The following is a 57,671-nucleotide window of genomic DNA, read 5'->3' as shown; positions in this document are numbered from 1 at the left end:
CGCCATTGCGAGGGCGATTCTTGCCGACAGGCCTATCTTGCTGCTCGATGAGGCGACCAGTGCGCTCGATGCTTTAAGCGAGCAAAAAGTAAAGCAGGCACTCGATGAATTGATGAAGGGGAAAACCACGCTTATCATCGCCCATCGCCTCGCCACAGTGATCAATGCGGACCGAATTATCGTGTTCGATAAGGGACGTATCGTCGCCAGTGGTAAGCATCAAACCCTTTTACAAACCAATGCCTTATATCGCGAATTTGCCAGTTTGCAGCTGCTAACGGATGACGTGAGTGCGCTTAGCGAGTAAGGTTTTGATGGGAATGTAATGCAAATAAAACCCCAGAGTGTTGCTCTGGGGTTTTGTTTTGGATTTAAGACTGCTCGCACATCAGTGATGTTTAGCTATGTTTAAGCCTGATGTTTCAGTTCTCGGCGCAGAATTTTACCCACGGTACTCTTAGGTAACTGCGGCATAAATTCAATCAACTTGGGCAGCTTGTAGGCGGTGAGTTGCTCGCGGCAGAAGTTGAGAATAGCGGTTTTCATTTGCTCATGATCTTGGCTGTCATCCTTAAGTACAACAAAGGCTTTGACCGCTTCTCCTGAGTGTTCATCCTTTACACCAACCACAGCACATTCAATGATATTCGGATGGCTGGCGAGCACGTTTTCGACCTCATTCGGATAAACATTAAAGCCGGAGACAATAATCATATCCTTTTTGCGATCAACGATTTGATGGAATCCTTCCTCGTTCAAAATCGCAATATCCCCGGTTTTAAAGAAACCATCGGCAGTCATCACATTGGCTGTTTCTTGGGGATTATTCCAATAACCCAGCATCACTTGCGGGCCGCGGGCGGCGAGTTCACCGGCTTCCCCTTGTGCGACTTCATTGCCGTTTTCGTCTAACAGTTTGACCTCAGTGCCGAGAACGGGCTTACCGATAGTGCCAATCTTCTGATATCCGGGGGCATTGAGTGAAATCACCGGTGAGGTTTCGGATAATCCATAACCTTCACTGATGGTATTGCCCGTGGTTTGCTGCCAGATGTTGGCTGCGGCAGCGGTGAGTGCCGTACCACCCGAAATGGTGATTTTTAAATGACTGAAATCCAGTGCCTTAAACTCTGGCTGATGGCACAGGGCGACAAAGAGGGTGTTAAGCCCTGCAAAGCCAGTAAAAGGGTATTTCGCCAGTGTCTTAATTAAGCCACTAATATCACGGGGATTGGGGATTAATACCGAGCAACCACCACATTCAAAATACAGTACTAAGTTCACCATAAAGGCGTAGATATGGTAAATCGGCAGTGGTGCGACAAAAATATCTTCCCCTTCGCTGATGACACTGCCGATGCGGGATTTTACCTGCGCCGCATTGGCGAGCATATTACCGTGGGTCAGCATGGCCCCCTTGGAGAGACCTGTTGTGCCACCGGTATATTGCAGCGCCGCTAAGTCACCTGCGGCAGGGGCAACACGGTTAAAGGGCTGCTCGGCCCCTTGTTTTAGCACTTGGCAGAATTCGACATTTTTAAGCCCCGTTTTGGGCTGCACCTGCGGATCGATAAGATCTAACGGATGAGTGGAAATCACCAATTCAATTGGTGTGGTTGCAACCACTTTAGCAAGGGTTGGCAACAGATCCGACAGCACCACTAGGGCCTTAGCACCCGAGTCATTAAACTGATGAATTAGCTCTCGTTCGGTATAGAGCGGGTTAGTGTTGACTAGGATAAGTCCCGCCCGCAGCGCACCATAGGCAGCGATAACAAACTGGGTAATGTTGGGTAATTGAATCGCGATCCGATCGCCGGGTTTTAGATTAGTGTTATTCTGCAAATAGGCAGCAAAATAGCGTGAATCGCGTTCTATATCATTGAAGCTGCAGGTTTTCCCCAAACAAGCATATGCCGTTTTATCACCAAAGCGTTGGCTAGTGCGTTCGATTAAGTCTATGAGTGATGAGTATTTGCCAAGTTCGAGTTGTGACTCTTGATCGTATGCCATGCCTAACTACCTCAAATAGGTTTATCGTTGTTATTATTTTAAAATCAAACGAGTGTTTAGATTAGAAGGATTCAACCTGTCAGGTCAACGTTTATCGTTAAATTATTGTAGCAATTTGCACGGCTATCCAATTGTAAAAATAGAATTTTTACTCTAATGAAGGGCGGTGAACTGCAGTGCAAATTTACTACAGCACACCTGAATTTGAGATGAAAAAGCGAGGGTTAGGGTCGAAATTAACGGGGAGATTGCTCATCGTGGCGTAGGGTGAGCACTTCGTATCCCATAGGGGTGACAAGTATCGTATGTTCTGATTGCGCCGAGAGTTTTTTATCGCGGGTAACAACCGTCCAACCATCTTTTTTGAGCTTTATCTTTTCAGTGCCCTGATTCACCATAGGCTCAATGGTAAACACCATGCCCGCTTTGAGCTTAAGGCCTTGATTCGGCTTTCCATAGTGAAGGACTTGCGGCTCTTCATGCATTTCTTGACCTATCCCATGGCCGCTGTAATCCCTGACGATGCTATAACCAAAGGATTGCGCATATTGTTGAATCGCATGGCCAATATCGCCTAGAGTCGCCCCGGGTTTTACCTGTTTGATCCCTTGCCACATGGCAAGATAGGTAACATCGGCCAGCTTTTGGGCAGTGGCGGGCGCCTGTGGCATCACATACATTTTACTGGAGTCGGCAATATAGCCGTCTTTCTCGAGGGTAATATCTAAGTTAATGATATCTGTGCTTTTGATGACCTCAGTCGCAGAGGGCACACCATGGCAGACCACCTCGTTAATGGATGAATTCAACACATATTGATAGCCATACTGACCCTTACTCGCGGGACGCGATTTTAGCTCATTGACGATAAAGGCTTCGACCGTATCGTTGATATCCATGGTGCTGATGCCGGGACGGACATAGGTATCAAGCATTTGAAATACTTGAGCTAGTAATTGCCCCGCGCGGCGCATCAGTGCAATTTCTTCGGCAGATTTTATCTTCACCTGATTATTCATCGGCCATTTCCTTTACCTGGGTCACGTTGGCTAGGTTCACATCCGCAGATTTCATCAGATCGGCGACTAACTGATTAAAGGAGAGTTGTGGATGCAATTCTGCCAGCATCCCGATCCTTATCCAGAATTCCGCCTGCGAGTTGATTGAACGTGACATGACCGAACTGGCTTTTCTCAGCTCATCATGCAGTTCTTCGGAAATTTTAACTATGCCCATAAATATACTTTATATATGTTTCGTATGTTTATTTTATTCGATCTATATAGCGCTCAGTCAATAATAAATCGACATTGGTTTACCGCAATGACAGCCGAGCCTCTTTTGAAGCAGCCGCAGTAAGCGCAAGAGAAGTGGCTAGAAGGCTGTGATTTTTAATTGACGTACTTCATGTTTGTGCGGCGCGAGTTAAGGCTATTTAGCGGATTTTACGAAGCAAGCTGAGCAAAAAGCACCGCGAACCAAATTGATTCAATGGGCAAGATTCGCGAAAGTGACTAATTGTGATGCAGTGTGCTCGCTTATCGGCGAGCACACTGCCGCATGACGCGCTAAGGGCTGAAGAAGCCGGTTTCTTGGCTAACGCTTTGTTCAGGTTTGCTCACATCCGTTACCGAGAATTCGATAATTTTGCGTCCCGTTGGGATTGCATCCTTATCGGCTAATACTGTCACGGGATAATCCGATTGCTCGCCCGGAGCAAGGGTAATGACCGAGTCGGCAATTAAGCTGAAGGGCATTTCGCTGTTGACCGCGAGTTGATATTGCTTGGTTTGCTGAGTCTTGTTGCGGATCTTCAGCTGGTAGGTATTTTCAACTTTATTATCGGCGGTTTCGCGATACAAGCTCTGTCTGTCGCGAATGACGTTAAGCTGAATCTCACTGCGACTGGAGAGATCTAAACCTATCACAACCAACATAATGACAACGGCTGCGCCGTAACCTAAAAAGCGTGGCGAACGCCAGTTGGAATGGGTGATGCCCTTTAATTCATTCTCGCTGACATAGCTAATTAGATTTTGTTTGTAGTCGAATTTTTGCATGGTTTCATTACAGGCATCGACACAGGCGCCGCAGTTAATGCACTCGTATTGAAGGCCTTGACGAATATCAATCCCCGTCGGGCAGACTTCGACACATAAGTTACAGTCAACACAATCACCGAGTTCCGTCTGTTGTTTGCGCTTACGTGGGCCGCGCGCCTCGCCGCGTGCGGCATCATAGGTGACGGTTTTAGTGTTGGCATCGAACATGACGGCCTGAAAACGCGCATAGGGGCAGCAGTGTAAGCACATTTGCTCGCGCATCCAGCCTGCATTCAAGTATGTACAAATCGCGAAAAACCATACCCAGCAGGTCGTCCAAAAGCCGGCGTTGCCGGTAAATATATCCAAATAGAGTTCGCGGGCGGGGATGAAATAACCGATAAATCCACAGCCGGTAATTAAGGCGGCTAACCCCCACAGGCCGTGTTTGAGACTTCTTTTACCGAGTTTATTGGCTGACCACGGCGCCTTATCGAGCAATTTACGTTTGTTGCTGTTGCCCTCAATTCGGCTCTCGAGCCAGACAAACATAAAAGTCCACGCAGTTTGCGGGCAAAGATAGCCACACCAGACGCGCCCCCAAAACACAGTAATGAAAAACAATCCAAAGGCGGCGGCAATAAACACCCAAGCGAGCAAGGTGAAATCCTGTGGCCAGAGCGTGAGGCCGAAAAAGAAGAACTGCTGCTGACTCACATCCAGTAATATCGCTTGCCGACCATCAAATGAAATAAAGGGCAGGGCAAAAAACAGCAGTACTAACAGGCTATTCATTGTGGTTCTTAGGCGCTGAAAATAACCCTTCTGCTCTCGGAAATGAATCTGACCATTCACGGGGGCTGGTTTATCGTCCGCCTGGATATTTTTTACGGGGATAAATTGCTCTGCAGAGGGGCGCTTGGCGTTCTCTCTGTGTTGGGTGTCACTCTTGGGCATATGCTGTCCTAACGGCTTAAATAAGATTCGGCTCCCTATAGCAAACGTTAGGCCAAGAGTTTTTTATTTTAACTTATTGATATTTAATGATTAAGTGTATTTGCGATTTAGTAGGTGTCGCGATATATCGTTAATTGGCGATATATCGCGTTTTTAACGCTATTCTTCCGCGAGGTTTTGGCGTGTAATCCCAAGCTTCTTCATCCGCGATCTGAGTGTACTTGGCGGGACGCCGAGCACATTGGCCGCACCGTTGGGGCCCGAAATACGCCAATTGAGCTGCTTTAATGTTTGTTCTATGTGTTGTGCTTCCGCCTCGGCCAAGGTTTGTAAAGGTGAAGCCGCGGTTTGAGTCTGCAGGTGATTCGTGGGCATGGCATGGATTTGTAAAATATCCGTTTGAGATAAAATGGCCTCCCGTTCGAGGATATTTTGCAATTCACGCACATTACCTGGCCAGCTGTAGGCCATCAGTTTTTGCAGACCTTTTTGGCTCACGCCGCGCAGTTTCTTACCGAGTTTGCGGTTTAGGGAATGCAAAATGTGGCTGACAAGCTCGGGCATGTCCTCAAGTCTTGCCCTCAGCGGTGGCACTTGGATGGGGAAGACATTCAAGCGGTAATAGAGATCCATCCTGAATAAACCCTGTTCAACGCGCTTGAGTAAATCATGGTGACTGGCGGCGACTAAGCGAATATCGACCTTAATGGTTTCACTGCCGCCGAGTCGTTCGAAGGATTGCTCTTGGATCACCCGCAGCAACTTAGATTGCGCCTCCAAACTTAATTCGGCCACCTCATCGAGAAACAGTGTGCCTTGATGGGCGAGTTCGAAGCGACCCTTGCGCTGCTGCGTCGCGCCGGTAAAGGCACCTTTCTCATGGCCAAACAACTCACTCTCTAACAATGAGGCTGAAAACGCCGCGCAGTTAACGCTGATCATGGGCTTATCTTTACGGCGACTCAGTTGATGTAAGTTACGGGCAACCAGTTCTTTGCCTGTGCCATTTTCACCACAAATCAATACGGTACTGTCAGTATTGGCCACCATATGCAGCTGCTGGATCATATGGCGGATCACCGCGCTGCTGCCCGAAATATCCACATCGCCGGTTTTATCGGCTAACTCGGCTTGGAGATAGTGATTCTCGCTGGCCAGTTGCTCCGACAGGGCTTGAACCTGTGCTAAAGCTTGACGTAGCGACTGCTCGGTTTGTTTCTGAATACTGATGTCGCGAAATATCGCGACTACGCCGATAAGCTTGTTGTCCCGATAGACGGGGGTCGAGCTGTAATGCACTGGAAAGCTACTGCCATCTTTGCGCCAAAACACATCGTGGGTGATTTCCCTTGCTATTCCATCCTTCAAGGTATTGTAGATGGGACAATCTTCTTGGGGATAATGACTGCCATCCGCATGGCTATGATGATGGCAATTATGGATATTTTTGCCGAGTAATTCTTCATTCTTCCAGCCCGTCATGCGCTCGGCGGCGGGATTGATGAAGACGGCATTACCATTTAAATCAAACCCATAAATGCCTTCACCCACGGCATTGAGCAGTAGCTGGTTCTCTGGCAGAAAATGTTTATCCAAGGGCATTGCGGCGGGCTGTGTTGAGGTCATTCCGTTGATTCCTTAATACGAATGAGTGCCCAGAGTATAACCCCTTGAGTCGTGTCGCGATATATCGTGAGTTGCTCGGTAATGCTCGAATTGAATGGCTTAGAGGTATGTTTAGAGGTCTGACCATTAACTTGTTGATAATAAAAGCTTATATTTTAATCGATCGAAAGTTGTATTTAGTGCTGGCGTAAAAGAGTAAATTGTTATAAAAATGTTTCATAAATATCTTTGGCTAAGTTGACCTGAACAAAGCAGGCTCGCCCTTAAGACTGGGAATTCACGGCAACGCGGAGATGTTTATTGAAGTACGGTGTGAGTGAATGAACGAGTTTAATAGCGTTTTGGGGTGAGATGGCTGTTAAGAGTACGGAGTGATTTTCTGCCCACCTTTCCGGAAAATTACTTTCTACTGATTTGAAGTGTGCAAAAAGGCTGCGATGCAGCCTTTTTTATTGCGCGAGTGTTTGAATCTTAGTGTTTTGTTTTTGAGGTTAAGCCAAATAAATCGCTTACAGTGCTTTTGCCTGAACTAAGCCATTAAGCACGGCCTCTATGGTGAGCGTTGAAGGCAGCACTATGCCGTTTGGCGCCCTTGGACCATAGACCTTATTGTAAGGTGTACCCGGTACGCCTTCATGCTTCATATAACCCGCAATGGTGGAATCGGCTTCGCTCCAATTTCCCTGCATCAAAATAACCTTGTCGGCCATCAGCGCATTCACCACTTGCTCTCTGTGGGTGACTTCAGCCTTGTTGGTTTGGCAAATGCTGCACCAGTCTGAGGTGATATCCACAAACACTGTGTAGCCATCGGCGACCAGCGGCGCGATTTTTTCAGGGGCCAGCGTATGCCACTGCAGCTTTTGATAGGCTTGATAATCTTCGCCTTTATGCACAAAACCGATAATTCCGCCGAGGCCAGCGGCGAAAAATCCCAATACAAAAATCACCGCCAGTGGAATGCGTTTACCTTTTTTGCGTTGCCAGATTAACAGGCCAATCGCGCCCACGAGTAATGCGAGAATGACCAGACTGATAAGAGTGATAGTGCCCATAGATGCCTACATGAGTTTCCGATAATCCAATCTATCTTAGCGGCTAACAGCTTAAATCTGCGTGAATTTATGCTTTAAAAGCCGATTAAAGCTTTGACGCATTCGGTTGCAATTGTGCTTTTGCGCCGAGTGCACAGTCTTTGTAAGCTGGTGCACCAATAAAAAGATCACAAAATAACCACTACAGAAGGGAAGGATAATTGATGCTAGCGCTAACAGAGAAGCAAACGCCCTCAAAACTGAAATGGGCAAGCGTGCTGCTGCCCTTATTATTCACTGTGTCCATAGTCGGTCATGCTGAGCCTGCGCAAAAAAGCGAAGCCAAAGTGGATAAGCTAGTGCCAGAGGTAGTGACGACTAAGCACAGAATGACGATTCAAAATCAAAAGATCAGCTATCAAGCCATTAGTGGAGAAACCATTTTAGAGGATGATAAGGGTGAGCCTCAGGCGAGTATCTTCTCTATTACGTATTTACGGGATGATGTGCAGGACAGCAGTAAACGCCCAGTCACGTTTATTTTTAACGGTGGCCCAGGTTCTGCCTCGCTGTGGCTGCATATGGGCCTCTTTGGGCCAAAGCGTGTGATTGTGCCCGGTGATGCCAAAGATGATGGTGCGGCGCCTTATCGGATTGAAGCCAATGATTACTCCTTACTCGATGAGTCTGATTTAGTATTTATCGACCCTGTTGGTACTGGTTTTAGCCGTGCGCTTGGTGAGAAGAAAGGTGCCGATTTTTGGGGCGTGAAAGAAGATGCCCAATCCATTGCCGAATTTATGCGCCGTTGGTTGATTGAACATAAGCGTTGGAATTCGCCTAAATATCTTGCCGGTGAAAGTTATGGTACGACACGAGCCGCAGCATTAGTGGATGAGCTCCAAGGCGGTTGGACCGATATCTCGGTCAATGGTGTGATGCTGATTTCATCGATTCTCGACTTTAGCCACGCTCGCTATCAACCGGGTAATAACCAACCCTACATTGGTTTTTTACCGACTATGGCGGCAACTGCGTTTTATCACAATAAAGTTAGTGATGCCGACAAGGCCTTAGGGCTCGAAGCGTTTGTCGAACAGGCGCGTCAATTCGCAATTAAGGATTACGCCTTAGCCCTATTACAGGGTAGCCGTTTAGCGCAAAGCGATTATCAGAGTGTACGCAAACAGTTGGCGCGTTTTACGGGCCTGAGTGAGTCTTATCTTGACCGAGTGAATTTACGGGTGAGTGCGAGTCGCTACACCAAAGAATTGCTCAGGGATCAGGATTTGACCGTCGGGCGGTTAGACAGTCGCTATACCGGCAAAGATTACGACAGTGGCGGTGATTCGACCGATAACGACCCGTCAGGATATGGTATCGATGGCGCTTATACGGCGGCTATCCATCAGTATCTGTATGAGGATTTAGGGGTTAAATTATCACGCCCCTTCAACGTGCTCTCCACCGATGTTAACCGTGGCTGGAATTGGAATATCAGCGGTAAGCAAATGCATTATGTGAATGTGGCGCCCTATTTAGGGCAAGCGCAGCGCGAGAATAAAGACCTACGCATTTTTGTCGGTAACGGTTATTTCGATTTTGCGACGCCCTTCTTTGCGACCGAAAATACCTTTGCCGATAATGGCATAGATAATAGCCGTGTCACTATGCACTACTACAAAGCGGGTCATATGATGTATGTGGAGCCCGCGTCGCTTGCACAACTGGTGCAAGATATCCGCGCTTTTTATCATCCTAACGCGGCTAAATGAGAGTGACCGTATTATTTGGCCAGTGTTAAACTGCCACTCCTGTGAAGGCCCTATTGAGGGCCTTTTTATGCTTTAAAGGGTTAAAAATGAGCTTTAGTACTTGGTTAGGGCTATTGGCGATTTGTTGCTTGGGCGCTATGTCTCCCGGGCCGAGCTTGGCCATGGTTGTGCGTCATACTTTAGGCGGTGGTCGCGGCAAGGGGATCGTTTGCGCTTGGGCGCACTCGATTGGTATTGGTATTTATGCGTTAGTGACGCTACTCGGACTAGCCGTTGTATTGAAAAAAGCGCCATTGATTTTTAATGGGATTGCGATTTTAGGCGCGCTCTATCTCGCATGGATGGGGATCCAAGCATTGCGCTCAAACGGTGGTATGCAGGCAAAACTTGCGGCGGGGGAAGCGACGGATACGCTCACTGCGGCGCGCGATGGTATTGCGATTTCCCTGTTCAATCCTAAGATTATGTTGTTCTTTTTAGCGCTGTTTAGCCAGTTTGTGATGGTGGCCGATAGTTTGACGGGTCAAGCACTTATCGTGCTAACGCCTTTGGTGGTTGATGGGCTTTGGTACACCTTGATTGCCTTACTGTTGTCCCATTCGAGTGTATTGCCTAAGTTACGGGAAAAAGCGGGACTTATCGATAAACTTTCTGGTGTGGTACTGATCCTGCTCGCGATACGGGTGGTGTACACTCTTTAACGTATCGCAATGCATATTGAACAGTGCGAAGAGATAAAAAAACGCCATCGCAAGATGGCGTTTTTTATGGGATTTTAGCAGGCGATGCTTGGCTTTTAGCGCATCATCAGCCTTTAAAGATTTGTACCGAATCATCCACTGCAGCTTCTTCCTGCATAACGGGTGGATTAGCGATATGGTCGTCTAGGTTGTCGCTTAGCATTTCGCGGTATTCGGCGCTAAACCAGTCGAGCGCATTGTCTTTTTCTGCGCCTAAGTCGGCAGATTTGATCGCGGCTTCAAAGGCGTTAAAACGCGCAGCGGCAAAACGCAGGGCCGTGCCGACTTTACCGACATCACCTTCCTGCTGGCTTAGCTGATTGGCTAAGGCAATAAATTGATCGGCAAGTTCAAAAATCGTGGTGTTGCTGGTATCAGTCATAGCGCTTACTCAAAATAATTTATTGGTGGGCGATTCTATCCTAAATTCAGCAGGAAGGAACCGCTTAGGCTTAAGTATTGGGATCTAAATCTGTTGTAGTGAGCCCAATCCTTAGCAGGTTATCCATCGCTAACTTGCGGTTAGCTCGAAGGTTGATTGGGCGATATTGCAATTGGTATCAATGGGTTTTGCTGCATCGCTTCAAGGCGGAAGATATGTAACAGTTCTATCATCGTGATTTAAATTCTTGCCGATTTGGGATGTAGATAGCCTACCGAAATACAAGGTCTGCATGGCGGTGCGGGGGAAATAATATCTGATTTAGCCTCCTGTGAAGATTCATCTTCTGTTCAGTTAGCCACTCGCATACTGCTTCCATCAACAGGAGAACCGCCATGAAAGCAATTAAACTTACACTGTCAGCCTTACTACTCGCTGCAGCTTCATCTTCGGCCATTGCGGCAGATGTCGGAGTGTCGATTAACATCGGCGATCCAAACTTTTACGGTCAGATCAATATTGGTAATTTTCCTCGTCCACAGGTGATTTACGAACAGCCTATCGTGATAGAGCAGTCTCGGGTCGTGTATGAACCTATCTATCTGCATGTGCCGCCCGGTCATGCGAAAAAATGGGGGCGCTATTGTGCCTCCTACGGTGCCTGCGGACGTCCGGTCTATTTTGTTCAGGATGTCTGGTATCGTGATGAGTACGTACCCCGTTATCGCTCCTATAAACAGGATAAGCATCACCACAAACATTACGACAAACATGAGCGCCGCAAAGATAGGGATGACGATCGTGGTCATGGCCACCGTGGTCGCGATTAATAGGGATTGTTTGTACAAATGCCCCTATCACGCTAGCTGATGGCTTATCAGAGCCATTTGCGAATCAAAGCGCGGAGGCACAACATGGCACAGCACTCAACTTTGCTCGAGTTAACTTTTGCGATACGGGGCGTTTCTCAATAGCAATCGATTGCCTTAAGCAAAGGGACGGAACAGGTTTAGGCCGCAATATGCTTGCGATATCTCAAGACTCGGGAATAAAAACCGGAGTTGGCTTGTCATGTCGCGCTATCACTTTTAAGCTAACGGCATCGTAACTTAAGTAAGAGAAACAGATTTTGGCGACTTGGCAGGCATTTATTGACCATCAACGTGCTCAACCCTATTACCAGCAGTTGATAGCATTTGTGAATCAAGAGCGTGAATTGGGTAAGGTAATCTATCCTCCTAAAGAGGATGTGTACAACGCCTTTAAAACAACCCCATTGGAGCAAGTGCGTGTAGTGCTTATTGGTCAAGATCCCTACCATGGTCCGGACCAAGCCCACGGTCTGTGTTTCTCGGTTAAGCGAGGCATTAAACCGCCGCCATCGCTGGCCAATATGTATAAAGAGTTAGTGAACGATATTCCCGGTTTCCAAATCCCAAACCATGGTGATTTAACCCAATGGGCGGAGCAGGGGATCTTGATGCTCAATACCGTGCTGACGGTGGAACAAGGGCAAGCCCACTCCCATGCCAATGCAGGCTGGGAAACTTTTACCACAGAGGCGTTAAAGCTGCTTAATGCGCAGGAGCGGCCGATTATTTTCGTACTCTGGGGCAGCCATGCCATCAAAAAAGGGGCGGTGATTACTGCGCCGCAGCATCAAATTTTGTCGGGACCCCATCCGTCACCACTGTCGGCCTATCGCGGCTTCTTCGGTTGTGGGCATTTTTCTAAAGTGAATCAACTGCTGATGGCGCGGGGTGAAGCACCGATCCAATGGCAGGTCTAAGTTCGTTTTGATAAAGAATGTTAAAAATAAAAAGGCCTTGCTAAGCAAGGCCTTTTTATTGATTTATCGCAGCCAATTAGTGGTTACGATCAACGGAGATTTTTGCCAGCGAAATTAATGCGGTTTTGAAGTCACTGTCGGGTAATACTGCCAACGCTGCAATCGCCTTGTTGGATTCTTCAATGGCTTTTTGCTGAGTGTAAGTGAGCGCGCCACAGTGATGCAGAGCGGCAACAATTTTCTCAATGGCGTGGGTGCCATCACCTTGCTCAATGGCTTGGCGAATGAGTTGCTGCTCTTCTTCTGTGCCATGGGCAATCGCATAGATTAGCGGTAAGGTCGGTTTACCTTCAGCGAGATCATCACCAATGTTTTTACCTAACTCTTCACTGTCGGCGGTGTAGTCGAGTAAATCGTCGGTCAGCTGGAAGGCTGTACCTAAATATTTGCCATAGTCGCCTAATGCGGTTTCTTGCTCGGGTGTGGCGCCGGCTAATACCGCGGCCAGTAACGTGGCGGCTTCGAATAGCTTAGCGGTCTTGCAATAGATCACCCGCATATAGCTTTCTTCAGTGGTATTAGGGTCGTTACAGTTCATTAGCTGCAATACTTCACCTTCGGCCAATACGTTAGTGGTATCGGCTAATACACGCAGTACTCGCATGCTGTCGAGTTCGGTCATCATTTGGAATGAGCGGGTATAAAGGAAGTCACCTACTAATACACTGGCGCTGTTACCAAAGAGTGCGTTGGCGGTTTCGCGGCCACGTCTGAGGGTCGATTCATCGACCACATCATCGTGCAGTAATGAAGCGGTATGAATAAATTCAATAATCGCGGCAAGCTTAAGATGGGCTTCACCTTGATAGTCGATGGCGCGCGCTGCGAGGACGGACAGTAAAGGACGAAGACGTTTACCACCACCATTAATAATGTAGAAACCTAACTGGTTAATCAGGGCGACATCTGACTCCAGCTGTTTATAGATCAGCTGATTGACTGCTTGCATATCAGTGTCAGCCAGTTGACGAATAGCGTTTAAATCCATAATAGACTCTGGTTGTGGGGCCATTACGTACCCGGCCTCTATTTTAGGCTCACGTGTTATATAGAATGAATTTTACCTAAAATTCCGACATATGACAGTACTCACACTACTAATGTGCGAGTTATTCCGGCCTTTTTTTATTCTTTCCTAATTAGGGCTTGCCAGATAAGGATTCTTCGCGTAAACTCCGCGCCCATTGTCAATAAAGTTTTTGTAGCACCCTGCCTCCCATAGTGTGAGCCAGCGTGTTAGGAATATCGGAGTAAAATAGCTATGTACGCTGTTTTTCAAAGTGGTGGTAAACAACACCGTGTAGCCCCAGGCCACACAGTTCGTTTAGAAAAATTAGAAGTTGCTACTGGTTCAACTGTTGAATTCGATCAAGTATTACTGATCGCTGACGGTGAAAAAGTGCACGTTGGTGCTCCTTTAGTAGCTGGCGGTAAAGTCGTTGCTGAAGTAGTAAGTCATGGTCGTGGCGAGAAAGTAACTATCGTTAAGTTCCGTCGTCGTAAGCACCACGACAAGAAGATGGGCCACCGTCAGTGGTTCACCGAAGTTAAAATTACTGCTATCAACGCATAATAGGAGTCTAACTCATGGCACATAAAAAAGCTGGCGGTTCTACTCGTAACGGCCGTGATTCAGAAAGTAAACGTCTTGGTGTTAAGCGCTTTGGCGGTGAATCAGTTCTAGCTGGTAACATTATCGTTCGTCAACGTGGTACTAAGTTCCACGCTGGTGTAAACGTGGGTATTGGTCGTGACCACACTCTGTTTGCTCTGACTGACGGTAAAGTAAAATTCGAAGTTAAAGGTCCTAATAACCGTAAGTTTATTAGCATCGAAGCTTAATTTTCGAGTCTAGCTTATACTGTAAAGCCCCGCCATTGGTGGGGCTTTCTGTTTTTTATGCTTCTATTTACCTGCGTTTCTGGTGAGTTTGGTAAATCTTTATCAAATTGAGGGCGTTGGCTGGTAAGATTGGGAGCAAGTATCTCGAGTTTTTTGGCGACCGATGAAGTTAAACGGTATAATTCCTTCATTCAGTGATGCCAGGAGTAAGTATGAAGTTTGTCGATGAGGCAGTAATTAGGGTCGAAGCAGGCGACGGCGGTAGCGGTTGCGTGAGTTTCAGACGCGAAAAATATATCCCCGATGGTGGTCCTGATGGTGGTGATGGTGGCGATGGTGGCAGTGTCTATCTGCAGGCCGATGAAAACCACAACACCCTGATTGAATACCGATTTGAACGTTTTCACATGGCTGAGCGCGGTGAAAACGGCCGTGGCCGTGACTGTACCGGCCATAGCGGTAAAGATTTGATTTTAAAAGTGCCTGTCGGTACGCGTGCTATTGACGATGAGACCGAGGAAGTCCTTGGCGATTTAACCACTCATGGCCAAAAGCTATTAGTGGCTAAAGGCGGATTCCACGGTTTAGGCAATACGCGTTTTAAGAGCAGTACTAACCGTGCGCCACGTCAAAAGACCTTAGGTACTCCGGGTGAAGTCCGTAGCCTGAAATTAGAGCTGCTGCTGTTAGCCGATGTTGGCTTGCTCGGTATGCCTAACGCGGGTAAATCGACCTTTATTCGCGCGGTATCACGTGCAACGCCAAAGGTTGCCGATTACCCCTTCACGACGTTAGTACCTAATCTAGGTGTGGTTAACCCTCGCCCAGGTCAAAGCTTTGTGATCGCCGATATTCCAGGTTTGATCGAAGGCGCGGCAGAAGGTGCGGGTCTAGGGATTCGCTTCTTAAAGCATTTAGAACGTTGCCGTATTCTGTTGCATATCATCGATATCGAGCCAATTGATGGCACAGATCCTGTGGATTCTGCCCGTGCGATCGTCGGTGAGCTTGAAAAATATTCGCCAAAATTGGCAAGCAAGCCACGTTGGTTAGTCTTTAACAAGGCCGATCTACTGCTCGAAGACGAGCTAAAAGAGAAGGTCGCTCGCGTAGTTAAAGAATTAGGTTGGGAAGGTGACGTTTACACTATTTCTGCCTATAGCCGCGATGGCACTAAAGAATTAGCGACCAAGCTGCTGGACTTCATCCAAAGTCTTCCGCCGGAAGATAAAGATGCGAACCCAGATGCAGAGGTTGAGTTCAAGTGGGACAATTATCATCAAGCCAACATTGATGCGATCAATGAAGACTATGACGATGAATTTGACGATGACTTTGATGATGACGACTACGATGTAGAAGTGATCTACCAAAGATAATATCCCAACCAAAGTTTTGAGAGTCCCGTGTACGCAGATACTCAAAATGATATTACTCGGCAGGTTGTGCGTGTCGCACAACTGCTACTGGCCTACGGCGCTGAATCTGATTTAGTTGAAGAAATCAGCCAGCGCCTAGGTCAGGCCTTAGGATTGGCAAGTGTTGAGCTTTCCATCTCCTCTAATTCCCTCGTGTTAACCAGTTTAGTGCATGGTCGCTGTATCACGACGACGCGTCGGATCCGCGAGCATGGCATCAATATGACTATTGTCTGCGAGTTGCAGCGCATCTGTTTGTTGGCGGAAAAAGGTCTCTATGGCCCCAACGAAGTGCGTAAGCGCTTAGCGCGGATTGAACCTAAGACCTATCCGCCGTATCTCGTGATATTGATGATAGGCCTGTCCTGTGCCAGTTTTTGCCACCTGTTTAATGGCGATGTTGCCGCATCAGTCATCACCTTTTTTGCCTCTGCGGTCGGGATGTCGGTGCGCCTTGCGATTGCCAAGCGGCATTTTAATTTGCTGGTCAATTTTGCGGTGACGGCATTTGTCACTAGCATGTTGGCGCAGACGGGTTATGTATTTCACTTGAGCGAAACCCCGCAGGCGGCCATGGCGGCCAGTGTGTTGATGCTGGTGCCGGGTTTCCCGATGATCAATGCGATTTCTGATATGGTCAAAGGCCATATGAACGTGGGCATTTCCCGTTGGGGTCATGCCACCTTGCTCACAGTGTCATCCGTTATCGGCATCACCATTGCGATGCAGATTGGGGGGATCTTCCTATGATCGCCTTACTGTGGACGCTGTTGCACGATGCCTTTTTCTCGGCGATTCCCGCAGTGGGCTTTGCCATGGTGTTTAACGTGCCGAAACGTTTCTTACCCTACTGCGCGCTTGCAGGCGCCATAGGGCACAGCTCACGCACGCTAATGCTGCAATTTGGCTTGCCTATCGAATGGGCGACCTTTGCCGCCGCGGCCTTGGTAGGCACTATCACTATTGGTTTTGCTAAGCGTCATCTTGCGCCGCCGTTGATGTATGCCGTTGCCGCGATTATCCCGATGATCCCTGGGACCTACGCCTTTAATACCGTGATTGCCTTAGTGCAATTAACGGCGCAGTCGCAGGTTAGCCAAGAGCTGACAGGACAAGTGATCAGTAACGGCTTAAAAACGGTGTTTATCTTAGGTGCACTGTCGGTGGGCCTTGCGTTACCGAGTCTGCTGTATTTTAGAACCCGCCCTGTTATTCAATAAAAACAATACCAAAGGAGTGCTCATGCGCATTGCTATGATAGCCGCGATGGCAAACAATCGAGTCATCGGAAAAGACAACAAAATGCCATGGCATCTGCCCGAAGATTTACGCCACTTTAAAGCCATGACCTTAGGCAAACCTGTAGTCATGGGACGTAAAACCTTTGAGTCCATCGGTCGCCCTCTGCCTGGGCGCCACAATATTGTGATTTCCCGCCAAGCGGATTTACAGATTGACGGTGTGACCTGCGTGACCTCATTTGAAGACGCTAAACTGGCGGCGGGCGATTGCGAAGAGTTAGTCATTATCGGTGGTGGGCAGTTGTATCAGCAATTATTACCTCAAGCCGACACACTCTATCTGACGCAAATTAGCTTAGATGTTGAAGGTGATACCTTTTTCCCTGCTTGGGAGAGCGATAAATGGCAAGAAACCGAATCGGTAACCGCTATAAATGGCGATGGGCTGGAATATCGCTTTATCAATTTGGCAAAAAAATGTTAAATTACGTTGTTCTGTTGTGTACCCTGTGCGTATGGATTGTCAATATGTCTAAGGTATTAGATCCGATAGGCCTGACTTAGTTGAGATAGCGGTTTTTTACGGCTTCTTTACTGATGACTCCTAGGAGGCCGATATCCGCTAGAGATAGACGCAAACCATACAAAACATAATAAAACTATAAGAAAGTATTAAGGAGTATCGGATGCGTCTTATGCCTGTAGCTTTGGCTGCACTAATCGGATTTAGCTATGTTTCTGTGCCAACCACGGCAAAAGCCGAAGCTGATCCACTTGTCGCGAGTATTTGTGATTACGTAAAAGCGAACGATAAAAACCGTTTACGTAAAAAACTAAAAGAAAGCCGTGTTAAGTTACGCCAAGTGTACAGCGGGATTAGCTGTGATGGTCAAAGCTTGTTGCGTACTGCCTATGCCGCGAATGCGAATGATGCGGGTGAGTTTGTGGCTAAGCGTTTATCAGTTAACGAACTGAGCGTACCAGAAGCCGATGGCATGACGATTCAAGCTTGGGCTGAAGCGAATGGTCACGGTGCAAGCCCTATCACTGCGGCAGTGAAAGAGCGTTTAGGCGCTGCTGCTGGCGGTGAAGAAGAGTAATCATCTGTCCCATCATTTTTTAATGTGCGTTTACACAAGGAAAAAATGATAGTTAAAAATGCCGAACTGAGTTCGGCATTTTTTATGGGTGTCGTTTAGGCCGTTTTTACCGGATATTGAGCAGGGTACTTGGGTGTTGATGCTGATAAGTGTCAAAACTGAGTTTATTGCTTGAGCTATTGTTTTCGCCGCGAAAGCGCAAGCCAAAGAAAAGGGCCGCAATCGCGACCCTATTGATACCTGAGTGTATGCTTACACTCTAAATTCACCGACAGAAGCTTGTAGCTCTTCGGCAAGCTTAGCCACTTGATGGCTCGATTGCGCGGTTTGGTCGGCGCCGATGGCGGTCTCTTCCGAAATGGCCGCGATATGCTCAAGTTTCTCAGATACTTGCTGACTTACTAGATTCTGCTCCTGCGCAGCATGGGCAATGTGCGTACCCGCATCATAGGCCTTGTGTACCGACTGACTGATGGTCTCTAGGGCGAGGTTAGCTTGCTCGGTTTTGTCGACGCAGGCATTGGCTTGGGCACGACCCATATCCATTGCTGCCACGGCTTGCTGGGCGCCCTGTTGCAGCACTTCGATCATTTGTTGGATCTCGCGGGTCGACACTTGGGTTCTCGATGCAAGGCTGCGCACCTCATCGGCAACTACTGCGAAACCACGGCCCTGTTCACCGGCACGTGCCGCTTCAATGGCTGCGTTTAATGCCAGCAGGTTAGTCTGTTCGGCAATGCCACGAATAACATCGAGGATCGAGCCGATTGAGGCGCTGTCCGATTGTACTTTGTTGATCACTTGGCCAGCTTTAGCGACTTCGTCAGCGAGGGCTAAAATGGTGCGCTTATTCTCTTCGGCGATAGTGCGCATGTGTTTGGCTTCTTGATCGGCCTGCTTGATTTGCGCCAGTGCATCATCGGCGCTCATCGACACTTGTTGTGCGCTGGAGCTTAACTCTGTGGTTGCAGTCGCAACTTGGTCGACTTGGTTCTTTTGCTCTTGAATTCCCGTCGTGGTTTGCGCCGTGATTGCCGAGGTTTGCTCGGCCGCCGCAGCGAGCTGGTTAGAGCGGTCCAAGATACCGACGATTAGGCTGCGTAAACTGTCGACTAAACGGTTACAGTTTTTTGCCAGTTCAGCAAATTCATCGTGGCCAGAATCATCCAGTTTATGAGTTAAATTGCCAGAGGCTAACACGTTAAGTGCATTGTTAACTTGGTAGAGTGAACGCTTCAATGGCGCAACCACGGCAAAACTGATGATGACGGCGGCAACGATAGCGATTAGCACCACGATAATGGTACGGATACTGGCTGCATCAATTTTGGCTATGGTGGCTTGGCTCATTTCTGCGGCAGCCGACTCAATGTTATTACTTACATCTTCCATATTGCGGTCAATAACTTTGACGTCTTTCTCAATGATGGCCAGTTGATTTGCCGCCGCCTGAGCGTGGGTTAATTGGCTCGCCTTAAGTTGCACCATAGAGTCAGAGCCTTCGAGCAGCCCAAGGACTTTTTTAATGTCTTCGTTGACAGATTTTAAGGTGTCCGCATCCACAATATCCTGCGCATGGCGGTTGACGTACTCAAGCTTGTTTTTGCTCTCGCTCAGGATGTAGTCGAGTTCTTTAGAAATAAGCTCATGCTTACTCATTTCGTCATTGGTGACTAAATCGGTAATGGTGGTGATGATATTGCCCATGCTGGTATCGATAGCGCTTGCCGATGCCGCAAGACTTTGAGCATCGGGGTTTTGGCTGTTTTCTAGGTCGATAATATCGAGTAATCCCGATGAGGCGTCATCGGCGGCATTTTCCAGCTTTTTCTTTAATCCGATGAGTTGCTCTTGTTTGCTGAGGGTTGCTTCGCGCTCATTGAGCATGGCGAGGCTGTCACGTTCAAAGGTCGAGAAACTGCCATCCAGTTGTGAGATCAACGATGAAAGGTTCGCTTGCCCTTGAACCAGTCGCGTTAGGTTACTGATCTCATTTTTAAACTGGCTACCGTGGTCGCTAAAGACTTTACGGATATCGGGAATGTTAGAGGATTTTGGCGCATGAAAGGCAATGAGCACTTGGCGCTGTTGTTCGCTCAAGGATTCGGTTAAATGAGTGGTGGCCTTCAGGGCAGGCAAGCTTAACTCTTGCATCATTGCCGAACTATCTTTGAGGCTAATGTTCGTCAGGTACGAGGTAAATCCTAACAACACAAGTAAAAGTGTAACAACACTAAACCCGCCAATGACTCGGGTGGCTACATTAACTTTCATAGGATACTCCGGTTATTATTATATTATTCCGAATGAAAAGATTATTAAATTCAGGGCATAGGGTACTGTCGTATATCGACCACTCTCGGGCTTAGTTTAACCCTTTTTTAACTTTTTTTGGGTAATTTTTTGGTCTTTTTCAAGATGCCATAGGGTTAGATGTTCGCCCCAGCAACAGCCTGTGTCTAGCGCTTTTAGTTTGGGATCGTTCACTTTACCCATCAATGCCGCCCAATGTCCAAACACCAAAGTGTGACTCTGGCGTAACGCAGAGGTAAATTCAAACCAAGGTCGTAGCTGTGGATTGTTACAGTCCTCTGGTGGCTGTTTACAGTCAAAATCTAAATGACCATCGACATACAGATAACGCATGCGGGTCAGGGCATTGATACAAAAGCGCAGGCGGTTTAAGCCTATGGCGCTTGGATCCCAACGCTCCGCAGTATCGCTGTACATTTGGCTTATCAATGCTTCGAGGTAATCACTCTGCTTGAGGGCTTGGCTGACAAGTTGCGACTCTTGCCTTAAGACGTCTAATGACCATTGTGGCGGCACACCAGCGTGGGTCATGATGACCTTGTGCTCTGGCAACTCCCGCATTAAGGGTTGCTGCCTTAACCAATAGATTAAACTGGCAATATCAGGCGCATTTAACAGTGGCGCAAGGTTATCGCTGGGTTTATCCCGCTTGAGTTTGCCATGGAGAGCGAGCAGATGCAGATCGTGATTACCGAGGACGGTTTTGCCCGCATCCCCTAGGGACTGAAAATAGCGCAGCGTGGCTAATGAATCGGGACCTCTTGCGACCAAATCGCCCACCGCCCAGAGTTCATCGCGGGATGGGTTAAAGTCGACCTCAGCAAGTAATCGTTTTAATTCGGCAAAACAGCCTTGGACATCACCAACAAAATAATGGGCCACAATATCCTTTCTATTTATAAATCAGTGTAATAAACCGGGGAGTGCTAAACGGAAGGGCTTAATCGTCGCCTTGAAACGTTCGCCAGATTCGCTGACCATACCATAAGTGCCATACATAATGCCAAGGGGCGTATCGAGTACGGTGCCGCTAGTATATTGGTAGGCGGTATTGGGGGGAATCGTTGGGGTTTCGCCGACGACGCCTGCGCCTTGCACTTCACTGATTTTGCCGTTGGCGTCGGTAATAATCCAGTGGCGGGTTTCGAGTTTGGCGGCTTGCTCACCGAGGTTAACTATGGTGATAGTGTAGCTAAAGAGGTATTTCTGATCCTCGGGCGAGGATTGTTGTTCAATGTATTCGGTTTTGACTTCGACTCGGATTGAGTCATCCAATGCGCTCATGCTGCTCCCTTTAATAAGATAGGGCACCCTAAAGTGCCCATCAAACTGATATTGCTTAAGCCTGCTTATCACACACCATATTCGCCATGGCGACATATTGTTCAACGCTGATTTGCTCAGGGCGCAGGTTGGGATCTATGCCTAGTTGCTCAAACTCTTCATCGCTCAACACTTGCTTGAGGTTATTACGCAGTGTTTTACGGCGCATGTTAAAGGCCGTGGTGCAGAGCTGGCGCAGTACATTCACATCCTTACAAGGGAATGGTTTTTCGGCATAGGGCAGTAGACGAACCACGGCCGAATCGACCTTAGGCGGTGGCGCAAAGCTATGGGGCGGCACTTCGAGCACGGGAACCACTTGGCAGAAGTACTGTGCCATCACAGTTAAGCGGCCATAGGCCTTGTTGCCTGGGCTTGCCGATAAGCGCAGCACCACTTCTTTTTGCAGCATAAAGTGCATGGTTTCAATCTGCTCGGCAAATTCGAACAGATGGAACATCAAAGGGGTTGAAATGTTATAGGGTAAGTTACCAAACACTTTGAGTTTTTTACCCGGTACCACCAACTGGCTAAAGTCGAACTGTAGCGCATCGCCTTGGTGAATCGTGAGCTTATCCTTAAGTACAGGGTGATTCTGCAAGCGCTCAACCAGATCGCGGTCTAACTCAACCACGGTCAGGTTATCTATCGCCGTGGCGACAGGTTCGGTTAAGGCGCCAAGGCCGGGGCCGATTTCGACCATCACATGGTCATTATCGGGGGCGATCGCACCCACAATGCGGTTAATCACATTGTCATCGGTTAAGAAGTTTTGTCCGAAACGCTTTCTGGCCGTGTGGCCTAAATGTACTTTGCTACTCATTAATATCTAATCGTTTAGTTTTTTGAGGATAACTCAATGGCTTTATTCAAGGCGCAGACAAAACTGCCAATATCGGCTTTGCCAGTTCCCGCAAGATCGAGCGCCGTACCATGGTCAACCGAGGTACGGATATAAGGTAAACCTAAGGTAATGTTTACCGATTTGCCAAATCCCTGTGACTTTAGAACGGGTAAGCCTTGGTCATGGTACATGGCCAACACGACATCCGCGTCCTGTAAATATTTAGGTTGGAACAGGGTGTCGGCGGGCAGAGGGCCGACAATGTTCATTTGATATTCTTCACGCAGTTCGTTCAGTGCCGGAATAATCACATCGATTTCTTCCCGGCCAAGATGGCCGTCTTCACCCGCGTGTGGGTTTAAACCACAGACATAAATTTTAGGGGAAGCAATGGCAAACTTGCTGATAAGGTCAGCGTGTAAGATCTTGATAATATGATGCAAACGCTGGCGCGTAATGGCTTTTGCCACATAGGCCAGAGGGATATGGGTGGTCACCAGTGCCACCTGTAAACCTTGGGTTGCTAACATCATGACCACATCTGGGCAGTTGGCCTGATGGGCAAAAAACTCGGTATGGCCGCTAAAGGAAATCCCCGCTTGGTTGATGATCCCTTTATGGACCGGGCCTGTAACTACGGCATCAAATTCGCCGCTCATGTTTTTTTCACCCGCATAACGCAGGGTTTCTACCACGTAAGCACTGTTCTGATCATCGAGTTGGCCACAAACGGCGTCTGTTACCAGTTTGAAAGGCGCAATGGTGAGTGTGCCCGCTTCCTGCGGTTTAGGCGGTTGCTCGGGCAAGTAAGGGCGAAACGTGACATTCAGGCCGAGTCGTTTAGCTCGGCTGGCTAATAATTCGGGATCCGCACAAACGACTAACTCAGCAGGCCAAGCCTGCTGAGCGAGTTGCACGACTAAATCGGGGCCGATACCCGCAGGTTCTCCGGGGGTAACGGCAATACGTTTAGTGGTCAATTTACCTTAACCTCGGTTTGACTCAGGCTGAAAGACTTCAATGTATGCGTCGGCACGCATTTCGTCTAGCCAGTTTTGCAGTTCTTCATTAAATTTGCGACGGAAGATCAGTTGGTGCGCACGGTTAGTATTAAATTGATCCGTGGCATCGGTTTTTCTGCGCTCTTCCAGTTGTGTGATATGCCAGCCGTGGGTCGTACGGAAAGGCTCACTGATTTGATCTTGGCTTAAGCTATTCAGCGTTTGCGCAAACTCTGGCACATAAATGCTTGGCTCTGCCCAACCCAGTTCACCACCTTTGGCTGCTGAACCTGGATCTTCAGAATATTGACGCGCTAAATCTTCAAACTTGGCTTCGCCAGAGCGAATTTGCTTTAAGAACTGCTCTAACATGGCCTTAGCACGGTCTTCCGACAGAATTGGCGATGGCTTGAGCAGGATGTGACGCGCTCTAACTTCTTCAATTTCTTTGGTTTGTAAACCACGGGCATCCATGATCTTGATGATGTGGAAACCTGCGCCACTCTTGATTGGGCCGATAATATCGCCTTTCTTGGCGCCATTGATGACTTCCGCAAACAGTGTTGGCATCTCGTTGATGTTCATGTAATCCCAGATACCGCCTTCCAGCGCCTTAGGACCCGATGAAGAGGCGATGGCGGTGCGGCGGAAATCCTCACCACTCTTTAAACGCTCGAGTACGGCGTTCGCGCGCTTGCTGGAGGCTTCCAGTTGTTCACTGCTTGGGTTGTTAGGTACGTCAATCAGGATATGGCCGATTTGGTATTCGACGTCCTTCATACCTTGCTCTTGGATCAGTTTTACCAGGCCGGTGATTTCCTGTGGTGATACTTGGATACGGCGTTGAACTTGGATACGTTGGATTTCACCTAGGGTGATTTCTTCACGCAGTTGCTCACGGTATTGGCTGAAGCTTAACCCTTCGCTCTCGATTTTTTGCTGCATTTGCGCCACGGTCATTTTTTGTTCGCGGGCAATGTTTTCAATCGCTTGGTCTAACTGTAAGTCACCGATATGCAGACCGATACGATCCGCCATCTGCAACTGCAAACGGGTGAGGATGAGTCGCTCGATAACCTGAGTACGCAGTGCACTGTCGGATGGCAACGATTGATTCGCGGCTCTTGCATTGGCTTTTACAGTGTCGATCATGTTGGTGATTTCACTTTCGAGCACAATACCGTCGTTGATTTGAACGGCAACACGGTCGATTGGCTGGGGAGCGGCCATAGTAGGCTGGCTGATAGCGAGTGCAAATAAAGCAAAAATCAGATGTTTACTGGGTTTCATCCACAAAATCCTTGGCACGTTCTAAGGTCAAATTCGACGGCTTATTTAAGTTAACTTTACCATTTATATCGAAATTACAGTGAGTTGCCTAAATGTTCTTTTGTTAGTAACTCTAAAAGCGTGCGTTCCGAGACTTTTTTGGGGAGGAGCGCACGGCTTTCATTAACCTGTTTGGACTCTCAGTCCTTGTTGAGGTTCAGCAATCTACCACAAATCTTTGCTAATTCCTCAGATAAAGCGGTTTTCTGTAGTTAAACAGACCATCATTGAGCATATCCGATACGCCTAATGGGCCTGAACCACCGAGTCCTTTGATGACTAAATTCAGGTAAACACCGCTTTCAAATTGCTCGCGCTCATCGATAACGGCCGAACCAATGTTGTCATCGTAATTGGTCTTAATTCGGTAGTGATAGCTGAGACGGATTGCATAACAGCATGATTCATACTGGAAACCTGTATAGGTTTCTATGCTGCGGCTCTCGTTGAGGTCGTAGTACCAGTTACCGACAAAATACAGACTGTCGTTAATCGGCCATGCGCCACGCACACCCGCTTGGGAAATATTCACCAGATCGTTGGTGTTGGAGTTCAATAGATCCGGCACATAACGATAACTGAGCTGCAGTAGTTTATTGGCTTCGGGGCGGAAGTCTAAGGTGACTTCGGTCTTCTTGTTATCGCTCGAGTTGGTATCGTATTGAATCGCGGCACCTAAATACCAGTCGTGGCTTAAGCGGGTATCTAACTCGGCGGCCAATACTGAGGTCGATTGATTTTGCTCGAAGAGGTTATCTTCGTAACCCAGCTTACTGTCCTGCAGATAGAGGATCTGACCTAGGCTGAACTTAGTCGCCTCTTGGTTGTGATCGTCGAAGAAACGCGTGGTCACACCTAGGGTGACTTGGTTTGCATCGGCGATACGGTCAAGACCAGAGAAGCGGCGGTCACGGAACAGACCAAAGTAGTCGTCCTGCAACTGGGCAGTATCGTAAATACCGATGCCACGCTGATCTTCATAACCTACGTATAAATACTGGAACTGAGGTTCGAGCGTCTGACGGTAGTTTTGATCGAACAGTTCGGTAAAGCGCTCGAAGTTAATCTGACCATTGATCCGCACCTGTGGAATCGTGCGGCTCACTGTATCGTCTAAGCCATCGAAGGCACTGTTATTTTGTTCCTGCCAATAGTTGGTTTGCATCAACTTTACTTGACTGGTCAATGAGCCAGATGGACCATGAATAGGCAGCGTCAGGCTAGGCGCCATATGCAGACGAGTAGCAGTATTCATGTCGCTGTCTTGATGGGCGAAATTGGTCAGCTCCGAGTTAAAGCCAAAGTCCAAGTTGTTCCAAAAGTCGGCGGCGCGGTAGTTAAAGTTAACCTGTGGCATCACTTGATAAGGTTTTTCGTCCTCACCCAGTACTTTAATGTCTTGCACCCGCGTGCTGATATCCCAGTTACGCTCAAAGTAGCTGACTTCACCAATCCGCGATAATTGGTTATCGGTGGCGCGGTTCACATCTGACTTTAAATCGTTGAAATAGTTGTTATCCGACACTTCGGTAAAGTTGGCGAGTACCCGCCAGTTTTTATCGATGGCGCCTTGATGTTGCCAGTTATAGAGGTAACGATTTGGGCTACCGCTGATCATCTGGTCATTGCCCAAATACTCTAAATTCAAGCGACCATTTTGGGCCTCACCCGCGAGATAACGAAACTCTGTCTTGGTGAATAAACCACGACTAGACATATAGTTAGGTGTGAAGGTGAGGTCGTATTCCGGCGCGATATTCCAATAATAGGGTGCGGAAACTTCAAAACCGTTGGTGGTGCTGGTGCTAAAGCTTGGGTAGAGGAAGCCAGTTTTACGTTTATCGGAAACTGGCACCGTCATATACGGAATATAGAACACCGGAATATCGGCGACTCTCAGCTTGGCATTCCAAATCTCGCCCCATTCTTCTTCGCTGTTGATCTTGATTTTTTCTGCTTCGAGCAGCCAAGAAACATTATCTGGCGGACAAGTGGTGAAGTTAGTGTTGGTTAAGATCAGGTTGTTGTTCATGGTGATTTGCAGCTTTTCGGCATCGCCGTGAACCTGCTGACCATGTAGCCAATACTGGGCACCCTTTAGGGTTGCGCGGTTGCTGCGCATCTGTGCCTGCAGCGAATCGGCGGTAACGGTAAAAATACTGTCTTGGAAAACGAGGTTGCCGTTGGCATCGAACTGCTCGGTCGCTTGGTCGAGAATCGCTTCATCGGCGGCAATGTGTCTGTCGCCCTGACTGAAGACCACATCACCGGTAAAAATGGCTTGTTTGCCCATTTCGGCGTTGGAGCGGTCCGACACGATACGAATTTTCTCTTGATCGGCGGCGCTCAGGCCGGGCTCAGATACGATACGAGGTACTGGCGGTTCAATGACGCATTGTGACGCTGAGGCTGTGGGAGATTCGTCTGCCAGGACAACTTGCGGTAACAGGCTCAAGGCCAGAAAGTAACGGATCTGCATCTTAGGTCAATAATAATGATTTCTTTGTCTGGACAAGTATCGACGGGGAAAGTTGCAAACTACAAGTGCAACGCAGCAAATAAATCTCTCAATTTCTTAGCTGTTTCCAAATTATATGCCAGCTATAATAAAGCAATTTTTCTATAAGAGCCATGAAATGACTTTATCCGACTCGAGATTTATTTCCCTTAATCAGTGGCTGAACCGTTATTTTTCCTATGATGTGACCCCGATTCTGATTTCCGGTGATGCCAGTTTTAGGCGCTATTTCCGGGTCACGGACCGCGATGCGAGCTACATTGTTGCCGATTCGCCACCCGCCTTAGTGCCTATCGCACCTTTTATCGCCCTCGCCAGTGCCTATGCGGCGGCGGGACTGACAGTTCCAAAAGTCATCGCCTCCGATGCTGAGCAAGGCTTTATGCTTCTGAGCGATCTCGGGGATACTCAGTTATTGTCTGTGCTGACCGATGCGAATGTGGCGGACTATTATCGCCGCGCCTTGGCATTATTGCCTCTGGTGGCCTCAGTGGTTGAAAGCTTTGATCCTGTCACTGGCAGCACGCAGCCATTGCCTTTATATGATGAGGCGTTTGTGCGCCGTGAGCTGGGAATTTTTACCGAGTGGCTGTTAGAAAGACATTTACAGCTTGAACTTAGCGACAAGGAACGCTCGCTTATAGAAAAAAGCTTTGACCTATTAGTGGAAAATGCCCTCGCACAACCTAAGGTGGGCATGCACCGCGATTACCACAGCCGGAACTTGATGCTCAAAGAGGGCGAGCTGTGCGTGATTGATTTCCAAGATGCGGTGCTAGGGCCAGTGACCTACGATGCCGTGTCATTACTGCGGGATTGCTATGTGCGTTGGCCGCAAACCATGGTGCAGGAATTAATGCAGCAGCATTATCAACAAGTGCTTGGGTTGGGGCAAATCCCGGCGCAGACATCTTTTATCCAGTATCAAACCTGGTTTGATTTAATGGGATTGCAGCGCCATATCAAGGCGGCGGGGATTTTTGCGCGTTTACATTATCGTGATAACAAGCCCGCCTATATGGCCGATATTCCGTTAACCTTGTCGTATATTGTGGATATTGCCAACCTTTATCCTGAGTTGGCGCCATTTTCCGCTTGGGTGCAGTCGTGTGTTGTGCCTGCGTTTGCGGCTAAGGGAAAAGATACTCTGCAGGGAGACAAGCAATGAAGGCCATGATCCTCGCGGCAGGCAGGGGAGAGCGTTTACGCCCCTTGACCGACACCCTGCCCAAACCTTTAGTGCCCGTCTTAGGTAAACCGCTGATTGTGTACCATATTGAGAAGTTGGCCGCGGCGGGTATCGTGGATATCGTAATAAATCACGCTTGGCTTGGGCATAAGCTGGTCGAAACCTTAGGGGATGGTCACGCCTTTGGGGTGAACATCCAATATAGCGCCGAAGCATCGGCCCTCGAAACCGGAGGCGGAATTAAGCAGGCATTGCCCCTGCTGACTGACGGCGACTCGGATGCAGCGTTTTTAGTGCTCAATGGCGATGTGTTTATTGATGCCTTGCCGACGATTGCTCCCTTAGCGGATACTGCTCTGGCGCATTTATGGTTGGTGCCGAATCCTGAGCAACATCCTAACGGCGACTTTGCCTTGGAACAGGGCCTTGTACGTGAACAGGGTGAGCAAAAATACACTTTCTCTGGCATGGGCTTATATCGGCCATCATTATTTGACGGCACGCCGGATGGTGCCTTTGCCCTTGGGCCTTTGCTGCGGGCTAAAATGGCCGATGGCCTGATCACCGGAGCACACTTTAATGGACTCTGGTGCGATGTAGGGACGATTCCACGTCTGCAAGCATTAGAGTCAGCGCTAGCGTAATGGCATATCGCCTAACGTTTAGCGCCCTGAGTGTACGGGTCACTCGCTATATCGATTGACTGAATAAATTATCAAATTGGGAATTAAGATGCGCCTTTGGGGTAAGTTTTTTGGATTTGTTATCGGGTTTATGTTTGGCCGTATTTTCGGTGCGCTACTGGGCTTATGGCTTGGGCATCTCTACGACAAACGCGCCGGTGGTGGCGCCAGTTTTAGTCAGATCTTAGGTCAGGCTAAAAATCGACAGGGGATATTCTTTAACACCACCTTCGCCGTAATGGGCCATGTGGCCAAGGCGTCGGGTCGAGTGACTGAGACCGATATCCGTATCGCAACCATGTTGATGGACCAGATGCGCCTAACGGGTGAAGCCCGTAAAGAGGCGCAGCAGGCGTTCCGTGAGGGTAAAGAGCCAGACTTTGACCTACGTAGCAGCTTGCAAGCCTTTCGCGCTGTGACCCAAGGCCGCCAAGAACTGGTACAAATGTTTATCGAGATCCAAATTCAAACCGCCTTATCGGACGGTGAGCTCGATCCCGCTGAGCATGCAATCCTGATGACTGTGGCCCAAGAGTTAGGTTATGGTCGTGGGCAACTCGATGAATTACTTAAGCGTTGGCAAGCAGAATACCGTTTCCACCAGACCTCAAATGGTAATAAAACCTCTATTACCGACGCCTATCATTTGCTCGGCATTAATGCCGAGGCGACGGATCAAGAGGTGAAACGGGCTTATCGCAAGTTGATGAATGAACATCATCCCGACAAGTTAATCGCTAAGGGGTTACCACCCGAGATGATGGAAATTGCCAATCGAAAGGCGCAGGACATCCAAGCTGCGTACGACAGGGTGAAATCGGAGCGCGGCATGCGCTAACGCTTCGGTTAACGTTGTCGACGCAAGGAATAATAACGACAGATAAGGGATTAAGATGAAATACGTTAACCGATTAACTGTGATTGCTGGTTTGTTACCGCTTGCCCTCGCATTACCAACCTATGCCGAACCTGAGCTGTTTGTCGCCCCCTACGGTGGTTACAGCTTTGGTGGTAGCTCGTTCGATATCAATGAACTCGATGCTAACAACACTGAAACCGATAATAAGCAGAGTGTGGGTATCGAAGAGGCGAGCCATTACGGCATCATGTTAGGGATTGGCACTAACGATCCCGGTAATATTTACTTGCTCTACAGTCGCCAATCCTCCGAGCTGAAAAGCGGCGGCCTGTTTACCCCAGACTTAGTCGCCTCCTTAGATGTGGACTATATCCATCTTGGCGGTACCTTATTCTTCCCCAGTGGCGATTTTCAGCCCTACATTACCGCCAGTGCCGGGGTGACTCGGATGATGCCCGATGATTGGTCAACGGAAACCCGTTTCTCCATGGGCATTGGTGGTGGCGCCGAATACCGCATGACGCAAAACTTCGCCCTGTTTGCGGATCTGCGTGGCTACGCGACCTTTATCGACAGTGACAGCTCACTTTTTTGTAATGAAGACCAATGCCTATGGCACGTAACATCGGATGTCATGTGGCAAGTGCAAGCCAATATTGGGGTCAAACTCAGTTTTTAATTTCTCAGCTTTCGGGCAAGGTGCAAACGCAGTTAAGAGGTAAAGATGAAAATAGTCGTACTCGATGGTGAAACCTTAAACCCTGGGGATTTAACTTGGCAAGCGGTCAGCGCATTAGGGGAATTTAGCTGTTTTGCCCGCACGCCCTCGGCGGAGATTATCCCCCGCGCTCAGGATGCCGAGATTGTGCTCACCAACAAGACGCCCCTCGATGCCAACACCTTAGCCCAATTGCCTAAGCTCAAATATATCGGCGTGCTCGCCACGGGTACTAACGTGGTGGATCTTGCCGCCGCAAAAGAGTTAGGCATAGTGGTCACCAACGTACCTGCCTATGGCCCCGATGCCGTCGCACAAATGGTGTTTGCCCATATTTTGCATCACACGCAAGCCGTTGCGGCGCACCATCAAGCCGTTGCCGCAGGGCAATGGAGTAATTGCAGTGACTTTTGTTTTACTTTAATGCCGCTGCAATCCCTTAAAGGTAAAACCTTAGGCTTGATTGGTTATGGGGATATTGGCCAGCAGGTGGCTAAACTTGCCTTAGCCTTCGGCATGAAGGTATTAGTAAATACCCGCACCGAACCTAGCGATTTACCCCTAGGCGTGAGTTGGACATCCCGTGATACGGTATTCAAGGAGTCCGATATTCTCTCGCTCCATTGTCCACTTACCCCTGAGACAACCGAGCTGATTAATGCCCAAACCCTCGAATTAATGAAGCCGCAGGCGCTACTGATCAACACCGCGCGCGGCGGCTTAATCGATGAGGCCGCGCTGGCGGCCGCATTAACGCAGGGCAAAGTCTTTGCTGGCGTCGATGTACTCTCGACCGAACCACCGAGTGCGGATAATCCGCTACTAACTGCGCCCAATATCAGTATCAGTCCCCACAATGCTTGGGCGACCAAAGAAGCGCGGCAGAACCTACTCAATATCGCGACGGCAAATCTCAGCGCTTATTTAGCTGGCGATAGAGTGAATTGGGTGAATCCCTAAGGCTTGTGGGTTAGCTTGTTCCTGTAGGAAACGTTTTCATTCCAAAGAAATGCAGTTGGAATTGAAGGGGAAAAATGTGTTGGATAGTTCCGTTAACGGCATAAAATTTTGGGGAGACGATATTTAAGTGCTGAGTTATAGGTGAGCCATGGTCGGTGTTTTTCAAGATAGTTGTCACTCTTTGTTTAAATATTAAGCTGCATTTATTACGCCTTCTTCTGGTGCCTTATCTGGGTTGAGTGTTACAGCGCCAACCGCTTCACAATTTCTGATCTCTGTAGACCAACGCATCGGTTTTCTTTCCTTCGCCGCCTCAAGCACTTTCTTGCGCTTCGCTAAAATAGCGCCATCTTGCAGTGCATGACGTTGCCCTGGTGAGACAAAATTTAGCTGGCTGTGTTTATGCTCATCGTTGTACCAGGTTACAAACTTTTCCACCCATTCTCTTGCTGTTGCTAAGCAGCTAAAACCTGATGCCGGCCACTGTGGGCGGTATTTCAACGTTTTAAATAACGACTCTGAAAAGGGGTTGTCATTACTCACCCGCGGCCGACTTAATGATGCCGTAATACCAAGCTCTTCCAGCTTGGCTTTCATGGTCAGTGACTTCATCGGCGCCCCATTATCAGAATGCAGCACTAATGGCGTGTTAAAGCATTGCTCGCGTAACAGACAGCGTTGGATTAGCGCAGCGGCATATTCCCCACTTTCTTGCTCATGAACTTCGTAACCCACTATTTTTCTACTGTAAATATCTTCAAACAGGTACAAATAGTAGAACTGGCCTTTGACGATTGAGGCTAAATAAGTGATGTCCCATGACCACACTTGATTCGGCCCATCTGCCCGATAACTCAACGGTTTGCTTCGATTGACCGCAGCCTGAGTGCGGCCACGATGGTTAAGTTGACCATGAGCATTTAACACTCTGTAGAAGCTGGATTCCGAGGCGATATAAATCCCGTTATCTAATAATGTTGGCACAATTTGCGACGGGGGTAAGCTGGCGTACTCCGCTTGATTGCACACACTTAATATCTGTTGTCGCTCATGTTCTTCGAGTTTATTTGCTGGCTCTGGTCGAGCTGCTGTTGGCCTTAAATCAGCTTGCACTTGACCTTCTCGATACCAACGTCGATAGGTACGCTTACTGAGGCCCGTTTCAGCACAAGCCTTATAAAGGCGAGCACCATTGGTATAGGCCTCTTGGATTAAGGCAATCAATGCTATGCGCTCAGGCAAGGGGGTTAGCTCTCCTCGCTGTCGTCCCCCCAGAGCGCATTGAGCTTTTTTCTGAGCACCAGTAACGCAGCAGCTTCAGCCAGCGCTTTCTCCTTATAGCGCAATTCCCGTTGCAGCGATTTGATTTCGGCTTTGTCAGCCTTAGCCTGCTGTTTAATGGTTTTAGTTTGTACTTCTGAGGTTTGAAAACCAGCTAAACAATCCTGTTTCCACTGCTGTACTTGCTCGCGGAACAAGCCCTTTTCACGGCAATACTGGTTTATCTCCGCTTCCGACAGCGGCGCTGTTTCAATAATCACGGCAAGTTTTGCTTCAGCCGACCAATCATCGGCTGTTAATGTTTTACCTGGCACGGGGCGACCTTCTTTTCTGGCAATATCTCGCCAATGATACAAGGTTTGCACCGCGATGCCTTCTTCCCGAGCGACCTCTGCGACCGTTAAGTTGTGAGGAGGTAATAATTTTTTAAGGATCGCTTCTTTACGTTCTGGTGAATACCGAGCCATATCGTTCTCTTTTGCCGCACCCTGTCTTTAAACATAATGATTATTTAGGGGTGACAACAATCCTGACACAGGGGGTGGTATTCGCTCACCGACACGCAGCGAGTCCGTCCGTGGATGCTCGACCGCCCCGTCCATGGGGCGGACGGTCGTCTCGCAAACCTCCATGGCACACCCTTTCAGCATCGGCGTAATCTGTAAGTTTTAAAAAGAAATACACAGCATGCTTTGGGACATTTCCGAATTAAAGACTTAACTCTAACGCGTCTGTTACGGATAAAAAAATTCTATGGGTAACGGCATGGCTTAACTGTGAAGCGAAGCGAAACCGAGCCATGCCTTAGCAGTCCAGCTTGATTGGCTTGTTAGGCATACTTAGCTAAACTTGTCCATCTTAGGATTTGTTGGGCTATGACATACGACTTTAACATTCCACCATGTACCTCTTAGCCACTTCTTGGGTTGATTATTATCTTCGTAAGCTTCTTCACTCACAAAATCTACACTTTTACAGCCCGTATGATACTTGCTAGAAAGAAGATATTTAGCTGTTTTAGTTCTTAATTCTGTAGTGTTGGTTTGATAACTATGTAAGTCACCTGAAGCGGCACTTTTTTCCCATATATGCACGTCATAAAAGTAAGAGTCATTAGATTGTTTACCTTTCTGATAATAATCTAATCCACCCTCTAATACGTATGTTGAAACCATAGTTTCATGTGAGTAGATAGCACAGCCAGATAAGAGACTTAATAATATTATCGTGCTCAAAAACTTCATTGGATACTCCTGTATGCCTAACGCTTTGCACAGCGGCGCGAGGTACGAGCGTCCGGCGCCGCAGGCACGAACTGCTGCAATTTGTTAAGTGTTTTTTGACTTGCCATCACTATAGCGCTCGAACTCCATACCCAACAATTTGAATTTTGCAGCATATGGAATAACTAATAGACCAATGAATATTCCAAGTAGTGTTAACTGTTGAGAGCTGAACTTATATATACCCGCTATATCCAACGCCAAAATTACAGCAACCAAGAATGCCAGTAGATAACAGGCAACGCTAAAACTGTCAGTTACTCTGCTAGATTTGCTCTTGGTTTCAACCTTATTCTGAGCGCGACCGCCAGTCAGTAATGAATTGAAAGAAGGTAGTGATGGAATAAGGGTTACACTACCGTCAGATTCGTTGACCATACCAATTTGTTTGGCCTGACCTTCAAACACATAGACTAATGATAGAGGGCTCGAAGGTAGAAGCTTAGCGTATGACGCAACCTGTTTTGCTGCAGCGTTTAGTGCATTTCCTTTTGCGCCATTCTTAACTTCAATTATCGCTACAACATCGTTTGTATCTGGATCGATTATTGCCACGTCGATATATCTTCGCTGTCCGTTGCTAGAACTAACGGCGAATTCGAAGCGCACCGATCCATCGGGATAACCCAGTTCTTTCAGTTCTTGAAGTAAGTAATTTACTGCTGCAGCTTCGTTCAATACTCAAAACTCCATGTGACACTTAACATTTTATTCGTGCGCATGCGCGTTTACCTCGTTGGACCAGTAAAAACGCGCACGGTTAACTATCTGTATGCAAAGAAGTTATCAGCTTTCTGCCAAATACACTATCTGGAAAAACGCGCATGCGCCTTTTCCAAACCTATTAACTAAAACTCAGCCACTATAGTTATTTGATTTTATAGAATTTTATTTGCTACAGATGGAATTAATGCGCACTGATATTGTCTTAAAATTACACCAAAGTATCTAAATTTAAATATGACTGTATAGCCATACATTATCAGCCACTTCGCGGTAGGGCCAAACATAGGTAACTAGATGAGAATTTGTATGGCAACAAGAGTAGGTATTTTCGATTTAGATAACGAGCCGAAATACACTTTGGGGCAAATATCTTTTTAGCTGAACGAGCAGCTAGAGGGATAGTTAGGATTGGCATTGTTGCAACAGTGACCGTTGGCGGCATGGCCACTCTTTCACATCCATGTGATCGCGGCATTTACACTTACATGTGTTACAGATGCCGCCGTCGAGCCTATAGGGACAACTCTTGTTAAATAGAGAGGCGGCGTGTCACTGGGGAAGCAATGGCAATTAATAGCAGTGTTAAGGTTCGTTAGAGTATTTCTAATCTTGAAATAATTTGAGTCTTTAATATTCAGAATCATGCTTTATAACTTCTGCACTTAACAGCATAAGTGTAGAGGCTGGATATTCGCTCGCTTTAGCGCCTTTCTTGTGGTTTATAAGAAAGGCGCTTTATGTTTTTACTGTTTACGCTTTCTTCTGCGCCACGCGTAAGCGCCGAGTAGGGCGGCGATGATGGCAAAGCTAACGGCCACGGGCTTTTTCAGTTTGTGGTAAATCGCATTCCACTCGGCGATTTGGTTGGCCTTTTCCCGTTCGACGGCGCGGTCAAAATCTGGGGTTTCACACTGTGTACCAAAATTCTCCGCCCATGGCACAAAGGGACCATTGGCGACGTATTTTTTATAGTAGCGGCGGGCGAGTTCATCATCGCGATATAACACCCAACCTGTGGCTTGGCACAATAGTGCGGCATAGGCTTGGCTGTTGTGGGGCACGAGATCGGCGGCCTTGTTTGCCAGCTCGGCGGCTTGATAGCGATAGTGGAAGCGTTTATCGGGAATCGCCTGGCTGGCACTGATGCGTTGTTGCTCTTTATCGCTGAGCTTATCCGCAGCATACCAATCCCTTAGGTCGAACATCCCGGCATATATCGAATAATCCGGTGCCAATTCAAAGCCTAAGATTTCCATGCCTTGATGACGCGCGAGTTTGGCGGTAGACCAATAGGCGCGGGCGCTTTCAATGCCCTTGCTACTCTTGGCTGTGTTCAGCGCCTTGCCATACTCCAGCACGTTGGCATTGAGTGTGGGATTACTGAAATAAGCTGGAGCTTCGGCAATCGCGCCTTCACGCAGCAAGCGGCGGCCCAGTAAGTAACGCAGGCGATTGTTGATTGGCTCGACACTGTCGTACCAATCGCTGTCCTTGGGATACTCGAAAGTCATTACCGGCACATGCTCGTCGATAAACAGCTTAAGCTCGGCGGTGGTGAGTACGCGCTCGGCCACATAGGCAATATCCTGCCAATACTCATCACCACTGGCGAACAATTGGCTTAGGGCATCGACATATTCGCCACGTTCGAGGGATAGCACGCCCTGCTCGGCGCGAATACGGCAATAGGTGGCTTGCTGGGCATCGGCGTCGATGGCTTGTTGTTGGGTATCCTTAGCATTTAAATGCTCGGTACCTGAAGTCGCATCGGTTGGAAAATGATGCACTGCTTGGGCATAGGCCTTAGTCGCTTGGGCTTGGTCACCCTTTTGCAGCATAAGCTTCGCTGTGAGCCACCAAGTTAAGCCGCTCGGTTTGGCGAGTGCCAGCATGCGCTCGGCGCTGGCATAGTCACCCAATTGGTAGTAAATCGCCGCTAACTTATCGCCCTGACTCAGTACTACACCATCGGTTGGGAATACGGTGAGGATTTCGGCAACCTTTTGGCCCATGTCCATCAGTTGTCCGTCGAAGGCGAAATCATTAGCACTGCTCTGCCAGTAGGCAATGAGCAACTGTTGCACACTCGGCTGCTGTAATAATGGTTTTAGCTCATTGATATTTTTAGACATTAAGCTGCGGCTTAACATCAGCAACGAATCATAACCGCTACTGTCGCCCTGCACCGACTGGGTGGCATAGAGTTCAATGACTTTATCTAAGGTAGCAGGATTTAAGGCCACATCTATCTTGGGCGGCTCATATTCCCCACGAGTGACTTCAATTTGAGCTTGGCCTTGATGCAGCAGAATATAAGCCTGTTCGCCAAGGCCAGCTAAGCTTAAGCGCAGCGGATCGGCGGCGCCTTGGGTCACCTCAGTTTGTAGCTGCTGCAAGTAAGCATTGGCTTGGACAAAATGGCTATTATCGTTGGCGGCTTTGCTCTTTATCAGCTCGATACGAGACAAGCTATACAGCGCCCACAGGCTGCGACCCGCGCGCTCACTCTCAGGTAGGGCGATGACTTTTTTGAAGTAATCGCTGGCCTTATCGTACTCTTTGGCATCAAACGCCATGGCACCAAGGCTGTACCAAGTTAAGGCGGGCGCTAAGGCCTCTTTTAACTGCGCGGCGATTTGCTCGGCCTCTGCCAAGCTTCGGGCATCACGCAGGCTATTGACTAGCGCGAGCTGAGCCTCGGATAACTCGCTGTTTTCATAGGCGCGAGTCTGGGAAAGGTAGCGACTATGCACTTCGTCCCAGAGGTATTCCTGCGCCGCAGGTTCATCTTGAAACTGCCAAGCCAGTGGTTTAGCTAAACCGCTAAGTTGTTGGCTAAAACTGGTTTGCGGTAAATAGCTTAGGTTATTTTGCCTGTCTTGGGTTAATTGCAGCGGAAAGTCTGGGCCACAGGCTAACAGTGCGGGGGAAAACAGACTTAAGCCAATCAGACTGGTTTGTTTTAATTTGGTTTTCCAGCGAGGGAGAGGATTCGCTGATAATGAATGTGGCTTATGGCGCATAAATTCCCTGTAAATGTAATGACTCACAACGTGCCCAACCGATAACTCTACGCCCGTTTGGGCTTAGCTCGACCGCTGAGATTAAATTCGGCGCAAACTGCGAGGAGGCAGGCTCAGCTGCGCGCTCCGTTGAGGTGGCTTGCGGTAACTGCCACACTAATGTTCCTTGGGTTAATTTGGCTTGATAACCGTTTTGCGCATCATACCCGCTGCACGCCTGCGCCGCTAGGGACAACTGGCTCGGTAACTTGCCCGCAATATTGCCCTTATTAACTAACACCAATTGAAATAAGTGGCTTCCCGGTGCCTCATGCTGGGCAGGCTCAGTATTGGCTTGGGTTAAGATTTCTAGCTCAATCTGCGGAGCGAGTGCTTGCTGCTTGGCGACCGCAATCAGGGTCGAGAGTGGCCAAACCCGTTTATCCCCTTCGAGGGGTAATCGAAACCAAATCATTCCCTTAAGCTTGGGATCAGCAAAGGTGTGCAGTTGTTTGACGAAGGACTGCAACATCTGTGGATCGGCCATCAATTCCTGGCGCGCTACATGCTGCGAAGATGCTGAGTCTGCCAATGGCATTCGCATCGGCACTTCACTCTCCACCAGATAACCCGATGCCGTGCTATACACCGCCGAGCCATAGGACGGCAGGGCGATGAGGTAGGGCACCTTGGCTAACCGTGACAGCTGCTCGACCCATCGCCAGCCTTGCGCAGCATCGAACAGCCCTAAACGTGGGTCGCTGACACTGTGAATTTGCAGTACCAGCTCATCGATATTGTCAAACAGCGACGGAAACTCTGTGCTGCTCAACCAAGCGGGCAATGAGGTAATGCTAAGTTTAAGTGTTTGGGGTAATTGGCTTTTTAACTCGCGTAAAAAGGCGTTATAGGCCGCGAGTTTACTGCTGGCGCTATCGTGGTCGATTTCAATTCCCGCAAGCTTGGTGCCCTTTGCCTGCCAATCTTGAATGAGCGCGAGGATTTTTTGGAGAGCTTCGTGATTATTAAGACGCGTTAGTTGGCCATCTAATCTTATTACCGCCACTTTAGGGCGTGGATCGGCCTGTAACCATTCATGGTTGACCTGCACTTCAAACCAGATATCCGCGCCATTGGGTTTGGGATGGGCTTGTAATGCCAAGATGCGCACGCCATTAAATGTGCTTTGGCTTTCGACCAAGGCGCTTTGATTGGCATCGCGCCATTGCCGCTGCCACACATACACCTCTTGGGTTAATTCACGCGGAGCGGAAGTGTCTGTTTTTATGCTCGATGTATCTTGATTCGCAGGTTGACAGGCACTCAGGAAAACTAAGCCAAAGGATAACGCCAGTAGCTGGGATAACCTGAGCAAAAGTGAAAGGGTGCGATTTATCGCTTGCAAGGATTTTGAGCGCCTAGGCTCAAAGTGCTTGGGCTCAAAGTGCTTGGACTGAAAGCGTCTAGAGTGAAAGAGAGTGGAGTAACGACTGCGTAAATCCATGGGATAAGAGTAAAAGCCTTGCGTGGGGCATGCCAAATAGAGGACTACTATGCCTCAAAACCACCTTGGATTGTATCAGGCTTTTGCATTAGACGCGAAATCAATTTGAGTGAATAAGAGATGGCGGTTAACTCGGCTTAAGTGCCTTAATAACGCGCCCAGCACTATTGCTGGGCGCGGTACTGAACACTAAGTTGTCGGTGACAAGTCGTTAAGCATATAAGCCTAGAAAATCACTTTTACCTTAGATGCACTATCCAACGCTTTGTTGACTGCGCTTTCGATATTCTTATCGCGGGCGAGGGCAACCCCTAAACGGCGGCGACCATCGATTTCAGGCTTAGCGAATAATCTGAGCTGAGTATTCTCCGCCGCCAAGGCGTCGGCAAGACCTTGATAGCGAATGTTTTTCGATTTGCCTTCCACCAATACTACCGCCGAAGCGCTGGGGCCATGTTGGTGGATATTTGGAATCGGTAGACCAAGAATCGCCCTAACATGCAATGCAAACTCGGATAAATCTTGGCTAATTAAGGTGACTAAGCCGGTATCGTGCGGACGAGGCGAGACTTCAGAGAAGTAGACATCACTGCCCTTAACAAATAACTCAACACCAAATAAGCCGTAACCTCCGAGGGCTTCCACCACTTTGCTGGCGATTGCTTGGGATTTTGCTAGCACGTCGGCCGACATGGCTTGAGGTTGCCATGACTCGCGGTAGTCGCCGTCTTCTTGTCTGTGGCCAATTGGCGCGCAGAAGTGGATGCCATTCACTGCGCTAATGGTCAGCAGGGTAATTTCGTAATCGAAGGGGATAAAGCCTTCGACAATCACACGGCCACCGCCCGCGCGGCCGCCTTCTTGGGCGTATTGCCAGGCTTTGGCGCTTTGGGATACATCACGGATAACGCTTTGGCCCTTGCCCGATGAACTCATCACGGGTTTGACTACGCAGGGCACACCAATCTTGCCAATGGCTTGATTAAATTCGGTTTCAGTGTCGCAGAAGAAATAGGGCGAGGTCGGTAGGCTTAAGGTTTCGGCGGCGAGGCGACGAATGCCTTCTCTGTCCATGGTCAGCTGAGTCGCGCGCGCTGTCGGCACGACATTGAGGCCTTCGGCTTCCATCTCAACTAAGGTTTGAGTGGCGATAGCTTCAATTTCGGGGATCACTAAGTGGGGCTTTTCTAGCTCGATAATGGCGCGAAGCGCTTTTGCATCGAGCATATTGATCACATGGGAGCGATGGGCAATTTGCATGGCAGGGGCATTGGGATAACGATCGACGCCAATCACTTCAACACCTAAGCGTTGTAGCTCGATGGCGACTTCTTTACCTAGCTCACCGCAGCCAAGCAACATGGCGCGTCGAGCGCCCTCTGTGTAGGGAGTTCCTATCATGGTGTGGGTACCTTTTTATAATGGGATAATTGACGCCTTTGGACGTTCTTGGGCCATAGTTTACCCCGATTGGCGCTAAAGCATGAGACTGAAATTAACAACTGTGTTTTCGATCAAGCTATTTAAGAGCGATTAGTGTTTGGGCCTGGTAAAAATCCTGTTTGTGGCGGTGTTTTATGTTAACTTTTCGTTTCATAACGGATTATGGAAACCTAAGATGCAAGACATTCGCGATTTAACCGCTGTACTACGTTCTAAAACGCCCATCGTAGTGATTGAAACCTATGAGGAATACCGTGTTGTAGACATGCTTAAGCGGGTGGCGAATGTGCTCTATCAGCCCTTATTTACTTGGAGCATTACCCAAGGGTTGACGCGGGTCGATAAACCCATGGCGGCGCAGAAATTTAATACTGAACCTAGCGATATCCTAGGGCAGATTAAATCGACGACTCAGCAGGGCATCTATGTGCTCTGTGATTTTCATCCCTTTGTGGTTGATGCGCCAAAGAATGTTCGGCTACTCAAAGAAATCGCCCTCGAATACGATGCGCTGCAACACACGCTGGTGCTGGTGAGTCATGCCTTTGAGATCCCGCCCGAAATTAAGCGTTATTGCGCCTATTTTCAGCTCACCCTGCCGAGTACCTCCCAGCTTGAGAACTTGATTTACCTTGAAGTGGATAAAGTGCGCGGCCAAGGCATGCCGCTCACTGTGGATGATAAAGCCGTGGTTAAACTGGCGGAAAACCTGCGCGGTGTGACCTTAGATGATGCCAGACGGTTGATCCACAAAGCCATTGTGGATGATGGCGCCATTACCCATTCGGATGTGGACCTTATCAACAAAGCCAAATTCCAATTACTCGATCTCAACGGTGTGCTGCAATTTGAGTACGACACCAGTGATTTTTCGCAGATTGCTGGATTACATAATCTCAAGAAATGGTTAAAGCAGCGCGCGCCAGCGACGCAGGCAACCACAGATGACAAGGCTACGGTACAACCCGATGCGCCAAAAGGCGTGTTATTACTCGGAGTGCAGGGCAGCGGTAAGAGCCTTGCGGCCAAAGCAGTCGCGGGCGTATGGCAACGACCCTTGCTCAGGCTCGATATGGGCGCCTTATATAACAAATACATAGGTGAAACTGAAAAGAATCTGCGCAACGCCCTCGAGCTGGCCGATATGATGTCGCCCTGTATCCTTTGGATTGATGAAATAGAGAAAGGCTTAAGCGGCAGTAGCAGTGATGAGGGCACTTCGACCCGCATTCTTGGCACTCTATTAACTTGGATGGCAGAGCGTAAGTCCGAGGTATTTGTGGTCGCCACTGCCAACGATATTCAAGCCCTGCCGCCAGAGCTGATGCGTAAGGGGCGAATGGATGAAATCTTCTTTGTCGATTTACCCGACGAAGCCATACGTAAGGCGATTTTCCTGATCCATTGCCAGCGCCGCAGTATTGATGTGACTCGGCTCGACCTTGCGCAGCTATCGCGCCACAGCCAAGGGTTTTCGGGAGCTGAAATCGAGCAAGCCGTTATCGCCGCCATGTACAGCGCCCGCAGTTTAGCGCGCAATCTTGACCAAGACATGTTGTTAGAAGAACTGACCAAAACCAAACCTTTATCCATAGTGATGGGCGATAAGATTAATGCCCTAAGACAATGGGCCGCAGGACGCACAGTCAATGCCCATGAGTAGCAACTTAACCCACTATCACTGATTGTGTTATGGCTGCGTATGGGGCCGAGCCTTATTCGCCATAAAACGACTTTAAATTTCAGTGGTGGCTTTTGGTTGGGAAAGAGTTGGATATCAGCGCAGTCGGTGTTAACTTGCTGGTCGATATGGATTATTTTTCAGTTTTAATGGCAAGTTTTTAGCTTGAGTAATATTTGCCGTTCGAGTCGTACCGCATGATAAGCAGGGAAGAGATGAGTTTCGAGCAAGAGTTTACAGAAAAAGTCGGTGTCTACTTAGACAATCTCACCGATGAGTTACAGCCCGTTCTTAAGCAATTGATTGCGCATGATTATCCCCAAAAGGTGGTCACGCTGGCATTTGAAGTCTTTGTCGATGGTTTTTCATCCCAATTTCCTGTGCGGGTATTTTTTATGGATATCGATGGCAAGGCCGCATACCCATCGCCAGTTAATCCTCATTTACTCGACATAGACCATGTTTATCCCGATGAATTTGAAGAGGAATATATCGAAAAGGATGAAGATCTTGACCCTTGGCAGATTGCAACAAACGCGCTTATTGAATGGTTCTCCAAGTGCTGGATTGCCGCGGGCGGTCAAAGCTTTAAATTAAACGCCAATATCGCCCCCCATGATAGCCACTATGAATTCAATTTAGTCGAGTGTCAGTGGCAAGAAAGAGGTTAACTCGCTTGAAGTTAAATACTTTGCTGTTGTGGTTCTTGGCGTAATACTCTGCATTGTGGAGCAGTGACATTGCTATCCTGCGCCTCTACATCAAGTGTTAACTTATGAAAACCAATAGAAACCTAAGCTGACATTAGCTTCCTGCAAATCTTGTCTTTGCTTACGTTACGCGCTGCTCACTCATGCTACGCGCCTTCTCGATACAAGAGGTAAAGGCCTAGGCTTTTAAAGATTCCTTTCCTGTTATTTGCTGCATTCGGCAAACAACAATCCCACCTTAGTTATCGCAATTGGTCGTTACTGATAGTGCACTTTTAAGGCCATTAGTCGTATCGGAATAAACAATTGTGTTTTGGGTCAAGCTATTTAGATGGATTTGTTGCGAATTTGTTTTCATGGTGTAGAACTATATTGTGCTGCACATTGATAGGCACGGTTGGCAAAGGGCGGTTTCGGCAAGGGGATTGATTTCTAACCGAAATAAAGAGCGGGAAGGGAGTGGGAGTTGAACATGTTTTTGGATTATTTTGCCTTAGGCATTTTGTTTTTTGTCATAGTGGTGATCTTTTATGGCGTGATTGCCATTCACGACATCCCCTATGAAATCGCGAAAAAGCGCAATCATCCCCAGCAGGATGCATTGCATATCGCGGGCTGGGTCAGTTTATTTACCTTGCATGCCCTTTGGCCGTTTCTGTGGATTTGGGCGACCTTGTATCGAGAGGACCGGGGGTGGGGCTTTAATACCGTGATGAAGCGCGAGCAGGCATTGGAGGATGATGTTAAAGCGCTAAGGGAAACGGTATTGGCCTTGCAGGCAAAGCTTGAACAACTGGAATCGACAGCCAAACCTGCGGTGGTGAAGCAATCCGAGGCTATACCCACAGAAGCCAGTGTGACCGAAACTAGCCCAAAAGCCGAGGTGTAACATGGATTTACTACTGATATTAACCTACGCCTCGATCTGCATTGTGATTTTTAAAGTGTTTAAGATCCCAATGAATAAATGGACAGTGCCGACCGCCGTATTAGGAGGCGTAGTGTTGATTGGGGCGCTGCTACTTATCATGAACTACAACCATCCCTATTCTCGTTTCGCGCGGGAATACTATGTCACTATCCCGATTACACCTGCGGTAAAAGGTTTAGTGATCTCGGTGGAAGCTAAGCCAAATACGCCGATGAAACAAGGGGATGTGCTGTTTCGAATCGACCCTGTTCCCTTTGAGGCCGTGGTAAAACGCAAAAGAGCTGCACTGTTAGCGGCGGAGCAGGAGGTGCCACAACTTGCAGCGGCTTGGGAAGCTGCCAAGGCGAATGTGGCCAGAGTGGCTGCCGACAGGGAGCGCAATAAATCGGCCTATGACCGTTATGAGCAAGGCCATCGTAAAGGCGGGGCAAATTCTCCCTTCACTGCGCTGGAATTAGATAATCGCCGCCAACTGTTTTTAGCCTCTGAGGCTCAATTAACGGCTGCGCAGGCCGAAGAGTTACGCGCACGTCTTGCCTATGAGTCCAATGTGGATGGGGTAAATTCTAAGGTCGCTGGGCTTCAGGGGGATCTTGAAAGCGCGCTCTATAATCTCGAGCAAACCGTCGTGCGGGCACCAGCCGATGGTATTGTGACTCAAATGGCGCTGCGCCCAGGTGCAATGGCGGTGCCTTTGCCTTTACGGCCGGTGATGAGTTTTATCCCCGAGGAGCAGCGTTATTTTGCTGGCGCATTCTGGCAAAACTCCCTGCTGCGATTACAGGAAGGGGATGAGGCGGAAGTGGTATTAGATGCGGCGCCCGGGCAAGTGTTTAAGGGCAAAGTCGCTAAGGTACTCCCCGCGATGGCCGAAGGCGAGATCCAGATGAATGGCACGCTGCAATCGTCTAATCAGTTGTTCCAAAGTGGCCGAGTTATCGTATTAATCGATATTGAAGATGATGCGATACGCCGCCAATTCCCGGCGGGCGTTGCGGGACAAGTGGCTGTGTACACTGAACATTTCCATCATGTGGCCGTGATGCGCAAAGTGCTGCTGCGGATGCAGGGCTGGCTAAACTATCTGTTCTTCGATGGGCACTAGTGGAGTTTTACGCTAACGACTTCGCTCGGAGCTGGTGTTAAGCTGCCAAGAGTGAATAAAAAAAGCGCTGACAATTTTGTCAGCGCTTTTTTGTTATGTGCAGCAGATGAATACTGGCTGCGATTAAATATCGAAGGCCAAGCTGCCCGGCGGAAGGAAGGGCCAGCTTTGGCGCACAGGCGAGCCATCACCTTGTTCACCAAAGAAATAAGCCGTTCTTGGGGTGGCGTAGACCACACTGCCTTTTTGCAGTCCTAATTCTTGCAGATGATGGTGGGTAAAGGTGGCTTCCCACAGTTCTTCACTCTGCCAGCCGATAGGCGCCAGTTCGACTCGCACTTCTGCGCCAACCGGTGTAATTGCCACTATGGTAAAGGGAATATGGGCTTGGCTGTTGGGCTTATCCGCCAGTGCCAGCTCATGGCTACGCACATAGAGCGCGCCGTGTTGTTGCAGTGGCGCTTGCTCTGGCGGCACTAAGAAGGCATCACCATTAGTCCAACGATTTTGTTGCCAGCTCGCTTCAAACCGATTGACGTTACCTAAAAAATCAAACACAAAGCGGCTATTGGGCTGGGCGTACAACTCAATCGGAGTATTGACCTGCTCGATATTGCCGTTGCTCATCACCACCACTCTATCGGAAAGCTCTAAGGCTTCGTCCTGATCGTGGGTCACAAACACGCTCGTGAATTTCAGCTCATCGTGAAGACTGCGCAACCAGCGGCGCAGTTCTTTACGCACCTTGGCATCGAGGGCGCCAAAGGGCTCATCGAGCAACAGTACTTCGGGCTGAGTCGCTAAGGCGCGTGCCAAGGCGATACGCTGTTTTTGTCCGCCCGAGAGCTGCTCAGGGTAGCGCTGCGCTAGGTGGCCAAGTTGCACCATTTCGAGTAAATGGCTGACGCGCTTTTGGATTTCGGCCTTCGACGGGCGCTGTTTTTTCGGAATGACTTCGAGCCCAAAGGCGACGTTGTCGGCGACTGTCATATGGCGGAATAGGGCGTAGTTTTGAAACACAAACCCGACTCTGCGGTCACGCACATGCACTTGGGTCACATCGCGATTGCCGAAATGGATTTGACCGCTATCTGCGCCCTCAAGGCCGGCAATAATCCGCAATAGGGTGGTTTTACCCGAGCCAGAAGGGCCGAGAAGACCTATCATCTCACCTTCTTGAATATCCAGATTGAGCGGCGAGAGCGCCTGAAATTGGCCAAATTTTTTGGAAATATTAGTTAAACGAATACTCATAATGATTGGCTCTGCTCTTGGTTGTCATTGGCGGATAAGCTGCGTTGTTGGCGCCACTCTACTAAGGCTTTTAGCAGTAAGGTACATAGGGCGATCAAGGCAAGCAGTGATGCGCTCGCGAAGGCGGCTTCGGCCTGATAATCTTCGTAAAGTAATTGCACATGCAAAGGTAAGGTGTTGGTTTCACCGCGAATATTGCCTGATACTACGGCAACGGCACCAAACTCGCCCACGGCTCTGGCATTGGTGAGGATCACCCCATAAATCAGCGCCCACTTGATATTGGGCAGAGTCACGCGGCGAAACAGTTGCCACCATGAAGCGCCAAGAATAACCGCGGCTTCCTCCTCCGATGCGCCCTGTTGCTGCATCAATGGGATTAATTCTCGGGCAACAAAGGGACAGGTCACGAAAATGGTGACTAACAGAATCCCCGGCCAGGCAAACATGATCTGTAAATCGTGCTCAAACAGCCAAGCGCCGAGCCAGCCACTGTTGCCGTAAAGCAGCAGATAGAGCAAGCCTGCGACCACCGGCGATACGGCAAAGGGAATATCAATCAAGGTGATGAGTAACTTACGCCCGGGAAACTCAAAGCGCGTTACGCTCCAGGCGAGCAGTACCCCAAACACTAAGTTAATCGGCACGGTCAGCGCCGCGACCATAAGGGTCAACCCGATGGCGTGGAGTGAGTCGGGTTGACTGAGATGCTCGATATAACGCTCCCAACCACCGACGAAGGCCTGCTGGAAAATACTGACTAAGGGCAGTAGCAACAACACCATTGCCAAGAACACGGCTAGGGTGATTAGGCTCCATTTGATGAGGGGCGCTTCACCGACTCTTAAAGGTTTAAATGAGTTCATGGTGGCTCCTTATCGGCCGTGAATGCGGCGTAAATAACGCGCCTGCCACAGGTTAATCAGCAGTAGCAGCAACAGCGAGGTCAGCAGCACGACGGAGGCAATGGCGCTGGCGCCGGCAAAATCAAATTCCTGTAGACGAACGAAAATCATCAGGGAGGTGATTTCACTGATGTAGGGCATATTACCTGCGATAAAGATCACCGCACCAAACTCACCCAGACTGCGGGTAAAAGACAGTGCTGTACCGACCACTAAGGCTGGCCAGAGGGAAGGTAAAATCACCCGCCAAAACACGGCGCCATCGGTTGCGCCTAAGGTCATGCCGGCTTCTTCTTCATCGTGGGATAACTCTTCCAATACGGGCTGAACGGTTCGCACCACGAAGGGAATGCTGGTGAAGATCATCGCAACCACAATCCCCAATGGCGTGTAGGCCACTTTGATCCCGATTTCGGCCAACAGGCTACCAATCTGGCCGTTCTCGGCGTACAGGGTCGCTAAGGTGATACCCGCAACGGCTGTGGGTAAGGCAAAGGGTAAATCGACTAAGGCATCGAGGATGCGCTTACCCGGAAACTCGTAACGCACCAATACCCAGGCGAGTAACAGGCCAAAAAGACAGTTAAACAGGGAGGCGGCCAGTGCAGATAAAATAGTGACTTTATAACTTGCCAGCACGCGGGGATCGGCAATCACGCCCCAATACTCGGCCCAGCTCATCTGGCTGGTTTGCATAATCAGGCCTGTGGTGGGGAGCAGGAGGATCAAGCTGACAAACAGCAAAGACACACCTAGGCTGATACTAAACCCCGGCAAAACCCGCTTGTGGCGTAAGCGCCCATTATTAAATATCACTGAATAACCACCCGATAAGGTTAATGGAGTTAATCCAATATTATTATGCCATTAGCACGTTATTGCTCAATCGCGATAAAGACAACTTGTGATAGCGACCTTGTCCGTTGCCGCGATATAACCACAAAACCCGGGACATTGCCCGGGTTGTGGATTTGGTGACTTAGGTACCCAAGCGGATGATCAACGTTTTAATAACTGATCCAGTTTGGCGCCATTGGCAAATTGGGTCTTCATGGCGTTGTCCCAGTTACCTATGATTTGCTCAACGGTCATTAACTCAACCGCTGGGAACTGTTTGGTAAATTCGGCAACAACCTTCTCGTTGTGAACGCGGTAGTTAAATCCGGCTAATAAACGTTGTGCTTCTTCGCTGTAAAGATAGTTTAAATACTCGGTCGCGAGTTCTTGTGTGCCGTTACGCTTTGCGTTTTTCTCAACGACGGCAACGGGGAATTCCGCAAGAATCGAGGTTTTAGGCACGACAACTTGGTAATCATCGGCACCATATTGCTGACGGATATTGTTCACTTCAGATTCGAAGGTGATCAGCACATCGCCGATGCCACGCTCAACAAACGACGTGGTTGCACCACGGCCGCCTGTATCGAATACAGCAACGTTACCGAGGAACTTCTTCAAGAACTCATCTAATGAGGCTTGATTATCTTTGCCAAAGTTTTTCTGGGCATAACCTAAGGCTGCTAAGTAGGTGTAGCGCGCATTACCCGAGGTTTTTGGGTTCGGGAACACCAGCTTAACGTCATCTTTAGCTAAATCATTCCAGTCGCTGATTTGCTTTGGATTGCCCTTACGCACCAAAAACGCGATGGTAGAGTAGTAAGGTGAGCTGGCATTCGGCAGCAGTTGTTGCCAGTTTTCTGGGATTAACTTGCCGCGGTCATGCAGAATTTGCACATCGGTGACTTGGTTAAAGGTCACCACATCGGCGGGTAAGCCCTGCAGAATCGAGCGAGCCTGAGCGGAAGAACCCGCATGGGATTGCTTGATTTCAACGGTCTTGCCGGTTTGTTCTTGCCAATGTTTAGCAAAAACAGGGTTATAGGCATTAAATAATTCCCGCGCGATATCGTATGAGGAATTTAATAGTGTCTGATCGGCGGCTGCCACATTGAGGGAGGTTCCCAGTAATAGGGTTCCCAGCAGGGCTTTAGTGAATTTTACTGGCATTTTGTACTCCTTAATCTGGCAACTGTGTCAGTGTATAGGAATAGAGTAATAGAAGATTTTATTTATAAAAAGCCACATAAATAGAACTTTTTTGAATAACTATGAGCGATTAATTGTATGCCGTTGGTGATATTCACGTGTTTGTTGCGTCCAAGCATCTTAAAATACTCGAATACTGAGTCGCTTTTATCAAATAAAGGATAACCGAGTGTCTGACTTTCCGACTATTGAAGCCTGTATTGGGCAAACTCCGCTGGTGCGTTTGCAGCGGCTTGATTGTGGTAGCTCAACGGTATTGTTAAAGCTGGAGGGGAATAACCCTGCTGGCTCGGTAAAGGATCGTGCGGCGCTGAATATGATTATTCAGGCGGAGCTTCGCCAAGAGATTGCCCCCGGGGATACCCTGATTGAAGCTACCAGTGGCAATACAGGCATCGCCCTAGCCATGGCTGCGGCGATTAAAGGCTACAAGATGATCCTGATTATGCCGTCGAATTCGACCCAGGAGCGTAAGGATGCCATGCAGGCCTATGGCGCCGAGTTGCTGTTGGTGGACAATATGGAAGCCGCGCGCGATTTAGCCTTAGATCTTCAGGCACAAGGCAAAGGCAAGGTGCTGGATCAGTTCAATAATCAAGATAACGCCAACGCCCATTTCCAGACCACTGGTCCCGAAATTTGGCAGCAAAGCCAAGGTATGATCACTCATTTTGTCTCTAGCATGGGTACCACTGGCACTATTATGGGTGTGTCGAAATACTTAAAGAGCCGCAATCCCGATGTCACCATTGTCGGGCTACAACCCGCCGATGGCAGTTCGATTCCGGGGATCCGCCGCTGGCCGCAGGAATACCTACCGGGTATTTTTGATGCTGCCCGTGTCGATACCGTGATGGACATTGAGGAGCAAGACGCGAAAGCCATGGCAAGAACCTTGGCCCGTGAAGAAGGTATTTGTGCTGGCGTGAGTTCCGGCGGTGCTGTGTTTGCGGCGCTCGAGATTGCGAGGCTGAATCCGGGGGCCGTTGTGGTCGCAATTGTGTGCGATAGGGGCGACCGTTATCTATCATCTGGGTTATTTTCTTAACCCTAACCTAGATAGAAATTTGTCTTTTCTTCGGCAATAAAAATGGGCGTTCATCGCCCATTTTTATTGGCTATTGTATAAACCACAGTGGTTTAAGCCATTAATGGTTAAAGTCATTAAGGTTTAAACCATCAAGGGCTAACCGCCATCAGATCAATCTGCGACGTTTTAATCAGGCTTATGGCTGCGGTGGAAACTGCGCCAAAATCCGGCTAACGGCTTTGGCTGTGTCTTGAGCTTTTTTATCGCCGCCTCCATCAAAATCGAAACTATCAGCGCCGCGCCAAATCAGCTTATTGGTTTTAGTGTCGATAATATCAATTTGAATAGTTTGGATTTTTGCCGTGTCACTGCCAAGCGGCACGCCGACGCTCGTACCTACGCCAATGCCGCCAGAACGGCCAAAACTGCCCGTGCCTAAGCCTATGGATAGGCCTGAGTCTTTGGGTTTGTCTTGGGTCAGTAAGCCATAGGCGACTTTAAAATCGGGGGATGAGGCATTTTCGGTAAAGCCTTTTTGGCTTAATTGTTGGGTGATTTCGGTTTGAATGCGCTGGGCGCTGAGTGGGTCGTCGCTAGGCTGGGGAGCGAGCTGGGTGAAGCTCTGTAATGCCTTAAAGTCGTAATTGATATCGTAATCATTTTTCGGCTTACTGCTGCAGGCGCTGACGAAGACCAAGGCGACAAACAGACTGGCGATATTTTTGTATCCCATGATGGCACTCCAAGTTGTACAAACTCTGTTCAATGTGCCTTGATTAACAGTAAGACTGCAAGTAATTTAGTGAAAAGTGTTTAATTTTTGTATTGTTTTACTTGTGTATCTAAGGTCACGTATTTTAGATGCTTAACTGGTAGAGTCGCTCAACATCATGGAACAGTTAGCCTTTTTCGAAATACCTAGCCCCTGCATCGGTGTGTGTCAAACCGATGCCCGTGGCTATTGCAAAGGTTGCCTGCGTAATCGTGAGGAGCGATTCAATTGGTTGCATTTTACCGATGCCCAAAAGCACGATGTGATCCGTTTATGCCATCAACGTAAACGTCGGCGTCAGTTGGCCTTATATAAAGCCCGTCAGCAGGCACTTGAGCAGGAGAGGGCGGCGCTTAACCCGCAACTCGATTTTGAGCCGCAAGACGCCGCTGAGTTAGACCTTGGGGATTTTGACCTCGAGGAGTAAGCTTATTTTAAGAGCATGATTAAAGGCGTTAAATTTCCCGTTTCTTCGGCCAGCTTAAGGTAAAACGCGTTTGAGTGGGATTGCTGCTGACGCTCACTTCGCCCTGATGACGCTGCATAATTCGTTTGATAATCGCCAGACCTAAGCCATGACCCTTGTTACCATTTTGCACCGATTGGCTGCGATAAAAGGGCTCGAACACCATAGGTAAATCCACCTCGGGAATAGGCTCTCCATCATTGCTCACGCTCAAAGTCACCCTTTGCGGGGTTTGGCAGACTTCAATCAATATTTGTTGGCGAGCAAAACGCTGGGCGTTGGTCAGCAGGTTTTGCAGGGCGCGTTCAATCAGAGCGGGTTCGCCGACTAAAGGTAGAGTCGCCATCTCCGCCTGTAAGTGGATGGGGGTATCACTTAAGCTGCTTAAGCGTTTGATGCTCTGGTTTACTAAGCTAAGCAGATCGTATTCATCTAAAGGTGTGCCTTCGCGCTGAGCCTCTAGACTGGCGTAAGTCAGCAGTTCCTGCAGCAGGTTTTCCATTTCCTTAATGTCGAGTTGCATCTCATTGAGAAAGTCCTGACGCTTTTGTTCGTCAGAATCGGGCTGGCAGTACATGGGCATTAAGGCGAGGGCGAATTTCAGTCGCGCGAGTGGTGTGCGGATCTCGTGAGAAACCGCATTGGATAAATGTTTTTGGTTTTCGATTAACGCACTGATATGGCGCGCCATTTCATTAAAGGTGTTCGCTAAGGGTTTAACCTGTGAGCGGTTTGAGAGGCTAATGCGTGTATCCCATTTGGCCTCGCCAAAATCCTTGGTGGCCTTACGTAAAATGCTTAAATCCCGCGACAGCGGGCCGACCCAAATCAGTGCAACTAACGCCAGCGAGAGATAGAAAAACAACGTAAACAGATTACGCAGCGAGGCTCTAGGGTCTATCTCGATGGGACCCGCCATTAACACTTGCTCGCCTACCTGAATAAACTGGAATTGCTCGCCCTCGCTGGTTGTGGTGGTAACCACATGATTGGGTGTGAGCTGTTGGTCTTTGGCTAGCGCGATTTGATCTGGGCTGAGCAGATTGAGGGGCAACTGATCATGGCTGGGCAGCGCCTCAAGATAGGCGTTACGATTCTCCTCTGGTAGCTGGGTTAGCAACTGGGCTAACGCAACCAGAGGAGCGTCTAACGCATTATTTTCATCCACATTTTTCTGCCACAGGCTGTCCAGTGTCCAGCCTATGCCTAGAAAACTGAGGCTCAGCAGTAAATATAAGCTGATAAAGAGACGTTTCACGGGAGCTCTTAGTTGTTCCAAGCCTCGGGGGCGAAGAGATAACCCTGTCCCCAGACGGTTTTAATTCTGAAGGGGGTTTCAATATTGTCGTTGAGCTTTTTACGCAGCCTTGAAATGCGCACGTCTATCTTTCTATCTTTACCATCAAAATCAATGTTAAGCAGTAATTGATAGATGTACTGACGGCTCAGCACTTGTCCCGCCTGCGAGGCCAGCAACCACAGGAGTTCAAACTCATGGCTGGTGAGGTCGACTTCTTTGTTGTCGAGGCGGATAGCATGGGTGTGGGGATCGATGCTCAGCTTACCAAAGGTCAGGCAGTGGGATTCGGCCTGAGGCGGTTGGTTTTGGCGACGTAATAGGTTGTTGATACGGGCAACCAATAGTGCTGGGTCGACGGGTTTCACCACGTAGTCGTCGGCGCCGAGTTCTAGCCCTTTGATTTGATCTTCGCTAGAGCCCAGAGCGCTCATCAGTAGGATGGGGCCGGCAAAGTAATCGGGCAGCTTTTCACACAGGCTTAGGCCATCGATACCTGGCAACATAATGTCTAACAGTATGATATCGGGCTTATAGTTGATTAAGCGGGTTAGGACTGTGTCACCGCGGCGCTCGACTTCTACGTGCATGCCGTGGGATTTCAAATAATCTACGATTAAATTCGCAAGACGGACATCGTCTTCAACCAATAACACTCTGTGGGGTGATTGTGGATTCGTCATTAAAATAAACTCCAAGGGTTACGGTAACGTCTGCGCACCTGAGGCTGCGAGGTTGACGTGATTTTTAATTTGGCTCCAGCCAGTGTTTGATTGGTGTCCTTACTCACTAAGACAAATTGAATATCGTTTAATGTACTAATATTCAAAGTGATTTCGTGTTGCTCTAACGATTCGCTACACCATTTGGGATAGGCGTTATTATCGGACAAGATACAGACTAGCTCGTCGTGGGCGAGTTGCCACTGTAACTCGACACGGATCTCACAGGCTTGGCTTTCATCTCCTGTGATACAAATTTCCGGGGTCAGTTTTAACTTTGACTCTTCATCCGATGCGGCAAGTACATGGCTTGGCCCCATCAAGCTCACGCTTAGGCCTAACCAGCACAGCATCCTGATATGAAGGGGAGTCACTAGTGTCAGAACCTATACGCTGCGCCAATAAAATATGTGCTGCTATAGTCTTGATCGAGCAAGGGGCTGGCGGCAATTTCGTCTGCAAGTTGTGTGTAGCGGAACGCAAACAGCAGATCCCAGTTATCAGTTAAGATATAACGGGCTGTCATTTCTATTCCTTTATTCCAACCTGCATCGGCATGGTAATGTTGGCTCCAATAAGTGTTTTCACTCGGGCGTACACCATAGTAATAGTCGACGACATTGGTACTCTTCCAATCAAATACGAGCGACATATCCATAACCCAGCGGGTTAAATGCCAACCATAGGTCCATTTTATTTGCGCTTCAGCGCCTTGATGTACGTTAAACATATCATGGGTGTAGGCTAATCTAACTACACCTAACGGGCTATAAATAAAGGCTTCGGCGCCGCCCAGCATGGTAAAATTTCGCGATTCTAAGGAGTTGAATACGGGATCAGGCTCAGTGCTGAGGGCCGTATTGGTGGCGAGCATCTTGGCCTCTTCCTGTGAACTGCGCTTCAAAAAAATATTCGAGGGATCCCAGCGATAAAAATATGCCCTGTCCATGCTGTAGCTAGTGACTAAATTTAAGCTGAAATTAGGCTTCTCGAGCAGGCTATAGCCTAAGTTGCCATTATCAAAAAACCAATGTTCACCATAGTAAGCTACGGTCGGAATAAAAAAGACCGGAATATCATCAAAATCCCGCAATGGATTGGTCTTTTGTCCCCAGCCGACCGCCACGCCTAAATCCCAGTTACGCATTTCAATGCATTCATCTTTAGTGACGCACGGCTCTTTCGCCATTCCTATTGAAGGTAGGCTAAGTGCGGCGAGTAAGATAAACAGTCTTCGATACATGATTTTGCGTTCGGGTGTAATGTCGGTCGGTAATGGTCAACAGATTAGCATTTTATGCTTAAATCCACAGTGCTTTCACCTGAAGGGATGCAAAATGATACAGATATCATATAAATAGCTGATATGTAGATTACGCAATCAATTGAAAGACAAAATAAAAGCCTCAGAGGCCGTCGTTTAACACTTTTTTCGCGGTTGGATTTTTGTGTCTTATCTGTTGGCTTTTGTTGTGGTGATTGTTGGCGACTTGCTTATTGCCAATAAAAATGCCATTCAGAATGTGAATGGCATCAGGACAAGGCGCTAAAACCCGAAAGAGCTTATAGGCTAAAGGAAGTAAAAACGATCAGTTAAGTTCTTTGACGGTTTGATAACCCATTTCAGTAAGCTGGTCATTCACGCAGTCGAGCACGTATTGCTTAAGCTCGGCATTTTCGACCTGATCTTCAGAGGCCATTTGTTGGCACACTTCTGTCAGTTGAGCGATATCATTTGCAGGGGCGGGTGGAAGAGTCGATTCGTCGGCAAAGGTTGCGAAACTCATAAGTGCCGACAGTGTGATAACAGCTGATAAGGTTTTCATTTTATTTCCTTTAGTTATTGATAGTTAACAACAGCCTAACTGGTTTCCCATCATGCCGCTGCGTCAACAGATAGCAATCTATCACTGCTATTATTTTTTAGATATAAATAATTTTTCGCTAATTTGGTGAGCCATTTTTGCCAGCAAAAGTCGCCCATTTTATGGGCAATTTTATCGACGGTTGAGACCTGTTTTGCAAAGATGAATTCGCCGCACAATGCCACTCAATCGGTCGCCACTCAATCGCGTCCACTCTTGCGCCAAGCTTTGGCTGCTTCTATTAAGACTCTCTAAAATGGCTTAAGTTTCCTTGCTACACGCGTCTAAATGTTATGAATTTGTCTAAAACTAGACTTATCTCATCTTTGATAGCGTTATGGGATGAAGTTAATGTTTTTGAGGCTTTATCCCTACGCGGGCTAACGTTATTTTTAGGAGGGAAAATGGGAAGTTTGAAGCCGAGCAAAATTAACCGATAAATCAGATGTGGCGCACTCTTTGTGTCGATGTTTTGTAGTTGTTTGAATCTTATTGGATTAATTTTTAAACTTTAGGTTTAATTTGGTTTAATTTGGTTTAATTGTTTTTATCTGTATGATTTTTATCGATTAATTATTGTTTTTGTTTGGTATTGATATTTTGATTGTGATCCCTTTGGTAGTTATCTAAAATTCGCCGCTTTTTATAAAACAATAAGTATCTAGGACTAGGCTAGGTACTGAGATTAACTTATTTATTTTGGGGACTTTCTGTGTCGACTCAACTGGCGAATCCTGCTCCATTAGGTTTAATGGGCTTTGGTATGACGACTATCCTGCTGAACATTCACAATGCGGGTTATTTTCCGATTGATGCAATGATCTTAGCTATGGGCATTTTCTATGGCGGACTCGGCCAAATCATTGTCGGCATTATGTGTTTTATGCGGGGTGATACCTTTGGGACAACCGCATTTACCTCCTACGGTTTATTTTGGCTAACCTTAGTCGGACTGATTTTAATGCCTAATGCCGGAATTGCGGCGAGCCCAACCCACTTTATGGGATGGTATTTAACCCTGTGGGGGATCTTTACTGCTTTTATGTTCGTGGGTTCGCTACGCTACCCAAGAGCGAAACAGTTTGTGTTTGCCTCGCTCACCATTTTGTTCTTCCTGTTGGCGGCAAGAGATTTCACTGGCAGCGCCTTGATTGGCACTATCGCGGGTTTTGAAGGGATTATCTGTGGCGCGAGTGCGATTTACTTTGCCATGGCGCAAGTGCTCAACAATGAATATGGCCGCACGATTTTGCCGATTGGCGAGTTAAAAGCAAAGGCTTAAGCGTCATTATTGATATTTAGTATTTAACAAAAAGGCTGAATGATTCAGCCTTTTTGTTTTTGAAAGCCTGTGCCGTTTAGGTTAGATTTTTGATTTAATAAATGCGCTACAGGCCTCATCTAAACTGCGATTGGAAATATAACTGGTGCCGGTTTTATGGGTGATTAGAAAACCCTTTTCCGTTGGCACAATACGGTAAATATCCGTCCAAAGGATTTGGCTTTTAACGTATTGTGACTGGGTGCTAATCCCTTGTTCATCCACGATAAGCGTGACTTCATTATTGGCGGCCTTGCTCATCATCTGCCGCATCAACCACCAGGCTTTGTTGTATTTCACATTCAAGGCTTCAATCACCCCGAGTCCGACAAAGAAATAGGCCAAATAGAGGCTGACATCCGCAAAAATCAGTGCAATCCCAATGAGTCCAAACCCCATGGCCTTATAGTAAGGTTTGAGCGTGGGGTCGGGTTTAACTGACTGGGTATAACACTCGTCAAAATGTGCTTTATCTAAGATATAAGTAGTGGAATAACAATAAGGTGTTGTCATCGAGTTATCTAATATTGGAAAGCCTGATTGTGCGCTAGTTTAGCGGTTTAGCCTGTCA

General features: G+C 48.3%; 56 protein-coding genes (1 of these 56 only partly in view). 24 read left to right on the top strand and 32 right to left on the bottom strand.

Annotated features, from left to right (window positions below; all coding sequences use genetic code 11):
* Positions 1 to 307 carry the final stretch of an ABC transporter ATP-binding protein/permease gene (locus N7386_RS16795; protein WP_279769834.1) on the top strand. 1,481 nt of this gene lie to the left of the window's left edge, so the window shows 307 of its 1,788 coding nt (coding positions 1,482–1,788); its start codon lies off the left edge, out of view; its stop codon occupies positions 305 to 307.
* A gap of 101 nt (positions 308 to 408) precedes the next feature.
* Here the strand turns inward: N7386_RS16795 and N7386_RS16790 are convergent, their stop codons facing one another.
* The 6 genes from N7386_RS16790 to N7386_RS16765 form a co-directional block, all read right to left on the bottom strand.
* Positions 409 to 2,013, bottom strand: coding sequence for an AMP-binding protein (locus tag N7386_RS16790; RefSeq protein WP_279769832.1), 1,605 nt, complete (start codon positions 2,011 to 2,013; stop codon positions 409 to 411).
* A gap of 236 nt (positions 2,014 to 2,249) precedes the next feature.
* Positions 2,250 to 3,032 (bottom strand): type I methionyl aminopeptidase, encoded by a 783-nt coding sequence (gene map / locus N7386_RS16785; protein WP_279769830.1) that lies wholly within the window; start codon positions 3,030 to 3,032, stop codon positions 2,250 to 2,252.
* Complete coding sequence (locus N7386_RS16780; protein ID WP_011621680.1) at positions 3,025 to 3,249, bottom strand: ParD-like family protein; 225 nt, start codon at positions 3,247 to 3,249, stop codon at positions 3,025 to 3,027. The genes map and N7386_RS16780 overlap by 8 nt, the downstream gene beginning before the upstream one ends.
* Before the next feature lie 332 nt (positions 3,250 to 3,581).
* A complete protein-coding gene (ccoG, locus tag N7386_RS16775; RefSeq protein ID WP_279769828.1) occupies positions 3,582 to 5,012 on the bottom strand; it encodes a cytochrome c oxidase accessory protein CcoG in 1,431 nt (476 codons plus the stop codon).
* Positions 5,013 to 5,171: 159 nt separating this feature from the next.
* The gene (locus N7386_RS16770) at positions 5,172 to 6,638 is read right to left on the bottom strand and encodes a sigma 54-interacting transcriptional regulator (protein ID WP_279769826.1); all 1,467 of its coding nucleotides are present in this window, start codon (positions 6,636 to 6,638) and stop codon (positions 5,172 to 5,174) included.
* A 509-nt stretch (positions 6,639 to 7,147) separates the two neighbouring features.
* Positions 7,148 to 7,693 (bottom strand): thioredoxin family protein, encoded by a 546-nt coding sequence (locus N7386_RS16765; protein WP_279769824.1) that lies wholly within the window; start codon positions 7,691 to 7,693, stop codon positions 7,148 to 7,150.
* 203 nt (positions 7,694 to 7,896) lie between these two features.
* Between N7386_RS16765 and N7386_RS16760 the strand changes: the two genes are divergently transcribed.
* Both N7386_RS16760 and N7386_RS16755 read left to right on the top strand, forming a co-directional pair.
* Positions 7,897 to 9,447 carry a peptidase S10 gene (locus N7386_RS16760; RefSeq protein WP_279769822.1) on the top strand — a complete coding sequence of 517 codons (1,551 nt, stop codon included), beginning with the start codon at positions 7,897 to 7,899 and terminating at the stop codon, positions 9,445 to 9,447.
* Positions 9,448 to 9,533: 86 nt separating this feature from the next.
* Positions 9,534 to 10,148 carry a LysE family translocator gene (locus tag N7386_RS16755; protein WP_011621685.1) on the top strand — a complete coding sequence of 205 codons (615 nt, stop codon included), beginning with the start codon at positions 9,534 to 9,536 and terminating at the stop codon, positions 10,146 to 10,148.
* A gap of 106 nt (positions 10,149 to 10,254) precedes the next feature.
* Here N7386_RS16755 and N7386_RS16750 read toward each other — a convergent pair whose 3' ends face one another.
* Positions 10,255 to 10,569, bottom strand: coding sequence for a DUF3144 domain-containing protein (locus N7386_RS16750; protein WP_279769820.1), 315 nt, complete (start codon positions 10,567 to 10,569; stop codon positions 10,255 to 10,257).
* A gap of 395 nt (positions 10,570 to 10,964) precedes the next feature.
* On the opposite strand from N7386_RS16750, the gene N7386_RS16745 reads away from it, so the two are divergent.
* Positions 10,965 to 11,399: a hypothetical protein gene (locus N7386_RS16745; RefSeq protein WP_011627030.1), complete on the top strand. Its 435-nt coding sequence runs from the start codon at positions 10,965 to 10,967 to the stop codon at positions 11,397 to 11,399.
* A gap of 299 nt (positions 11,400 to 11,698) precedes the next feature.
* Positions 11,699 to 12,358: a uracil-DNA glycosylase gene (gene ung, locus N7386_RS16740; RefSeq protein WP_279769817.1), complete on the top strand. Its 660-nt coding sequence runs from the start codon at positions 11,699 to 11,701 to the stop codon at positions 12,356 to 12,358.
* 76 nt (positions 12,359 to 12,434) lie between these two features.
* Here the strand turns inward: ung and ispB are convergent, their stop codons facing one another.
* Positions 12,435 to 13,406, bottom strand: coding sequence for an octaprenyl diphosphate synthase (gene ispB / locus N7386_RS16735; RefSeq protein ID WP_279769815.1), 972 nt, complete (start codon positions 13,404 to 13,406; stop codon positions 12,435 to 12,437).
* Positions 13,407 to 13,679: 273 nt separating this feature from the next.
* Between ispB and rplU the strand changes: the two genes are divergently transcribed.
* The 7 genes from rplU to N7386_RS16700 all read left to right on the top strand — a co-directional run bounded on the left by rplU (position 13,680) and on the right by N7386_RS16700 (position 18,019).
* A complete protein-coding gene (rplU, locus tag N7386_RS16730; RefSeq protein WP_011621690.1) occupies positions 13,680 to 13,991 on the top strand; it encodes a 50S ribosomal protein L21 in 312 nt (103 codons plus the stop codon).
* A gap of 14 nt (positions 13,992 to 14,005) precedes the next feature.
* Complete coding sequence (gene rpmA, locus N7386_RS16725) at positions 14,006 to 14,260, top strand: 50S ribosomal protein L27 (protein WP_007650346.1); 255 nt, start codon at positions 14,006 to 14,008, stop codon at positions 14,258 to 14,260.
* A gap of 212 nt (positions 14,261 to 14,472) precedes the next feature.
* A complete protein-coding gene (cgtA, locus tag N7386_RS16720) occupies positions 14,473 to 15,639 on the top strand; it encodes an Obg family GTPase CgtA (RefSeq protein WP_011621692.1) in 1,167 nt (388 codons plus the stop codon).
* A 27-nt stretch (positions 15,640 to 15,666) separates the two neighbouring features.
* Positions 15,667 to 16,428 carry a threonine/serine exporter family protein gene (locus tag N7386_RS16715; RefSeq protein WP_011627027.1) on the top strand — a complete coding sequence of 254 codons (762 nt, stop codon included), beginning with the start codon at positions 15,667 to 15,669 and terminating at the stop codon, positions 16,426 to 16,428.
* Positions 16,425 to 16,898 (top strand): threonine/serine exporter family protein, encoded by a 474-nt coding sequence (locus N7386_RS16710; protein WP_011621694.1) that lies wholly within the window; start codon positions 16,425 to 16,427, stop codon positions 16,896 to 16,898. Before N7386_RS16715 ends, N7386_RS16710 begins: the two co-directional genes overlap by 4 nt.
* Before the next feature lie 22 nt (positions 16,899 to 16,920).
* Entirely contained in the window at positions 16,921 to 17,403 is a 483-nt protein-coding gene (gene folA / locus N7386_RS16705) for a type 3 dihydrofolate reductase (RefSeq protein ID WP_279769810.1), read from the top strand.
* A 202-nt stretch (positions 17,404 to 17,605) separates the two neighbouring features.
* The gene (locus tag N7386_RS16700; protein ID WP_011621696.1) at positions 17,606 to 18,019 is read left to right on the top strand and encodes a DUF3718 domain-containing protein; all 414 of its coding nucleotides are present in this window, start codon (positions 17,606 to 17,608) and stop codon (positions 18,017 to 18,019) included.
* 252 nt (positions 18,020 to 18,271) lie between these two features.
* Here N7386_RS16700 and N7386_RS16695 read toward each other — a convergent pair whose 3' ends face one another.
* The 7 genes from N7386_RS16695 to lptD all read right to left on the bottom strand — a co-directional run bounded on the left by N7386_RS16695 (position 18,272) and on the right by lptD (position 27,308).
* Complete coding sequence (locus N7386_RS16695) at positions 18,272 to 20,293, bottom strand: methyl-accepting chemotaxis protein (RefSeq protein ID WP_279769807.1); 2,022 nt, start codon at positions 20,291 to 20,293, stop codon at positions 18,272 to 18,274.
* 96 nt (positions 20,294 to 20,389) lie between these two features.
* Positions 20,390 to 21,214 (bottom strand): symmetrical bis(5'-nucleosyl)-tetraphosphatase, encoded by an 825-nt coding sequence (locus tag N7386_RS16690; protein WP_279769805.1) that lies wholly within the window; start codon positions 21,212 to 21,214, stop codon positions 20,390 to 20,392.
* Positions 21,215 to 21,235: 21 nt separating this feature from the next.
* Positions 21,236 to 21,616 carry a Co2+/Mg2+ efflux protein ApaG gene (gene apaG / locus N7386_RS16685; protein ID WP_011621699.1) on the bottom strand — a complete coding sequence of 127 codons (381 nt, stop codon included), beginning with the start codon at positions 21,614 to 21,616 and terminating at the stop codon, positions 21,236 to 21,238.
* Positions 21,617 to 21,671: 55 nt separating this feature from the next.
* Entirely contained in the window at positions 21,672 to 22,478 is an 807-nt protein-coding gene (gene rsmA, locus N7386_RS16680; RefSeq protein ID WP_011627022.1) for a 16S rRNA (adenine(1518)-N(6)/adenine(1519)-N(6))-dimethyltransferase RsmA, read from the bottom strand.
* A 14-nt stretch (positions 22,479 to 22,492) separates the two neighbouring features.
* A complete protein-coding gene (gene pdxA / locus N7386_RS16675; protein WP_089067145.1) occupies positions 22,493 to 23,479 on the bottom strand; it encodes a 4-hydroxythreonine-4-phosphate dehydrogenase PdxA in 987 nt (328 codons plus the stop codon).
* 6 nt (positions 23,480 to 23,485) lie between these two features.
* Entirely contained in the window at positions 23,486 to 24,790 is a 1,305-nt protein-coding gene (gene surA / locus N7386_RS16670; protein ID WP_089067146.1) for a peptidylprolyl isomerase SurA, read from the bottom strand.
* Positions 24,791 to 25,010: 220 nt separating this feature from the next.
* Positions 25,011 to 27,308: an LPS assembly protein LptD gene (gene lptD / locus N7386_RS16665; RefSeq protein WP_248967443.1), complete on the bottom strand. Its 2,298-nt coding sequence runs from the start codon at positions 27,306 to 27,308 to the stop codon at positions 25,011 to 25,013.
* A gap of 115 nt (positions 27,309 to 27,423) precedes the next feature.
* Here lptD and N7386_RS16660 point away from each other — a divergent pair, with 115 nt between their 5' ends.
* The 5 genes from N7386_RS16660 to N7386_RS16640 all read left to right on the top strand — a co-directional run bounded on the left by N7386_RS16660 (position 27,424) and on the right by N7386_RS16640 (position 31,756).
* The gene (locus tag N7386_RS16660; protein WP_279769799.1) at positions 27,424 to 28,515 is read left to right on the top strand and encodes a phosphotransferase; all 1,092 of its coding nucleotides are present in this window, start codon (positions 27,424 to 27,426) and stop codon (positions 28,513 to 28,515) included.
* On the top strand, positions 28,512 to 29,180 hold the full coding sequence (murU, locus tag N7386_RS16655; RefSeq protein WP_279769797.1) for an N-acetylmuramate alpha-1-phosphate uridylyltransferase MurU: 669 nt from the start codon (positions 28,512 to 28,514) through the stop codon (positions 29,178 to 29,180). The genes N7386_RS16660 and murU overlap by 4 nt, the downstream gene beginning before the upstream one ends.
* A gap of 88 nt (positions 29,181 to 29,268) precedes the next feature.
* Positions 29,269 to 30,057: a co-chaperone DjlA gene (gene djlA, locus N7386_RS16650; RefSeq protein ID WP_011621706.1), complete on the top strand. Its 789-nt coding sequence runs from the start codon at positions 29,269 to 29,271 to the stop codon at positions 30,055 to 30,057.
* A 55-nt stretch (positions 30,058 to 30,112) separates the two neighbouring features.
* Positions 30,113 to 30,757 carry an outer membrane beta-barrel protein gene (locus N7386_RS16645; RefSeq protein WP_279769794.1) on the top strand — a complete coding sequence of 215 codons (645 nt, stop codon included), beginning with the start codon at positions 30,113 to 30,115 and terminating at the stop codon, positions 30,755 to 30,757.
* 45 nt (positions 30,758 to 30,802) lie between these two features.
* Complete coding sequence (locus N7386_RS16640; RefSeq protein ID WP_279769792.1) at positions 30,803 to 31,756, top strand: D-2-hydroxyacid dehydrogenase; 954 nt, start codon at positions 30,803 to 30,805, stop codon at positions 31,754 to 31,756.
* Positions 31,757 to 31,948: 192 nt separating this feature from the next.
* On the opposite strand, the gene N7386_RS16635 is transcribed toward N7386_RS16640, so the two are convergent.
* The 6 genes from N7386_RS16635 to purT form a co-directional block, all read right to left on the bottom strand.
* Positions 31,949 to 33,504, bottom strand: a protein-coding gene (locus N7386_RS16635; RefSeq protein WP_086937296.1) for an IS3-like element ISSpu6 family transposase whose coding sequence is annotated in 2 segments (ribosomal slippage) — positions 31,949 to 33,042 and positions 33,042 to 33,504 — 1,557 coding nt in all. Because the reading frame shifts where the segments join, the coding sequence is not laid out codon by codon here.
* Positions 33,505 to 33,876: 372 nt separating this feature from the next.
* Positions 33,877 to 34,281 (bottom strand): hypothetical protein, encoded by a 405-nt coding sequence (locus N7386_RS16630; RefSeq protein ID WP_279769790.1) that lies wholly within the window; start codon positions 34,279 to 34,281, stop codon positions 33,877 to 33,879.
* Between the two features lie 84 nt (positions 34,282 to 34,365).
* The gene (locus N7386_RS16625; RefSeq protein WP_279769788.1) at positions 34,366 to 34,998 is read right to left on the bottom strand and encodes a type I restriction enzyme HsdR N-terminal domain-containing protein; all 633 of its coding nucleotides are present in this window, start codon (positions 34,996 to 34,998) and stop codon (positions 34,366 to 34,368) included.
* Between the two features lie 791 nt (positions 34,999 to 35,789).
* Complete coding sequence (locus N7386_RS16620) at positions 35,790 to 38,069, bottom strand: tetratricopeptide repeat protein (RefSeq protein WP_279769786.1); 2,280 nt, start codon at positions 38,067 to 38,069, stop codon at positions 35,790 to 35,792.
* A complete protein-coding gene (locus N7386_RS16615) occupies positions 38,059 to 39,552 on the bottom strand; it encodes a DUF3142 domain-containing protein (RefSeq protein ID WP_279769784.1) in 1,494 nt (497 codons plus the stop codon). Before N7386_RS16615 ends, N7386_RS16620 begins: the two co-directional genes overlap by 11 nt.
* 225 nt (positions 39,553 to 39,777) lie before the next feature.
* Positions 39,778 to 40,953, bottom strand: a complete 1,176-nt coding sequence (purT, locus tag N7386_RS16610; protein ID WP_279769782.1) for a formate-dependent phosphoribosylglycinamide formyltransferase — start codon at positions 40,951 to 40,953, stop codon at positions 39,778 to 39,780.
* A gap of 217 nt (positions 40,954 to 41,170) precedes the next feature.
* Here purT and N7386_RS16605 point away from each other — a divergent pair, with 217 nt between their 5' ends.
* From N7386_RS16605 to N7386_RS16590, 4 genes are all read left to right on the top strand, one after another.
* Complete coding sequence (locus N7386_RS16605) at positions 41,171 to 42,658, top strand: AAA family ATPase (RefSeq protein WP_279769781.1); 1,488 nt, start codon at positions 41,171 to 41,173, stop codon at positions 42,656 to 42,658.
* A 233-nt stretch (positions 42,659 to 42,891) separates the two neighbouring features.
* Positions 42,892 to 43,347 carry a hypothetical protein gene (locus N7386_RS16600; protein ID WP_279769779.1) on the top strand — a complete coding sequence of 152 codons (456 nt, stop codon included), beginning with the start codon at positions 42,892 to 42,894 and terminating at the stop codon, positions 43,345 to 43,347.
* Positions 43,348 to 43,858: 511 nt separating this feature from the next.
* The gene (locus tag N7386_RS16595; protein ID WP_279769778.1) at positions 43,859 to 44,275 is read left to right on the top strand and encodes a DUF3302 domain-containing protein; all 417 of its coding nucleotides are present in this window, start codon (positions 43,859 to 43,861) and stop codon (positions 44,273 to 44,275) included.
* Between the two features lies 1 nt (position 44,276).
* Positions 44,277 to 45,422 carry an HlyD family secretion protein gene (locus N7386_RS16590; RefSeq protein WP_279769776.1) on the top strand — a complete coding sequence of 382 codons (1,146 nt, stop codon included), beginning with the start codon at positions 44,277 to 44,279 and terminating at the stop codon, positions 45,420 to 45,422.
* A gap of 123 nt (positions 45,423 to 45,545) precedes the next feature.
* On the opposite strand, the gene N7386_RS16585 is transcribed toward N7386_RS16590, so the two are convergent.
* The 4 genes from N7386_RS16585 to cysP form a co-directional block, all read right to left on the bottom strand.
* Positions 45,546 to 46,676 carry a sulfate/molybdate ABC transporter ATP-binding protein gene (locus tag N7386_RS16585; RefSeq protein WP_279769774.1) on the bottom strand — a complete coding sequence of 377 codons (1,131 nt, stop codon included), beginning with the start codon at positions 46,674 to 46,676 and terminating at the stop codon, positions 45,546 to 45,548.
* Complete coding sequence (cysW, locus tag N7386_RS16580) at positions 46,673 to 47,542, bottom strand: sulfate ABC transporter permease subunit CysW (RefSeq protein ID WP_011627003.1); 870 nt, start codon at positions 47,540 to 47,542, stop codon at positions 46,673 to 46,675. The genes N7386_RS16585 and cysW overlap by 4 nt, the downstream gene beginning before the upstream one ends.
* Before the next feature lie 9 nt (positions 47,543 to 47,551).
* A complete protein-coding gene (cysT, locus tag N7386_RS16575) occupies positions 47,552 to 48,397 on the bottom strand; it encodes a sulfate/thiosulfate ABC transporter permease CysT (RefSeq protein ID WP_088210373.1) in 846 nt (281 codons plus the stop codon).
* A gap of 183 nt (positions 48,398 to 48,580) precedes the next feature.
* Complete coding sequence (cysP, locus tag N7386_RS16570) at positions 48,581 to 49,588, bottom strand: thiosulfate ABC transporter substrate-binding protein CysP (RefSeq protein ID WP_279769771.1); 1,008 nt, start codon at positions 49,586 to 49,588, stop codon at positions 48,581 to 48,583.
* Between the two features lie 208 nt (positions 49,589 to 49,796).
* On the opposite strand from cysP, the gene cysM reads away from it, so the two are divergent.
* A complete protein-coding gene (gene cysM / locus N7386_RS16565; protein ID WP_279769769.1) occupies positions 49,797 to 50,675 on the top strand; it encodes a cysteine synthase CysM in 879 nt (292 codons plus the stop codon).
* A gap of 178 nt (positions 50,676 to 50,853) precedes the next feature.
* Here the strand turns inward: cysM and N7386_RS16560 are convergent, their stop codons facing one another.
* Entirely contained in the window at positions 50,854 to 51,390 is a 537-nt protein-coding gene (locus N7386_RS16560; protein WP_279769767.1) for a DUF4136 domain-containing protein, read from the bottom strand.
* Between the two features lie 157 nt (positions 51,391 to 51,547).
* Between N7386_RS16560 and N7386_RS16555 the strand changes: the two genes are divergently transcribed.
* Positions 51,548 to 51,856: a DUF1289 domain-containing protein gene (locus N7386_RS16555; RefSeq protein ID WP_088210376.1), complete on the top strand. Its 309-nt coding sequence runs from the start codon at positions 51,548 to 51,550 to the stop codon at positions 51,854 to 51,856.
* Positions 51,857 to 51,884: 28 nt separating this feature from the next.
* Here the strand turns inward: N7386_RS16555 and N7386_RS16550 are convergent, their stop codons facing one another.
* From N7386_RS16550 to N7386_RS16530, 5 genes are all read right to left on the bottom strand, one after another.
* On the bottom strand, positions 51,885 to 53,153 hold the full coding sequence (locus N7386_RS16550; protein ID WP_279769764.1) for an ATP-binding protein: 1,269 nt from the start codon (positions 53,151 to 53,153) through the stop codon (positions 51,885 to 51,887).
* Between the two features lie 8 nt (positions 53,154 to 53,161).
* Positions 53,162 to 53,875: a winged helix-turn-helix domain-containing protein gene (locus N7386_RS16545; RefSeq protein ID WP_011073412.1), complete on the bottom strand. Its 714-nt coding sequence runs from the start codon at positions 53,873 to 53,875 to the stop codon at positions 53,162 to 53,164.
* On the bottom strand, positions 53,875 to 54,267 hold the full coding sequence (locus N7386_RS16540; protein ID WP_164717969.1) for a DUF3019 domain-containing protein: 393 nt from the start codon (positions 54,265 to 54,267) through the stop codon (positions 53,875 to 53,877). The genes N7386_RS16545 and N7386_RS16540 overlap by 1 nt, the downstream gene beginning before the upstream one ends.
* A 26-nt stretch (positions 54,268 to 54,293) precedes the next feature.
* The gene (locus N7386_RS16535) at positions 54,294 to 55,157 is read right to left on the bottom strand and encodes a MipA/OmpV family protein (RefSeq protein WP_126511762.1); all 864 of its coding nucleotides are present in this window, start codon (positions 55,155 to 55,157) and stop codon (positions 54,294 to 54,296) included.
* 346 nt (positions 55,158 to 55,503) lie between these two features.
* Positions 55,504 to 55,740, bottom strand: coding sequence for a hypothetical protein (locus N7386_RS16530; protein WP_011718003.1), 237 nt, complete (start codon positions 55,738 to 55,740; stop codon positions 55,504 to 55,506).
* A gap of 751 nt (positions 55,741 to 56,491) precedes the next feature.
* On the opposite strand from N7386_RS16530, the gene N7386_RS16525 reads away from it, so the two are divergent.
* The gene (locus N7386_RS16525; RefSeq protein ID WP_089067174.1) at positions 56,492 to 57,061 is read left to right on the top strand and encodes a GPR1/FUN34/YaaH family transporter; all 570 of its coding nucleotides are present in this window, start codon (positions 56,492 to 56,494) and stop codon (positions 57,059 to 57,061) included.
* Positions 57,062 to 57,142: 81 nt separating this feature from the next.
* Here N7386_RS16525 and N7386_RS16520 read toward each other — a convergent pair whose 3' ends face one another.
* Positions 57,143 to 57,613 (bottom strand): YcxB family protein, encoded by a 471-nt coding sequence (locus tag N7386_RS16520; RefSeq protein ID WP_279769759.1) that lies wholly within the window; start codon positions 57,611 to 57,613, stop codon positions 57,143 to 57,145.
* Between the last annotated feature and the right edge of the window lie 58 nt (positions 57,614 to 57,671).

Origin of the sequence: Shewanella sp. GD04112 (assembly GCF_029835735.1) — a bacterium.
Classification (GTDB): domain Bacteria; phylum Pseudomonadota; class Gammaproteobacteria; order Enterobacterales; family Shewanellaceae; genus Shewanella.
This window is presented reverse-complemented; position numbering and strand designations above follow the sequence as displayed.

Bases quoted from the DNA above. Each gene is read 5' to 3' on its own strand.
- N7386_RS16695 (WP_279769807.1), bottom strand. From the start codon at position 20,293: ATGAAAGTTAATGTAGCCACCCGAGTCATTGGCGGGTTTAGTGTTGTT.
- N7386_RS16760 (WP_279769822.1), top strand. From the start codon at position 7,897: ATGCTAGCGCTAACAGAGAAGCAAACGCCCTCAAAACTGAAATGGGCA.
- N7386_RS16660 (WP_279769799.1), top strand. From the start codon at position 27,424: ATGCCAGCTATAATAAAGCAATTTTTCTATAAGAGCCATGAAATGACT.
- cysP (WP_279769771.1), bottom strand. From the start codon at position 49,588: ATGCCAGTAAAATTCACTAAAGCCCTGCTGGGAACCCTATTACTGGGA.
- N7386_RS16620 (WP_279769786.1), bottom strand. From the start codon at position 38,069: ATGCGCCATAAGCCACATTCATTATCAGCGAATCCTCTCCCTCGCTGG.
- N7386_RS16545 (WP_011073412.1), bottom strand. From the start codon at position 53,875: ATGACGAATCCACAATCACCCCACAGAGTGTTATTGGTTGAAGACGAT.
- N7386_RS16700 (WP_011621696.1), top strand. From the start codon at position 17,606: ATGCGTCTTATGCCTGTAGCTTTGGCTGCACTAATCGGATTTAGCTAT.
- N7386_RS16520 (WP_279769759.1), bottom strand. From the start codon at position 57,613: ATGACAACACCTTATTGTTATTCCACTACTTATATCTTAGATAAAGCA.
- lptD (WP_248967443.1), bottom strand. From the start codon at position 27,308: ATGCAGATCCGTTACTTTCTGGCCTTGAGCCTGTTACCGCAAGTTGTC.
- N7386_RS16755 (WP_011621685.1), top strand. From the start codon at position 9,534: ATGAGCTTTAGTACTTGGTTAGGGCTATTGGCGATTTGTTGCTTGGGC.
- N7386_RS16790 (WP_279769832.1), bottom strand. From the start codon at position 2,013: ATGGCATACGATCAAGAGTCACAACTCGAACTTGGCAAATACTCATCA.
- rpmA (WP_007650346.1), top strand. From the start codon at position 14,006: ATGGCACATAAAAAAGCTGGCGGTTCTACTCGTAACGGCCGTGATTCA.
- N7386_RS16770 (WP_279769826.1), bottom strand. From the start codon at position 6,638: ATGACCTCAACACAGCCCGCCGCAATGCCCTTGGATAAACATTTTCTG.
- N7386_RS16585 (WP_279769774.1), bottom strand. From the start codon at position 46,676: ATGAGTATTCGTTTAACTAATATTTCCAAAAAATTTGGCCAATTTCAG.
- N7386_RS16710 (WP_011621694.1), top strand. From the start codon at position 16,425: ATGATCGCCTTACTGTGGACGCTGTTGCACGATGCCTTTTTCTCGGCG.
- N7386_RS16535 (WP_126511762.1), bottom strand. From the start codon at position 55,157: ATGTATCGAAGACTGTTTATCTTACTCGCCGCACTTAGCCTACCTTCA.
- N7386_RS16595 (WP_279769778.1), top strand. From the start codon at position 43,859: ATGTTTTTGGATTATTTTGCCTTAGGCATTTTGTTTTTTGTCATAGTG.
- ccoG (WP_279769828.1), bottom strand. From the start codon at position 5,012: ATGCCCAAGAGTGACACCCAACACAGAGAGAACGCCAAGCGCCCCTCT.
- purT (WP_279769782.1), bottom strand. From the start codon at position 40,953: ATGATAGGAACTCCCTACACAGAGGGCGCTCGACGCGCCATGTTGCTT.
- rplU (WP_011621690.1), top strand. From the start codon at position 13,680: ATGTACGCTGTTTTTCAAAGTGGTGGTAAACAACACCGTGTAGCCCCA.
- map (WP_279769830.1), bottom strand. From the start codon at position 3,032: ATGAATAATCAGGTGAAGATAAAATCTGCCGAAGAAATTGCACTGATG.
- N7386_RS16765 (WP_279769824.1), bottom strand. From the start codon at position 7,693: ATGGGCACTATCACTCTTATCAGTCTGGTCATTCTCGCATTACTCGTG.
- folA (WP_279769810.1), top strand. From the start codon at position 16,921: ATGCGCATTGCTATGATAGCCGCGATGGCAAACAATCGAGTCATCGGA.
- N7386_RS16745 (WP_011627030.1), top strand. From the start codon at position 10,965: ATGAAAGCAATTAAACTTACACTGTCAGCCTTACTACTCGCTGCAGCT.
- apaG (WP_011621699.1), bottom strand. From the start codon at position 21,616: ATGAGCGCATTGGATGACTCAATCCGAGTCGAAGTCAAAACCGAATAC.
- N7386_RS16530 (WP_011718003.1), bottom strand. From the start codon at position 55,740: ATGAAAACCTTATCAGCTGTTATCACACTGTCGGCACTTATGAGTTTC.
- cgtA (WP_011621692.1), top strand. From the start codon at position 14,473: ATGAAGTTTGTCGATGAGGCAGTAATTAGGGTCGAAGCAGGCGACGGC.
- ispB (WP_279769815.1), bottom strand. From the start codon at position 13,406: ATGGATTTAAACGCTATTCGTCAACTGGCTGACACTGATATGCAAGCA.
- N7386_RS16555 (WP_088210376.1), top strand. From the start codon at position 51,548: ATGGAACAGTTAGCCTTTTTCGAAATACCTAGCCCCTGCATCGGTGTG.
- surA (WP_089067146.1), bottom strand. From the start codon at position 24,790: ATGAAACCCAGTAAACATCTGATTTTTGCTTTATTTGCACTCGCTATC.
- djlA (WP_011621706.1), top strand. From the start codon at position 29,269: ATGCGCCTTTGGGGTAAGTTTTTTGGATTTGTTATCGGGTTTATGTTT.
- N7386_RS16540 (WP_164717969.1), bottom strand. From the start codon at position 54,267: ATGCTGTGCTGGTTAGGCCTAAGCGTGAGCTTGATGGGGCCAAGCCAT.
- cysW (WP_011627003.1), bottom strand. From the start codon at position 47,542: ATGAACTCATTTAAACCTTTAAGAGTCGGTGAAGCGCCCCTCATCAAA.
- N7386_RS16645 (WP_279769794.1), top strand. From the start codon at position 30,113: ATGAAATACGTTAACCGATTAACTGTGATTGCTGGTTTGTTACCGCTT.
- N7386_RS16630 (WP_279769790.1), bottom strand. From the start codon at position 34,281: ATGAAGTTTTTGAGCACGATAATATTATTAAGTCTCTTATCTGGCTGT.
- N7386_RS16605 (WP_279769781.1), top strand. From the start codon at position 41,171: ATGCAAGACATTCGCGATTTAACCGCTGTACTACGTTCTAAAACGCCC.
- N7386_RS16600 (WP_279769779.1), top strand. From the start codon at position 42,892: ATGAGTTTCGAGCAAGAGTTTACAGAAAAAGTCGGTGTCTACTTAGAC.
- rsmA (WP_011627022.1), bottom strand. From the start codon at position 22,478: ATGAGTAGCAAAGTACATTTAGGCCACACGGCCAGAAAGCGTTTCGGA.
- N7386_RS16590 (WP_279769776.1), top strand. From the start codon at position 44,277: ATGGATTTACTACTGATATTAACCTACGCCTCGATCTGCATTGTGATT.
- N7386_RS16750 (WP_279769820.1), bottom strand. From the start codon at position 10,569: ATGACTGATACCAGCAACACCACGATTTTTGAACTTGCCGATCAATTT.
- N7386_RS16640 (WP_279769792.1), top strand. From the start codon at position 30,803: ATGAAAATAGTCGTACTCGATGGTGAAACCTTAAACCCTGGGGATTTA.
- N7386_RS16780 (WP_011621680.1), bottom strand. From the start codon at position 3,249: ATGGGCATAGTTAAAATTTCCGAAGAACTGCATGATGAGCTGAGAAAA.
- N7386_RS16615 (WP_279769784.1), bottom strand. From the start codon at position 39,552: ATGGATTTACGCAGTCGTTACTCCACTCTCTTTCACTCTAGACGCTTT.
- murU (WP_279769797.1), top strand. From the start codon at position 28,512: ATGAAGGCCATGATCCTCGCGGCAGGCAGGGGAGAGCGTTTACGCCCC.
- N7386_RS16560 (WP_279769767.1), bottom strand. From the start codon at position 51,390: ATGGGATACAAAAATATCGCCAGTCTGTTTGTCGCCTTGGTCTTCGTC.